General features: G+C 71.4%; 46 protein-coding genes (2 of these 46 running past the window's edge). 17 read left to right on the top strand and 29 right to left on the bottom strand.

Annotation, left to right across the window (positions count from 1 at the left end; translation table 11 throughout):
- The 7 genes from AB0I15_RS29000 to AB0I15_RS28970 form a co-directional block, all read right to left on the bottom strand.
- Positions 1-893 carry the 5' portion of an ABC transporter family substrate-binding protein gene (locus AB0I15_RS29000; RefSeq protein ID WP_358102009.1) on the bottom strand. The gene continues 802 nt to the left of window position 1, outside the view, so 893 of the gene's 1,695 nt are visible here — the first part of the coding sequence; its start codon is at positions 891-893; its stop codon lies beyond the left edge, outside the window.
- 30 nt (positions 894-923) lie between these two features.
- Positions 924-2,945, bottom strand: coding sequence for an ABC transporter ATP-binding protein (locus AB0I15_RS28995; protein WP_358102007.1), 2,022 nt, complete (start codon positions 2,943-2,945; stop codon positions 924-926).
- Positions 2,942-3,841, bottom strand: coding sequence for an ABC transporter permease (locus AB0I15_RS28990; RefSeq protein WP_358102005.1), 900 nt, complete (start codon positions 3,839-3,841; stop codon positions 2,942-2,944). Before AB0I15_RS28990 ends, AB0I15_RS28995 begins: the two co-directional genes overlap by 4 nt.
- Positions 3,841-4,824 carry an ABC transporter permease gene (locus AB0I15_RS28985; RefSeq protein ID WP_358102003.1) on the bottom strand — a complete coding sequence of 328 codons (984 nt, stop codon included), beginning with the start codon at positions 4,822-4,824 and terminating at the stop codon, positions 3,841-3,843. The genes AB0I15_RS28990 and AB0I15_RS28985 overlap by 1 nt, the downstream gene beginning before the upstream one ends.
- Positions 4,825-4,934: 110 nt before the next feature.
- Entirely contained in the window at positions 4,935-7,286 is a 2,352-nt protein-coding gene (locus AB0I15_RS28980; protein WP_358102001.1) for an AAA family ATPase, read from the bottom strand.
- Between the two features lie 64 nt (positions 7,287-7,350).
- Entirely contained in the window at positions 7,351-8,247 is an 897-nt protein-coding gene (locus AB0I15_RS28975; protein WP_358101999.1) for a haloalkane dehalogenase, read from the bottom strand.
- Positions 8,248-8,263: 16 nt separating this feature from the next.
- Positions 8,264-10,048: a tetratricopeptide repeat protein gene (locus AB0I15_RS28970; RefSeq protein WP_358101997.1), complete on the bottom strand. Its 1,785-nt coding sequence runs from the start codon at positions 10,046-10,048 to the stop codon at positions 8,264-8,266.
- Between the two features lie 243 nt (positions 10,049-10,291).
- Here AB0I15_RS28970 and AB0I15_RS28965 point away from each other — a divergent pair, with 243 nt between their 5' ends.
- From AB0I15_RS28965 to AB0I15_RS28950, 4 genes are all read left to right on the top strand, one after another.
- Entirely contained in the window at positions 10,292-11,821 is a 1,530-nt protein-coding gene (locus AB0I15_RS28965) for an MFS transporter (RefSeq protein WP_358101995.1), read from the top strand.
- Positions 11,822-11,829: 8 nt separating this feature from the next.
- On the top strand, positions 11,830-12,516 hold the full coding sequence (locus AB0I15_RS28960) for a DoxX family protein (RefSeq protein WP_358101993.1): 687 nt from the start codon (positions 11,830-11,832) through the stop codon (positions 12,514-12,516).
- Between the two features lie 95 nt (positions 12,517-12,611).
- A complete protein-coding gene (locus AB0I15_RS28955; protein ID WP_358101991.1) occupies positions 12,612-13,664 on the top strand; it encodes a LacI family DNA-binding transcriptional regulator in 1,053 nt (350 codons plus the stop codon).
- A 142-nt stretch (positions 13,665-13,806) separates the two neighbouring features.
- Entirely contained in the window at positions 13,807-15,651 is a 1,845-nt protein-coding gene (locus AB0I15_RS28950; RefSeq protein WP_358101990.1) for a ricin-type beta-trefoil lectin domain protein, read from the top strand.
- 15 nt (positions 15,652-15,666) lie between these two features.
- Here AB0I15_RS28950 and sthA read toward each other — a convergent pair whose 3' ends face one another.
- Entirely contained in the window at positions 15,667-17,079 is a 1,413-nt protein-coding gene (gene sthA / locus AB0I15_RS28945) for a Si-specific NAD(P)(+) transhydrogenase (protein ID WP_358101988.1), read from the bottom strand.
- Positions 17,080-17,139: 60 nt separating this feature from the next.
- On the opposite strand from sthA, the gene AB0I15_RS28940 reads away from it, so the two are divergent.
- Both AB0I15_RS28940 and AB0I15_RS28935 read left to right on the top strand, forming a co-directional pair.
- Complete coding sequence (locus AB0I15_RS28940) at positions 17,140-17,760, top strand: PhzF family phenazine biosynthesis protein (protein ID WP_358101986.1); 621 nt, start codon at positions 17,140-17,142, stop codon at positions 17,758-17,760.
- On the top strand, positions 17,757-17,966 hold the full coding sequence (locus AB0I15_RS28935) for a PhzF family phenazine biosynthesis protein (RefSeq protein ID WP_358101984.1): 210 nt from the start codon (positions 17,757-17,759) through the stop codon (positions 17,964-17,966). Before AB0I15_RS28940 ends, AB0I15_RS28935 begins: the two co-directional genes overlap by 4 nt.
- A gap of 47 nt (positions 17,967-18,013) precedes the next feature.
- Here AB0I15_RS28935 and AB0I15_RS28930 read toward each other — a convergent pair whose 3' ends face one another.
- From AB0I15_RS28930 to AB0I15_RS28905, 6 genes are all read right to left on the bottom strand, one after another.
- Positions 18,014-18,850, bottom strand: coding sequence for a biotin-dependent carboxyltransferase family protein (locus AB0I15_RS28930; RefSeq protein WP_358101982.1), 837 nt, complete (start codon positions 18,848-18,850; stop codon positions 18,014-18,016).
- Positions 18,847-19,461 carry an allophanate hydrolase subunit 1 gene (locus AB0I15_RS28925; protein ID WP_358101980.1) on the bottom strand — a complete coding sequence of 205 codons (615 nt, stop codon included), beginning with the start codon at positions 19,459-19,461 and terminating at the stop codon, positions 18,847-18,849. The genes AB0I15_RS28930 and AB0I15_RS28925 overlap by 4 nt, the downstream gene beginning before the upstream one ends.
- Complete coding sequence (locus AB0I15_RS28920; protein WP_358101978.1) at positions 19,458-20,213, bottom strand: 5-oxoprolinase subunit PxpA; 756 nt, start codon at positions 20,211-20,213, stop codon at positions 19,458-19,460. The genes AB0I15_RS28925 and AB0I15_RS28920 overlap by 4 nt, the downstream gene beginning before the upstream one ends.
- A gap of 24 nt (positions 20,214-20,237) precedes the next feature.
- On the bottom strand, positions 20,238-21,008 hold the full coding sequence (locus AB0I15_RS28915) for a thioesterase family protein (protein WP_358101976.1): 771 nt from the start codon (positions 21,006-21,008) through the stop codon (positions 20,238-20,240).
- Positions 21,009-21,019: 11 nt separating this feature from the next.
- Positions 21,020-22,510, bottom strand: coding sequence for a hypothetical protein (locus tag AB0I15_RS28910; protein WP_358102126.1), 1,491 nt, complete (start codon positions 22,508-22,510; stop codon positions 21,020-21,022).
- Positions 22,511-22,805: 295 nt separating this feature from the next.
- Positions 22,806-23,030, bottom strand: coding sequence for a hypothetical protein (locus AB0I15_RS28905; protein WP_358101974.1), 225 nt, complete (start codon positions 23,028-23,030; stop codon positions 22,806-22,808).
- A gap of 154 nt (positions 23,031-23,184) precedes the next feature.
- Here AB0I15_RS28905 and AB0I15_RS28900 point away from each other — a divergent pair, with 154 nt between their 5' ends.
- From AB0I15_RS28900 to AB0I15_RS28890, 3 genes are all read left to right on the top strand, one after another.
- Complete coding sequence (locus tag AB0I15_RS28900; RefSeq protein ID WP_358101972.1) at positions 23,185-23,754, top strand: HhH-GPD-type base excision DNA repair protein; 570 nt, start codon at positions 23,185-23,187, stop codon at positions 23,752-23,754.
- Between the two features lie 244 nt (positions 23,755-23,998).
- Positions 23,999-26,092, top strand: coding sequence for a SpoIIE family protein phosphatase (locus tag AB0I15_RS28895; RefSeq protein WP_358101970.1), 2,094 nt, complete (start codon positions 23,999-24,001; stop codon positions 26,090-26,092).
- Between the two features lie 242 nt (positions 26,093-26,334).
- Complete coding sequence (locus AB0I15_RS28890) at positions 26,335-28,005, top strand: RNA polymerase sigma factor (RefSeq protein ID WP_358101968.1); 1,671 nt, start codon at positions 26,335-26,337, stop codon at positions 28,003-28,005.
- Positions 28,006-28,084: 79 nt separating this feature from the next.
- Here the strand turns inward: AB0I15_RS28890 and AB0I15_RS28885 are convergent, their stop codons facing one another.
- Entirely contained in the window at positions 28,085-28,831 is a 747-nt protein-coding gene (locus AB0I15_RS28885; protein WP_358102124.1) for a peroxide stress protein YaaA, read from the bottom strand.
- A 556-nt stretch (positions 28,832-29,387) separates the two neighbouring features.
- Positions 29,388-29,618: a hypothetical protein gene (locus AB0I15_RS28880; RefSeq protein ID WP_358101966.1), complete on the bottom strand. Its 231-nt coding sequence runs from the start codon at positions 29,616-29,618 to the stop codon at positions 29,388-29,390.
- 247 nt (positions 29,619-29,865) lie between these two features.
- Between AB0I15_RS28880 and AB0I15_RS28875 the strand changes: the two genes are divergently transcribed.
- Positions 29,866-31,932, top strand: coding sequence for a DNA topoisomerase IV subunit B (locus tag AB0I15_RS28875; protein ID WP_358101964.1), 2,067 nt, complete (start codon positions 29,866-29,868; stop codon positions 31,930-31,932).
- Between the two features lie 577 nt (positions 31,933-32,509).
- Here AB0I15_RS28875 and AB0I15_RS28870 read toward each other — a convergent pair.
- The gene (locus AB0I15_RS28870) at positions 32,510-33,004 is read right to left on the bottom strand and encodes a carbonic anhydrase (RefSeq protein WP_358101962.1); all 495 of its coding nucleotides are present in this window, start codon (positions 33,002-33,004) and stop codon (positions 32,510-32,512) included.
- 139 nt (positions 33,005-33,143) lie between these two features.
- On the opposite strand from AB0I15_RS28870, the gene AB0I15_RS28865 reads away from it, so the two are divergent.
- On the top strand, positions 33,144-33,458 hold the full coding sequence (locus AB0I15_RS28865; RefSeq protein WP_358101960.1) for a hypothetical protein: 315 nt from the start codon (positions 33,144-33,146) through the stop codon (positions 33,456-33,458).
- A 70-nt stretch (positions 33,459-33,528) separates the two neighbouring features.
- Here the strand turns inward: AB0I15_RS28865 and AB0I15_RS28860 are convergent, their stop codons facing one another.
- Positions 33,529-34,332: an SAM-dependent methyltransferase gene (locus tag AB0I15_RS28860; RefSeq protein WP_358101958.1), complete on the bottom strand. Its 804-nt coding sequence runs from the start codon at positions 34,330-34,332 to the stop codon at positions 33,529-33,531.
- A 60-nt stretch (positions 34,333-34,392) separates the two neighbouring features.
- Here AB0I15_RS28860 and AB0I15_RS28855 point away from each other — a divergent pair, with 60 nt between their 5' ends.
- Complete coding sequence (locus AB0I15_RS28855) at positions 34,393-34,701, top strand: TetR/AcrR family transcriptional regulator C-terminal domain-containing protein (protein ID WP_358102122.1); 309 nt, start codon at positions 34,393-34,395, stop codon at positions 34,699-34,701.
- Between the two features lie 106 nt (positions 34,702-34,807).
- Here AB0I15_RS28855 and AB0I15_RS28850 read toward each other — a convergent pair whose 3' ends face one another.
- The 3 genes from AB0I15_RS28850 to AB0I15_RS28840 all read right to left on the bottom strand — a co-directional run bounded on the left by AB0I15_RS28850 (position 34,808) and on the right by AB0I15_RS28840 (position 37,466).
- The gene (locus tag AB0I15_RS28850; protein WP_358101956.1) at positions 34,808-35,776 is read right to left on the bottom strand and encodes an ABC transporter permease; all 969 of its coding nucleotides are present in this window, start codon (positions 35,774-35,776) and stop codon (positions 34,808-34,810) included.
- Positions 35,773-36,786, bottom strand: a complete 1,014-nt coding sequence (locus tag AB0I15_RS28845) for a sugar ABC transporter substrate-binding protein (RefSeq protein WP_358101954.1) — start codon at positions 36,784-36,786, stop codon at positions 35,773-35,775. The genes AB0I15_RS28850 and AB0I15_RS28845 overlap by 4 nt, the downstream gene beginning before the upstream one ends.
- A 116-nt stretch (positions 36,787-36,902) precedes the next feature.
- Positions 36,903-37,466: a thioredoxin family protein gene (locus tag AB0I15_RS28840; RefSeq protein ID WP_358101952.1), complete on the bottom strand. Its 564-nt coding sequence runs from the start codon at positions 37,464-37,466 to the stop codon at positions 36,903-36,905.
- 34 nt (positions 37,467-37,500) lie between these two features.
- Here AB0I15_RS28840 and AB0I15_RS28835 point away from each other — a divergent pair, with 34 nt between their 5' ends.
- Positions 37,501-37,869, top strand: a complete 369-nt coding sequence (locus AB0I15_RS28835; RefSeq protein ID WP_358101950.1) for a VOC family protein — start codon at positions 37,501-37,503, stop codon at positions 37,867-37,869.
- Positions 37,870-37,945: 76 nt separating this feature from the next.
- On the opposite strand, the gene AB0I15_RS28830 is transcribed toward AB0I15_RS28835, so the two are convergent.
- Together AB0I15_RS28830 and AB0I15_RS28825 are read right to left on the bottom strand one after the other, a co-directional pair.
- On the bottom strand, positions 37,946-40,996 hold the full coding sequence (locus AB0I15_RS28830; RefSeq protein WP_358101948.1) for a glycoside hydrolase family 3 N-terminal domain-containing protein: 3,051 nt from the start codon (positions 40,994-40,996) through the stop codon (positions 37,946-37,948).
- Positions 40,997-41,244: 248 nt separating this feature from the next.
- Positions 41,245-43,755, bottom strand: a complete 2,511-nt coding sequence (locus AB0I15_RS28825) for a DNA topoisomerase IV subunit A (protein WP_358101946.1) — start codon at positions 43,753-43,755, stop codon at positions 41,245-41,247.
- 125 nt (positions 43,756-43,880) lie between these two features.
- On the opposite strand from AB0I15_RS28825, the gene AB0I15_RS28820 reads away from it, so the two are divergent.
- Together AB0I15_RS28820 and AB0I15_RS28815 are read left to right on the top strand one after the other, a co-directional pair.
- Positions 43,881-44,705, top strand: coding sequence for a TauD/TfdA family dioxygenase (locus AB0I15_RS28820; protein ID WP_358101944.1), 825 nt, complete (start codon positions 43,881-43,883; stop codon positions 44,703-44,705).
- Between the two features lie 327 nt (positions 44,706-45,032).
- On the top strand, positions 45,033-47,147 hold the full coding sequence (locus AB0I15_RS28815; RefSeq protein WP_358101942.1) for a RecQ family ATP-dependent DNA helicase: 2,115 nt from the start codon (positions 45,033-45,035) through the stop codon (positions 47,145-47,147).
- On the opposite strand, the gene AB0I15_RS28810 is transcribed toward AB0I15_RS28815, so the two are convergent.
- Positions 47,137-49,971, bottom strand: a complete 2,835-nt coding sequence (locus AB0I15_RS28810; protein WP_358101940.1) for an ABC transporter substrate-binding protein — start codon at positions 49,969-49,971, stop codon at positions 47,137-47,139. The genes AB0I15_RS28815 and AB0I15_RS28810 overlap by 11 nt on opposite strands.
- 66 nt (positions 49,972-50,037) lie before the next feature.
- Positions 50,038-50,931 (bottom strand): sugar kinase, encoded by an 894-nt coding sequence (locus tag AB0I15_RS28805; protein ID WP_358101938.1) that lies wholly within the window; start codon positions 50,929-50,931, stop codon positions 50,038-50,040.
- A gap of 168 nt (positions 50,932-51,099) precedes the next feature.
- Between AB0I15_RS28805 and AB0I15_RS28800 the strand changes: the two genes are divergently transcribed.
- A complete protein-coding gene (locus AB0I15_RS28800) occupies positions 51,100-53,955 on the top strand; it encodes a GNAT family N-acetyltransferase (protein WP_358101936.1) in 2,856 nt (951 codons plus the stop codon).
- Between the two features lie 113 nt (positions 53,956-54,068).
- On the top strand, positions 54,069-54,659 hold the full coding sequence (locus tag AB0I15_RS28795) for a DUF5998 family protein (RefSeq protein WP_358101934.1): 591 nt from the start codon (positions 54,069-54,071) through the stop codon (positions 54,657-54,659).
- A gap of 210 nt (positions 54,660-54,869) precedes the next feature.
- Here the strand turns inward: AB0I15_RS28795 and hypB are convergent, their stop codons facing one another.
- The 4 genes in view from hypB to hypD are tightly spaced (each overlapping or abutting the next) and all read right to left on the bottom strand, a layout consistent with a single transcriptional unit that may run on beyond the window.
- Positions 54,870-55,616, bottom strand: coding sequence for a hydrogenase nickel incorporation protein HypB (gene hypB / locus AB0I15_RS28790; protein ID WP_358102120.1), 747 nt, complete (start codon positions 55,614-55,616; stop codon positions 54,870-54,872).
- Positions 55,520-55,993 (bottom strand): hydrogenase maturation nickel metallochaperone HypA, encoded by a 474-nt coding sequence (locus AB0I15_RS28785; RefSeq protein WP_358101932.1) that lies wholly within the window; start codon positions 55,991-55,993, stop codon positions 55,520-55,522. The genes hypB and AB0I15_RS28785 overlap by 97 nt, the downstream gene beginning before the upstream one ends.
- Entirely contained in the window at positions 55,993-57,063 is a 1,071-nt protein-coding gene (hypE, locus tag AB0I15_RS28780) for a hydrogenase expression/formation protein HypE (protein ID WP_358101930.1), read from the bottom strand. The genes AB0I15_RS28785 and hypE overlap by 1 nt, the downstream gene beginning before the upstream one ends.
- Positions 57,060-57,671, bottom strand: partial view of a hydrogenase formation protein HypD gene (hypD, locus tag AB0I15_RS28775; protein ID WP_358101928.1) — the 3' portion only. It continues 516 nt past the right edge of the window; 612 of the gene's 1,128 nt are visible here — the last part of the coding sequence; its start codon lies off the right edge, out of view — the gene reads right to left on this strand; the stop codon is at positions 57,060-57,062. The genes hypE and hypD overlap by 4 nt, the downstream gene beginning before the upstream one ends.

The raw sequence follows: 57,671 nt of genomic DNA, 5'->3' as shown, positions 1-57,671 counted from the left end.
TGGGCGCCGGTGGTGGCCTTGGCCCGCGCGTAGTCGGGCGCGGACGGCCCGACGTCGATGAGGTCCAGCTCCCCGTTGCTGAACGCGCCGATCAGTGAGTCCTGCTCCGAGGCCCGGAAGATGATCCGGTCGAGCTTGGCCCGGTCGCCCCACCAGGAGTCGTCACGTACCAGGGTGATCGTCTTGGCCGTCTGGTCGAACCCGCCGAACTTGAACGGCCCCGCCGTCACCGGGATCTTGTTCAGCCAGGCGTTGTTGAACGCCTCGGCGCTGCGGTTCGTGGAGGCCGGCAGCAGCGGCCCGAACAGCGACTGCCAGTCCCCGAACGGCCTGGCGAACGTCACCACCACCTCGTGCTCGTCCTTGCCCCGCGCCACCTTCTCGATGTCCTGGTAGCCGGTGGACGACACGATGCGGAACCCCGGGTCACGCCCGTTGAGCGCCTTCCACTGCGCCTCGAAGTCCGCCCACGTGATCGGCCGCCCGTCCGACCAGCGGGCCTTCGGGTTCAGCGTGTACGTCACCACCTGCTTGGGCCGCTGGTCGCTCACCTTGGCGTCGAGCACGTAGTCGCGGGCCACCGAGATCTCGGCCTTCTCGTCGGACACGAAGGGCGAGGGCAGCAGCGCGTTGCTGATGACGGCGGCCACGGCCAGGTTGCCGTCCACATGGTTGCGGTTCCACTGCGAGGGGAACTCGTTGATGCCCCACCGCAGCGTCCCGCCGTCCTTGACCTTCTCGCGCGGCTGGGGATTGATGTCGAAGGCCCTGATCGTCCGCTCGTCCCCCGCGCTGTCCGGGCCCCCCGAGCCGCTCCCCGAGCCGCCACCGCAGCCCGCCAGGAGCAGCGAGCCCGTCACGGTGACGGCCACGACCAGACGTGATGCTTTCATCGAGAGATTTCCTCCTGGTATGGGCGAGATCTAGACGACCTCGCGCCTCTCGGCGTAATGGCAGGCCGCCCCCTGGTCCCCGCCGCGAAGCCGTACCTCGGGCTCGACGTCCACGCAGAGTCTGCGCTCCCCGTCGTCGAGCTCGGCACGGAACTTCGGGCACCTGGTGCGGAATCGACAGCCCGTCGGAGGGTTGGCCGGGCTGGGCAGGTCGCCTTCGAGCAGGATCCGCTTCCGCGAGCGCTCGCGTACCGGGTCGGGCAGCGGGATCGCCGACAACAGCGCCTGCGTGTACGGATGCATGGGCGTGTCGTAGACCGCGTCCACCTGGCCGACCTCGGCGATCCTGCCGAGGTACATCACCGCGATCCGGTCGGCGATGTGGCGCACCACGGCCAGGTCGTGCGCCACGAACAGGTAGGACAGCCCGAGCCTGGCCTTCAGCGCGTCGAGCAGGTTGATCACCCCGGCCTGGATCGACACGTCGAGCGCCGACACGGGCTCGTCGAGCACCAGCAGCCGGGGCTCCAGCGCCAGCGCCCGGGCGATGCCGATGCGCTGCCGCTGCCCGCCGGAGAAGTCCTGCGGGTAGCGGGCGGCGTGGGACGGGTCGAGCCCGACCAGCCCGAGCAACTCGGCGATCCGCCGCCCGGGACGCCGCTGTCCATGGGTGCGCAGCGGCTCGGCAAGGATGTCGTGGACGGTCATGCGCGGATCGAGCGAGGCCATCGGATCCTGGAAGACGACCTGCATGTCACGCCTGATCTCGGTGCGCGCGGCGGAGGTCAGGTGCGCGATGTCGTGCCCGAGCACCACCACCCGGCCCCGCTGCGGCGGCGTCAGCTCGAGGATCTGCGTCAGCGTGGTCGTCTTGCCGCTGCCCGACTCGCCGACCAGCCCCAGCGTCTCGCCCTGGCGCAGGTCGAAGCTCACCCCGGCCACCGCCTGCACCGTGCCGATCCTGCGCTTGAACACCGCTCCCTTGAGCAGCGGATAGTCCTTGACCAGCCCGCGCACCTCCAGCACCGTCCGCTCGCCGCGCACCCGCAGCTCCCGCAGCTCCCGGGGCTCGGCGGGGGCCGCCCGGCCGGCCGGGCGCACCTCCTCCCAGCGGATGCACGCCGCCCGGTGCCCGTCGCCCACCTCGTACAGTGGCGGCTCGCCCCTGTCGCAGGCGTCGATCCGCATCGGGCAGCGGGGCGCGAACGGGCAGCCCGGGGGCAGCTCCAGGGGCGCGGGCGGGTTCCCCTCGATGGGCGTCAGCGGGGCGCGCCCGCCGCGGTCGACGCGCGGGATGGAGGCCAGCAGCCCCGCCGTGTACGGCATCCGCGTCCGGTAGAAGATGTCGTCCACGCCGCCCACCTCGACCGGGCGGCCGGCGTACATGACCAGCACCCGGTCGGCGAAGCCGGCCACCACGCCCAGGTCGTGTGTGATCATGATGATCGCGGCGCCGGTCTTGCGCTGCGCCCGCTTCAGCACCTCCAGCACCTGCGCCTGGATGGTGACGTCGAGCGCCGTGGTGGGCTCGTCGCAGATGATCACGTCGGGGTTGTTGGCGATGGCCATCGCGATCACCACGCGCTGCCGCATGCCGCCGGAGAACTCGTGCGGGAAGGCCAGCGCGCGCTCGGCGGGATGCGGGATGCCGACCAGTTCGAGCAGCTCGAGCGCCTTGACCAGGGCGGTCTCTTTGCTGACCCGCTGGTGCACGCGCACGGCCTCGGCGATCTGGTCGCCCACCCGGTAGACGGGCGTGAGCGCGGAGAGCGGGTCCTGGAAGACCATCGAGATGGTCTTGCCGCGGAAGGCGGTCAGCTCGCGGTCGGAGGCGCCGATCAGCTCCTTGCCGTGCAGGCGTACCGATCCCTTGACGCGCGCCCCCGGGGGCAGCAGTCCCATGACGGCCGCGGAGGTGACCGACTTGCCCGAGCCGGACTCGCCGACGATGCCGAGCACCTCGCCGGGCCGTACGGAGTAGCCGACCCCGCGTACGGCGGGCACGCCGCCGAACGACACGGTGAGGTCCTCGACCTCCAGGACAGGGATCATCGGGCCCTCTTCGCCGAAGGGTCGAACGCGTCGCGCAGCGCGTCACCGATCAGATTGACCGCGAGCACGGTCACCACCAGCAGCCCCGCCACGAACCAGAACGTCCACGGCGCGTACACGGCCGTCTTGGAGCCGTCGGCGATGAGCGTCCCGAACGAGACGTCCGGCGGCTGGATGCCGAACCCGAAGTACGACAGCGACGTCTCGGTGAGGATCGCGGTGCTGACGTTGAGCGTGGCGTCCACGATCAGCAGCGACGACAGGTTGGGGATCACGTGGCGGAAGATGATCCGCACCGGCGGCACGCCCATGTAGTGGGCGGCCCTGACGAACTCGCGCTCCTTCAGCGAGATCGCCATCCCGCGCACGATCTTCGAGGTGACCATCCACAGGAACAGTGCCAGCATGATCACGAACAGCGGCCACTGCCCGGCCCCGAACAGCGGCGACATGACCGCCAGGATGAGGAACGCGGGCAGAACCAGCAGCAGGTCGGTCACCCAGCTCAGCGTCCGGTCGGTCCAGCCCAGGAAGTATCCGGCGAACGCCCCCACCACGGCCGCCAGCGCCGTGGACACCAGCGCCGCCATCAGCCCGACGATCAGCGACTTCTGCATGCCGCGCAGCGTCACCGCGAAGACGTCGGCGCCCGTTTGGAGCGTTCCGAACCAGTGGCGCGGCGAGGGCGGCTGCAGGAACGCGGTGAAGTCCTTGTCGGTGTAGGTCCACGGGCTGAACAGCGGCCCGGCGAAGGCCAGCAGGAACATCAGCGCCAGCACCGCGAACCCGATCCGCCCCTGCGCGGAGCCGAAGAACTCCCTGCTCACCGTCCGCAGCCGCGAGGGGGCCTTGGGCATGACCAGTTCTTCGGCGAGCTCCTCCTCGGCGAGCGTCATCAGGCCCGCACCCTCGGGTCGAGCGCCGCGTGCAGCAGGTCGGCGGCCAGGGACGCGCACAGGACGGCGACGGCGGCCAGCAGGGAGATGGCGGCGACGGTGTTGACGTCGTTGCTGAAGACGGAGTTGATGAGCTGCTCGCCCAGCCCGTGCCAGCCGAAGATCTTCTCGGTGAACGTGGCCCCCGTCAGCAGCGCCCCGAACGTGAACGCGAAGTAGGTCGCCACCGGGATCAGCGCGGTCCGCAGCGCGTGGCGGGTCAGCGCCCGCCGCCTGCTCAGGCCCTTGGCCCGGGCGGTGCGGACGAAGTCGGCCCCGATCACGTCGAGCATCATGTTGCGCTGGTAGCGGCTGAAGACCGCGATGAGCCCCACCGACAGCGAGATCGTCGGCAGGATCAGGTGCTGCAGCCGGTCGACCACCTGCCCCCAGAACCCGGTGGTCAGGCCGTCGCTGTATTCGCCGCTGACCAGGAGCACCTGGCGGCCGAACAGGTGCTCGTTGGCCAGGGCCGCGAGCAGGATCAGCATGTTGGCCAGCACGACCACCGGCACCGCGAGCACCACGAACGACAGGCCGGCCGAGAGCCGGTCGAACCACCCGTACTGGTGGACCGCCGCCAGCGCCCCGGTGAGCACGCCGAGCAGGCTGCCGCAGATCAGCCCCAGCACGACCAGGCGGAAGGTGACGCCCATGCGGCGCTTGAGGTCCTCGTTGACCGGCGAACCCGCCACGGTCTTGCCGAAGTCGCCGTGCAGCACGCCGCCCGCCCAGGTGGCGTAGCGCTCCAGGAGCGGCGTCTTGTCGTTGAGGTTGAGCGCGGAGAGCTGGGCGTCGACCACGGCGGGCGGCGGCTTGGGCGTGCGGTCGGCGTAGTTGGAGCGGGGGTCGAGGGCCATGGCCGCCAGCAGGTAGGCGAGGCTCGCGGCCACCACGACGAGCACGGCGTAGTTGAGCAGCCTGCGGGCCAGAAATCCCGCCATCGCTCCTCCTCCGACGCGTACGACGTGCTGCGGGCCGTCGAAACGCGGCCCAGAGTAGTCATATTGCTACACCATGTGAGTGTCGCGTCGCAGAAAACCTTCAAAGAACGTCAACGTCCGGTTAGTTCGTCGACCGCCGTGCGGACGTCCTCGCTCGTGATCGTCGTCAGGTCGGCCGAGCTGGCGGAGCCGCCGCCCGCCGCCTGGGCGGCCAGCCGCACGTCGCGGCGCATGGCGGCCCGCTCGAAGAGCGACCTGGCGAAGCGGCCGTTGCCGAGCTGGTCGATGACCCGCTCCGCGCACACGTAGGCGAACACCTCATCGAGCCGGCGCAGCCCCTCGTCGTCGAAGGTGTCGCCGGACTTGCGCGCGAGCAGCACCGCGATCTCGGTCAGCTCGGACGGCGAGTAGCTGGGGAAGGCCACCCGCTGGTTGAACCGGCTGGACAGGCCGGGGTTGCTGGCCAGGAAGCCGTCCATCTCGCGCTGGTAGCCGGCCAGCACGATGACGAGCCGGTCGCGGTCGTCCTCGGCCCGCTTGAGCAGCGTCTGCACGGCCTCGGCGCCGAACGCGTCGCCGCCCTGGTAACCGGGGTTGACCAGGCTGTAGGCCTCGTCGATGAAGAGCACGCCGCCCAACGCCCGGTCGACCAGCTCGTTGGTCTTGATCGCGGTCGCGCCGAGGTGCTGGCCGACCAGGTCGGCCCGGTGCGCCTCGACCACGTCGGGCCTGGCCAGCAGGCCGAGCGCGGCGAAGATGCGGCCCAGGACCCGGGCGACGGTGGTCTTGCCGGTGCCGGGCGGGCCGGCGAACACGAAGTGCCGCATCTGCGGCGGCGTGGGCAGCCCGCGCTCCTGCCGCATCCTGGCCACCTGGAGCTGGGCGGCGATCGCGTGCACCTGCCGCTTGACCGGCTCCAGCCCGGCCATCCTGTCGAGGTCGGCCAGCGCCTCCTCCAGCGTGGGCGTGGCCACGTAGCCGCGGAAGCGGGCGGTCAGCTCGCTGAACGCCTTGGTCACGTCGGGTGTGGTGGTGGTCACCAGGTCCTGGGTGGTGGGGGTGCCGCCGGCGCCCACCACGCGGACGTCGCGGGCCTGCGCGGCGGCCTCGGCCAGGCTGCGGGCGAACCGGGCGTTGCCCAGCTCGTCGATCAGGCCGCGCCGGTGCACGTCCTCGTAGAGCCCGAGCAGCGCCCGCCGGGTCTCGGCGTCCATCGTGTCGCCCCTGCGCCGCTGCAGCAGCCCGGTGACGTCGACCAGCTCGGCGGGGGAGTAGCCGGGGAAGCGCACGCGGGTGGCGAACCGGCTGGCCAGGCCCGGGTTGCTGGACAGGAACGTGGTCATCTCCTGCTCGTAGCCGGCCAGGATGATGATCAGCCGGTCGCGGTCGTCCTCGGCCCGCTTGAGCAGGGTCTGCACGGCCTCGGCGCCGAACCGGTCGGGCTGGCCGTCGGAGGAGTTCATCAGCCCGTAGGCCTCGTCGATGAAGAGCACGCCGCCCAGCGCCCGGTCGACCAGCTCGTTGGTCTTGATCGCGGTCGCGCCCAGGAACTCACCGACCAGGTCGGCCCGCTGCGCCTCGACCACGTAAGGGGTCTGCAGCAGGCCGAACGCGTAGAAGATCTTGGCGAGCGCGCGGGCCACGGTGGTCTTGCCGGTGCCCGGCGGGCCGACGAAGACGAAGTGCCGGGTGGGCCGCTCGGTGGTGTAGCCGGCCTCGGCCCGCAGCCTGGACGCCTCGATGGAGGCGGCGATCGAGCGCACCTGCTCTTTGACGGGCGCCAGGCCGATCATGCTCTCCAGCTCGCTGAGCGCCTCTTCGACGGAGATCTGCGGCGGCGCCCCCGACCTGTCGTGCGGGGCCTCGGGCCTGCCGTCGCGGGCCCTGACCCTGACCTGCTGCTCCTCGGCCGCGGCCTGCTTCGCCCTGGCCTTGCGGGCCAGCACGAGCCGGTAGACGAGGACGGCCGCGGCGCCGGCGTAGGCGGTCCAGACGGCGGGGCCCTCGGAGATCTGGGAGACGGGGACGGCGAGCACGCCGGCGAGGGCGAGCGCCATCAGCGTGGTCACCCACGGCGTCACCCAGGCGATGAGGTGGGCGGCGGCGGCCACCGGCAGGGCGAGCGCGACCATGAGGTGCACCAGGGCCGAGCCCACGGGGAACAGCCCGGAGAAGACGACCAGCGACAGCACCACCCAGCCCGCGACCACCAGCGCGGTGGCGGCGGCGCGGGGGAAGCGCATGGTCAGCGCGACGAACGCGAGCAGGAGGAGCACCAGAGGGAAGGTCTTGAGCAGATCCCAGCCGAGCGCCGCGCCCAGGCCCATCGTGGCGACCAGGACGACCACGTAGAGCACCCGGCGCACGGCCGGGGGAATCTGGAAATAACGCTGCCGCACCTTCTCGAACAGATCCCGCGCCACGGCCCGCCCCGCGGCCTGGGCCCTGCCGGACTCCTGCATCACGCCTCCCCGGTCCGCCCCCGGTTATACCGCACCAGACCGACTATTGGGCGGTCCTGACACGCTAGGTGGAGGTCACGAAAACGGCGATCTGACGGCCCAATTCCGCGCCCGCGTCCTCCTGGAGGAAGTGCCCGGCGCCCTTGATCACGGGATGTCGCAGGCCAGCCGCGCCGCGCATCGTTTTGAGCAGAATGGGCGCCATGCCCCCCGTGATCGGGTCTCCGTCGGAGAACGCCACCAGGAACGGCCGATCGAGTGTCGTCAGAACCTGCCAGGCAGCGCGGTTGGCGGGCGCGGCGGGGTCGTCGGGCGTGATGGGAACCAGGCCGGGCATGGCGCGCGGCCCCGCCTTGTACGACTCGTCGGGGAACGGCGCGTCGTAGGCCGCCCGCACCTCCTCCGGCAGTTCGGTCCTGCAGCCCGCCTGGACCAGCCGGCCGATGTCGAGCACCGGGGCCGTGAGAACCGCCTCCTTGAACCGGTGCCACACCTCGGCCATGGGAATGTCACCCGAGGGCAAGCCCGTGTTGGCCGCCACGATCCTGGCCACGCTCTCGGGATGCTCGGCGGCGATCCGCAGCCCGATCAGGCCGCCCCAGTCCTGGCCGACGACGGTGATGTGGCTCAGCCCGAGCACGTCGAGCAGCAGGGCGCGGGTCCACTCGACGTGCCGGGCGTAGGTGTGCTCGGCGAGGTCGGCGGGCTTGTCGGAGCGGCCGAAGCCGACCAGGTCCACCGCGATCGCGCGCAGCCCGGCGGCGGCCAGCTCGGGCATGACGTGGCGGTAGAGGAAGGACCAGCTCGGCTCGCCGTGCAGCAGCACGACGGGCTCGCCGCCGGAGGGGCCCGCCTCGACGTAGGCCATGCGCGGCCCGCCGGGGAGCTCGGCGTAGCGGGGCTCGTAGGGGAAGTCGGGCAGCGCGGTGAAGCGCTCATCTGGCGTGCGCAGGATCCGCATAGAACAAGATTCTAGTTCAGCGTCGCTGGTGGCGCCCGGGGAACTCACCGACGAGCACCTGCTTGGGGGTGACGCGCAGGACGTCCGAGTCGGCCAGCGCGACGCCGCGCACCTCGACCCAGAACCGGCGCTGCAGCGGATCGGCCGCGAACACGGCCACCCGGGGATCCACCTCGATGGCGTCCCACGCCTCGGTCTCGGCGATCAGGCGCAGCTCACCCGACGACGTCACCGAGGCCACCGCGCCGGCCACCCGGGGCCCCAGGGCGTCGCCGTAGGACAGGACGATGCCGCGGGCGTACGAGAAGGTCTGGCGCACCTCCGAGTCGAGCGCCACCGACGGCTCGGCCCCCATGGGCAGGTCGCACATGAGCAGGGACGACCGCCACGGCCCCGGACCGCCCCGCCACCACGCGCGCAGGGCCCGCGCCACGAACACGACCACCGACGCCCCCAGCGCGCTCAGCCCCACCCGCCATGCCCATTCAGGGGCCCATTCAGGGGCCCATTCAGGGGCCCATCCAGGCGCCCATCCCGAGGCCAGCGCGCCGCCCGCCGCGCAGGCGGCGGCGGACAGGACGACGAGCCCGGTCGCGGTCGGCAGCCACCCGTCGTCGCGACAGCGGGCGCGCAGGTACCCGCGCACCATCGGGTACGGCACCACCACCGCCGCCACGGCCGCCACGGGCTCCACCGCGAGGGCCACGGCCACCACGACCACCTGCACCGACCAGGTCCTGACGAGCAGGATCCAGAGCGTCACGCCGAGATTCCGCCGGGCCGAGCGCTCACCCGCCCGCACCGCCCCGACCTGGGCCAGCGCCCGCAGCGGCCGCCCGCGCCACGCCTCGGCCAGCGCGTGCACCGCCGCCAGCGCCGGCCAGCCCAGCACCACGATGCCCGCCAGCCCGGCCCACACGGGATCCAGCGCGGACGGCAGCGCCGGCATCGCCCCCAGCAGCAGCCACACGGCGAACGCGGCCACCGACAGCGCCGCCGACACCACGGCCGCCCCCAGCCAGGGGTCCCGGCCGAGCATCGCCGGCACGTACGGCCAGACGCCGACCCGCCGGGCGTGCCGCACCGTGAGCGGCGCCAGCAGGGCCAGCACGGCGAACCCGCCGGCCTGCGCCCCCAGGTCGAACAGGAGCGCGCAGGCGGCGATCGCGACCGTGGACAGGGCGAGCAGCAGGCGCGTCTGCCGGGACCAGACCTCCAGCGCCCGCCTGGCCCGGCCCGTGTCGCGCGGATCGACCGGCCAGGCCGGATCGTGGTGCGGGCGGGGACGTTCCCAGCGCAGCAGGGCCAGGGCCAGGTTCACGCGCGCCTGCGGGTCGCCCGGGTCGATGGCGAGCGCCTTGCGGTAGGAGCGCTCGGCACGGGCGTGATCGCCGCGCAGCAGGGACAGGTCGCCCAGCATGATCGCGGGGCCGGGCCGCTCCGGCGCGAACTTCCCGGCCAGCTCGGCGTGCTCGACCGCCTCCCGCCACCGGCCGGGTACGCGGCGCAGGATCGAGGCCAGGCGCAGGCGGGCCGGCCAGGAGCCCAGCGCCAGGTCCACGGCGTGCTCGGCGGCGGGCAGGGCGTCGGCGTCCCGGCCGAGCCGCTCGTGGGCGAGGCTGATCAGCCGATAGGGCCACTCGGCGACCGGGTCGAGGTCGGCGGCGCGGCGGGCGGCCTCCAGCGCGGACTCGGGACGGCCCGCGGTGAGCCTGGTCAGGGCCTCGTCACACCATTCGCGTGCGGACCGCTCGGATAGGTTGCCTTTTCTGCCACGTCCATCGGTCCCCACGAGTCCCATGATCGGCTCGCAGGTGAATGTTTGGATAGATACCGACATATGGCTGTATCTCTCTAGAGAGGTACAGGGTGACTGGATCGGGCGATACCGCTACGACAGTGGGCGGTATGGCCTAAGCTGCGACGCAAGCCGGAGCGCCGGAGCGTGGCGGCAGAGCTCGGGAGGAGCGAGTGTCCAGCCGCGGCTCCGCCGACCAATAGCATGCGCGGGCCCTGTGAAACGGATCGGCCTGCAAGGAGGCCCATGACCGTCACACAGGCCGCACCCCTCGTACGGACTGCCGACCGGGAGCACAAGGACCGCCGCTGGTCCATTCTCGTGCTGCTCTGCCTCAGCCTGCTGCTGATCACGGTGGACGCCACGGTCCTGCACATCGCGGTGCCCGCGCTCACGGCCGCGCTCGAACCCTCCGCGGTGCAACTGCTGTGGATCATCGACATCTACTCGCTGGTGGTCGCGCCGCTGCTGATCATGTTCGGCACGCTCGGCGACAAGTACGGCCGCAAGCGCCTGGTCCTGGCCGGCTTCGTGCTGTTCGGCGTGGCCTCGGCCGGGGCCGCGTTCGCCCCGACCCCGCTGACCCTGATCCTGGCCAGGGCGCTGCTCGGCGTGGGCGGCGCGATGATCATGCCGGCCACCCTGTCGCTCATCCGCCAGGTGTTCACCGACCGGCGCGAGCGCGCCATCGCCCTCGGCGTCTGGAGCGCCGTGGCCGCGGCCGGCGCGGCGGTCGGGCCGCTCGTCGGCGGTGTGCTCGTCGGCTTCTGGTGGGGCGCGGTCTTCCTCATCAACGTGCCGATCCTGCTGGTGCTGCTGCCCGCCGCCGTCCGGCTGCTGCCCGAGTCGCGCGAGCGCAGGGACCGGCCCTGGGACGCGACCAGCGCCGTGCTGTCGGTGCTCGGCATCCTGGCGCTGGCGTTCGGGCTGAAGGAGGCGGGCTCGGGCAGCCTGATGCCGCTCTGGGCCTCGATCCTGGTGTTCCTGGCCGGGCTGGCCCTGCTGGTGGTGTTCGTCCGGCGGCAGACCCGGCTGCGCGCGCCGCTGCTCGAGGTGTCCCTGTTCAGGCGGCGCGAGTTCACGACCGGCGTCGCGGGCGTCCTGCTCGGCGTGTTCGCGCTGGTGGGCCTGCAGCTCATGCTCGCCCAGTACCTGCAGCTCGTGCTCGGCGACAGCCCGCTGCGGGCGGCCGTCAGGATGCTGCCCCTGGTCATCTCGGCCATCTCCGGCGGTCTCGCCGCCGCCCACATCCTGCCCAGGATCGGCATGCGCGCCACCATGAGCGGCGGTCTCGCGCTCGTGGCGCTGGCCCTGACGCCGACCTTGACCTGGGGCGTCGAAGGACATCCCGTGATGCTGGCGGTCTGCTTCGTCGGCATCGGGTTCGGGGTGCAGGTGGCGCTGCTGGCCGCCTCCGACACGATCATGTCCTCCGCGTCGGAGTCCCAGGCGGGCGGCGCCGCCGCCATCGAGGAGACCGCGTACGAACTCGGCGCCGGCATGGGCGTGGCCGTGCTCGGCACGATCACCGCGATCGTGTACGCGCCCGGCCTGCCCGCCGTGCCCGGGGTGTCCGAGGGCGGTATGGACAAGGCCCGGCAGTCGCTGGCCTCGGCCGCGCACGTCGCGGACGAGATCGGCGGCGGCGCGGGCGGCGCGCTTCTCGACGCCGCGCGATGGGCCTTCGTCAACGCCCTGCACACGACCGTGGTCGTGAGCGTCGTCCTGCTCAGCCTGACCGCCGTCGCGGTGGCCATGCTGCTCAGCCGTGATTGAGGTGTGCCATGTCCCGATTAGGGCAGACAACTACCGTGAAACAGGTCCTTCGTGATCTTGCTGCATTAGTCGCCCGCATCGGTGTGGGTGGTATTTTCTTTGCCAACGGCTGGACCAAGCTGGAAGACGGGCTGATCACCACCGGCGCCAAGTTCCTCCAGCAGGGCGCCCCCGCGCCCGGAGCCTGGGCCACGGTCACCATGCTGACCGAGCTCATCGGCGGCGCGCTGCTGATCGCCGGGCTGGCGGTCTCCACCACCGGCCTGATCCTCTTCGCCGAGGCGCTGGCGGTCTTCCTCGTGGCCCCGCCGCTCAACCCCATAAGCCTGAACGAGCTCGTCCTCCTCGGCGCCGCCTCCCTCCTGCTCGCCGTGGTGGGCGCGGGACGCGTGTCGGTGGACCACATGGTCGTGATCCGGCGGAGGGAGTCGGAGGCGGCCAGCGAGTTCGCCGCCGACACGGAGGCGGACCAGGTCATCGCCTCGCTCCGTGACCCGGACAAACCCAAGGAGCCCGCGCCGGGCAAGGAGCCCGAGGTGTCGGCGACCGAGGACACCAAGCCGCACCCCCGGGTCCCCGCGCGGGGCGGCGAGGCCAAGCCGGCCGAGGATCCCGCCCCCGTACCCGGGGACACGCTGGTGGCGGGCCGTAAGAAGCCGCCGCCGCGGGGCCGGCGCACCCCGGCCGCCGACTGAGGCTCCGGCGCCGGCTCTCGCCCGCGTGAGCCGCGAAGTGGTGATCCACTTCGTCCGGTGAATATCCTGTCGGCACAGCCGAGCGGGGAGCGTGGATGGCGTCCGGGACGGGCAGAGGAGCGGGCAGGGGAGTGGGCGGCGCGCGCGCGACGGTGCGTGATGTCGCGGCCGAGACCGGCCTGTCCATCGCGACCGTCTCGCGGGTGCTCAACGGCCAGTCCAACGTCGCCCCGCACACGCGCGAGCTGGTGCTGCGGGCCGTCGGCCGGCTCGGCGACCAGGCTCCGCGGCCGCGCGCGGCCCCCGAGGCGCCGGGCGGCGCCGTCTACGTGCGCTGCCCCTACCTGCTGACCGACTATTTCGGGCTCATCGTCTCCTCGGTGGGGGAGACCATCGAACTGCACGGCAGGCAGATGATCCTGGGGGCGGGGGAGGCGGCCCAGGAGAGCGAGGTGCTGCCGGGGCTGCCCGAGCGGCCGGGCGTCGCGGGGGCGATCCTGATCCTGCCTCCCGAGCCGGGCGACGAGCTCGTACGCCTGCGCGACCGCGGCTTCCCCTTCGTGGTGATCGACCCGCGGACCCCGCCCCCCAAGGACATCGCGGCCGTGTCGGCCGCGCACTTCGCCGGTGGGCGCAAGCTGATGGCGCACGTCGTGGAGCTGGGCCACCGCCGGGTCGGGATCATCGGCGGCCCGGTGGAGTGGCTGCCGAGCGAGGCCCGGCTGGCGGGCTACACCGCCTCGCTGGCCGACGCCGGGGTGCTGCCCGCGCCCGAGCTGCTGCGCAGCGTGCCCGAGCCGAACACCGAGCACGGCTATCTGGCGGCCTGCGAGCTGCTGGACCTGCCGGAGCGGCCGACGGCGCTGGTGGCGTTCAACGACAAGATGGCGGTCGGGGCGCTCTGGGCGGCGGCCGAGCGCGGGCTGAGCGTGCCCGGCGACCTGTCGGTGACAGGCTTCGACGACATCGACCTCAGCAGGGCCACCTCGCCGGCCCTGACCACCGTGCGCCAGCCGTTGCAGGAGATGGGCCGGATGGCGGTGTCCCTGCTGATGCGGCTGCTCAGCAGGCACACCCTGGAGGCCCTGCACGTGTCGCTGGGCACCGAACTGGTCGTACGCGGCTCCACGGGACCGGCCCCGCGCTAGTTGTTTCATTTGTTTCAGAGCCTTGACTGGGGTCTTGACGCAGTCCATCGCGCATGCTGCACTGCTGATTGCAAAGGAAAGTTTCCTAATTGTTTCATTTGTTACAAGGGCATCACCCCCTGGCCCCGAAAGGACCCCAGCCGTGCCCAGGATCCTTGTCGCGCTCGCCTGCGCCGCCGCCCTGGTGGTGGCCGCGCCCGTCCCGGCCCAGGCCGCCAACGAGCCGGTGAACGTCTGGCTCACCACCACCTCCGACGGGGGCGGCCGGACCGTCACCCGCGGGCTCCAGCAGCAGACGCCCATCGCCTTCGGCCCCGCAGGCGGCAGCGCGAACCACACGATCACCGTCAACGAGGGGACCACCTACCAGCAGTTCGAGGGTGGTGGCGCGTCGATCACGGACACGACCGCGTACCTGCTGCGTGGCGGCCCGGTCAGCGCCGCCACGCGGGACGCGGTGATGCGAAAGCTGTTCTCGCCCGCCGACGGGATCGGCCTGTCGTTCGTCCGCAACCCGATCGGCGCCTCCGACCTGTCCCGGCCCGGGATGGTCTCGCTCGACGACACCTGCTGCGACCTCAACGACTTCGGGGCGAACGGCTACGACACCGACGTCCGCCTCCTGACCGCCCAGGCCAAGCAGCTCAACCCGGCGCTGCGGGTGAAGGGCGTGCCGTGGAGCGCCCCCGGCTGGATGAAGGACAACGGCCGGATGGACCAGATGGGCTGGCTGAAGTGGGAGCACTACGCCACGTACGCCCAATACCTGGTCAAGTACGTCCAGAGCTACCAGGCCGCCGGCGTCCCCGTGGACTACGTCTCGGTCCAGAACGAGCCCAACTGCTGCCAGGCGTCCAACCCCACCGCCATGAACTACCCCGGCATGTCGTGGAACGCCTCCGGCCTGATCGAGCTCACCAAGAACTTCGTCTACCCGGCCTTCCGCGCGGCCGGGATCACCACGAAGGTCCTCGTGCACGACTGGAACTACGGCGACTACGGCCAGATCGGCGGCCCCATCCTGGCCGACGCGGCGCTGCGGAACGACCCGCTGTTCGGCGGCATCGCCTGGCACGGCTACTTCGGTGACCCGGCGGTCGGAACACAGGTGCACGGCCAGTATCCGTCGGTACGGCAGTTCAGCACCGAGCACTCGGGCGGCACCTGGATCGGCAACCAGCACAACGAGGACATGGCCGACATCGTGACCTACGCCCGCAACTGGAGCAGCAGCCTGGTGAAGTGGTCGCTGGCGCTCAACCAGAGCATGGGCCCGCACAACGGCGGCTGCGGCACGTGCACCGGCCTGATCACCGTCCAGGAGGGCGGCTCACGGGCGGGGCAGGTGGACTACACGATCGAGTACTACACGACCGGGCATCTGACCAAGTTCGTCAAGCCGGGGGCGTACCGGATCGACTCGACCGCGAACGGCGCCGTGCAGAACGTGGCCTGGCGCAACCCCGACGGCTCCAAGGCCCTGATCGCGCACAACGGCGGCACCTCGGCCCAGTCCGTCAGGGTCAACTGGGGCGCCCAGTCCTTCACGTACTCGCTGCCCGCCCGTACGACGGCCACGTTCACCTGGTCGGGCACGCCGGGCTCGGGCGGCGGCCAGATCACGGGGCTGGCCGGCAAGTGCGTCGACGTGGCCGGCGGCAGCAGCGCCGACGGCGCCGCCGTCCAGCTCCACACCTGCAACGGCAGCGCCGCCCAGCAGTGGACCCGCCCGGGTGACGGCACGCTGCGCGCCCTCGGCAAGTGCCTCGACGTCGTCGACCACGGCACCGCCGACGGCGCCCGCCTGCAACTCTGGTCCTGCACGGGCGCCGCCAACCAGCAGTGGAGCCCCACCGCGGGCAGAGACCTGGTGAACCCGGCCGCGAACAAGTGCGCCGACGTCACCGGCAACTCCAGCGCCGACGGCACCCGCCTGCAACTGTGGACCTGCACGGGCGCCGCCAACCAGAAGTGGACGCTGACCTGACCGCGCCCGCCCGGCTCACATCTCCGCTGTGAGCCGGGCGACCGTCCGCATCTTGTTCATCGCGTCCAGCGCCGCCACCTTGTACGACTCCGCCAGCGTCGGATAGTTGAACACGGCGTTGACCAGGTAGTCCACGGTCCCGCCGCAGCCCATGACCGTCTGGCCGATGTGCACCAGTTCCGTCGCCCCCGTGCCGAACACGTGCACGCCCAGCAGCGTCCGGTCCTCCGAGGACACCAGGAGCTTGAGCATCCCGTACGAGTCGCCGATGATCTGCCCCCTGGCCAGCTCCCGGTAGCGCGAGATGCCCACCTCGAACGGCACCTTGTCCCGGGTCAGCTCGTCCTCCGACCTGCCGACGAAGCTGATCTCGGGAATGGTGTAGATCCCGATGGGCGGCAGGTCGTTCAGGTCGCCGGCGGGCTCGCCGCACGCGTGCTGGGCGGCCAGCCGGCCCTGCTCCATCGACGTGGCCGCCAGCGCGGGGAAGCCGATCACGTCGCCCACGGCGTAGATGTGCGGCACCTCGGTGGCGTAGTTGGCGTCCACCGAGATGCGCCCCCGGTCGTCGGCGGCCAGGCCCGCGGCCTCCAGGCACAGCTCGGAGGTCTTGCCCTGGCGGCCGGCCGAGTACATGACGCAGTCGGCGGGGATCTTCTTGCCGCTCTCCAGCAGGGTCAGCGCTCCGCGCGGGCGGCGTTCGACGGCGGCCACGCTCTCGCCGAACCTGAAGGTCACCGCCAGGTCGCGCAGATGGTATTTCAGCGCCTCCACGATCTCCAGGTCGCAGAACTCCAGCATGCGCTCGCGCCGCTCGACCACCGTGACCTTGGTGCCGAGGGCGGCGAACATGGAGGCGTACTCGATGCCGATCACCCCGGCGCCCACCACGACCAGCGTCTCGGGGACGCGGTCGAGGTGCAGGATCGCGTCGGAGTCGATGACCGTCCTGTCGTCGAACTCGACGCTGGAGGGCCGGGCCGGCGAGGTGCCCGTGGCGATCACGACCTTCTCGGCGGTGATCTTCTTCTCCTCCCGCTCCTCCTCGCCCGTGATGCCGATCGTGTGGGCGTCGAGGAAGCGGCCGGTGCCCTGCAGCACGGTCACATGGTTGCGCGCGAGCTGGCTGCGGATCACCTGGATCTCGCGGCCGATCACGTGCTGGGTGCGCATCCCGAGGTCCGCGACCGTGATCTCGTCCTTCACGCGGTAGCTGGCGCCGTACAGCTCCCGCTGGTTGAGGCCCGTGAGATAGAGGACGGCCTCGCGCAGTGTCTTCGACGGGATCGTCCCCGTGTTGATGCACACGCCGCCGAGCATGTGCTGTTTCTCGATCACCGCCACGCTCTTGCCGAGTTTCGCCGCGGCGATCGCCGCCTTCTGCCCACCTGGCCCGGAACCCAGGACCACAACATCAAAGTCCGCCACATCGTCCAGTCTGGGGGCGGCATGTTAACGGGGAAAGACCCGTCTGGGAGACTCCGGAGTATGTTGCGCCGATTCACGCAGGTCGATGTCTTCGCCTCCAGCGCGTACCTGGGCAACGCGCTCGCCGTCGTGCTGGACGCCGAAGGGCTGGGCACGGAGGAGATGCAGCGGTTCGCCAGGTGGACGAATCTGGCCGAGACCACCTTCCTCCTGCCTCCGAGCACGCCCGGGGCCGACTACCGGGCACGCATCTTCACCACCGAGGGCGAGCTGCCCTTCGCCGGGCATCCGACGCTGGGCTCCTGTCACGCCTGGCTGGAGGCGGGAGGAAAGCCGCACACGGACGGCGTGGTCGTGCAGGAGTGCCAGGCCGGGCTGGTGCCGCTGCGTGTGACGGACGAGGGGCTGGCGTTCCAGGCGCCCGCGCTGATGCGGTCGGGGCCCGTGGAGGAGGAACTGCTGGCGCGGATCGCCGCGTCGCTCGGGATCGCGCGGGGCGACATCGTGGCCGCCGAATGGGCCGACAACGGGCCCGGCTGGGTCGGGGTGCTGCTCGCGGACGCGGAGGCGGTGCTCGCGTTGCGCCCGGGGCCGGTGCCGCACGAGGTGGGCGTGGCCGGGCCGTACCCGGCCGGGTCGCCGTGCGCGTTCGAGGTGCGGGCGTTCAGCTCCACGGGATGACCGTGGAGGATCCCGTCACGGGCAGCCTCAACGCCTCGCTGGGTCAGTGGCTGCTGCGTACGGGCCGTGCCGAGGCGCCGTACGTGGCCGCGCAGGGCACCGTGATCGGCCGCGCGGGCCGCGTACGCGTCTCCACCGACGACGAGGGCGACGTCTGGGTGGGCGGCGACGTGATCACCTGCGTCACCGGGCAGGCCGAGCTCTGAAATCCACCCGCGTCACCGGGCAGGCCGAGCTCTGCGGCCGGCCCGAGTCACCGGCCGGGCCGCGTCGTGAAGGTCACCTCGTCGCCGGGCCGCACCTGCGCCGCCACGGGCACGTCGGCGGCCCGCACCACCCCGATGACCGGATAGCCGCCGGTCGGCGGATGGTCGGCGAGGAAGACGATCGGCTGCCCGCTCGGCGGCACCTGGATCGCCCCCGTCACCATGCCCTCGCTCGGCAGCTCGCCCTCCTTGACCCGCACCAGCTCGGGGCCGCTCAGGCGGACGCCGACGCGGTTGCTGTCCTGGCTCACCGTGTACGCCCGCCCGCACAGCTCCGCCAGCGCCTCCGGCGCGAACCAGTCGTCCCGCGGCCCCGGCAGCACCCGCAGCACGGCGGGCCGGGGCCCCGGCAGCGGCGCCAGATCCACGGTGATGACCCCCTCGGGCCGCCCCACGGGCAGCAGCGTGCCCGCCCGCAGCGGCTCGGGCCCCAGCCCGGACAGCGAGTCGGTGGACCTGCTGCCGAGCACCGGCTCGACCGCGATCCCGCCGCGCACGGCCAGGTAGGTACGCAGCCCCCACAAAGGCGTCCCCAGCCGCAGCTCCCCGCCCGCGGGCACCCAGAACGGCACCCCCATGTCGGCCCCCGACGCCAGCGGCGCGCCCGCCAGCGCCACCCACGCCGCGTCGGCGAACCGCAGCCGGGCCATCCCGAACGTCAGCTCGACCCCGGCGAGCCCCTCGGCGTTGCCCACGAGCCGGTTGGCCAGCCGCAGGCTCGGCGCGTCGGCCGCCCCCGACCGGGGCACCCCCAGGTGCGCGAGCCCGGGCCGCCCCAGATCCTGCACGGTCGCGTACGGGCCGGGCGCCAGCACCTCGATCATGCCGGCTCGAACCGCACACGCGTCCCCGGCCGGAACAGCGAGGGCGGATCGGCGCTCACGTCCCACACCCGCACCGACGTGCGCCCGATCAGCCGCCACCCGCCCGGCGAGGCCGCCGGATAGACCGCCGAGTAGGGACCCGCCACCGCCACCGACCCGGCGGGCACCGACGTGCGCGGCGTGTCCAGCCGCGGCGTCTCCAGCACCGGGTCCAGCCCGGTCAGATAGGCGAACCCGGGCGCGAACCCCATCCACCCCACCACCAGCTCCCGCCCGGCGTGCCGGGAGACCACCTCGCCGGCCGGGATCCCCGCCAGCTCCGCCACGGAATCGAGGTCGGCGCCGTCATAGACGACGGGAATCGTCACGACGGGCCCTTCGACCGTCCCTGCGCCGCCCCGGCCGCGCTCCTCGGCGACCACCGCCTCCAGCAGCGCCCGCAACCGCGCCTGATCCGCGCCCGGGGCCACGACGAGCACGGTCTCGGGCCCCGGCACGATCTCCACGACCCCCTCGGGCCGCTCGGCGCGCAGCACGGCGTCGAGCCGGTGGGACAACTCCAGCGAGCCGGTCTCCACCAGCAGCCCGTGCTCCCCGGCCGCCCGGATCACGCGAACGCCTGGAGGACCACTCCGGCCGCCAGCAACTCGTCGCGTACGCCCTGCGCCAGACGGACCGCGTCAGGCGTGTCTCCGTGCACACAGATGGAACGGGCCGAAACCTGGACGGAACTCCCGTCAGCGGCCGTCACAGAGCCGTCCACGGCCATCTGCCGCGCCCGCGCGGACACCGCCGCCGCGTCGTGGATGACCGCGCCGTGCTCACGGCGCGGCACCAGCATGCCCTGCGGCGTGTACGCCCGGTCCGCGAACGCCTCGCTCACCGTCGGCACGCCCTCGGCCGCCGCCACCTTGTGCACCACCGAGCCGGGCAGCGTGAGCACCGGCAGCGAGGGGTCGTAGTCGGCCACCGCGTCGATCACCGCCGCCGCCTGGACCTCGTCGCGGCAGATCCGGTTGTAGAGCGCGCCGTGCGGCTTGATGTAGGAGACCCGGCCGCCCATGGCCCTGGCGATGCCGTCGACCGCCGCGAGCTGGTAGAGCACCTCGGCGCACAGCTCCTCCGGCTCGACGTCCATCTCCCTGCGCCCGAAGTGCGCCAGGTCGCGATAGGACACCTGCGCCCCGATCGCCACGCCGCGGTCCACGGCCGCCGCGCACGTGCGCCTGATCGTCACCGGGTCGCCGGCGTGGAAACCGCAGGCCACGTTGGCGCTCGTGACGATGTCGAGCAGCGCCAGGTCGTCGCCGAGCCGCCAGACGCCGAAGCCCTCACCCAGGTCCGCGTTGAGGTCGATCACCATGGCAGAGAGGCTATCTCGGGGAGGCTATCTGGGGGCGACGAAGAGGGTCTGCGTCGCCGTGCCGAGCTCGCCGGTCTCGTCGTAGAGGGTGGAGCGGGTCAGGCCCCTGCCGGACGGGCCGATGACGGTGGTGGCGTCCATGCAGATCCACTCGCCCGCCGGGGCTCGGAACAACGAGATCGTCAGGTCCACGTTCGCGAACACGTGGGTGTCGAAGCCCACGGCGAAGCTGACGCCGTTGCCGCTGTCGGCGAAGGCCGCCAGGCGCTCCAGCGGAGTGATCTCCTCGCCCTCGACCAGCGGCATCGTGAGCCTGCCCCAGACCGTGGCGGGGCCGACCTCCATGGGGCCGCCGGTGACGAAACGCCAGTCGAGGGCCTTGCCGTAGCCGAAGCCCGAGCCCAGCCACGAGCTCCGGTGCCGCTCCGAGGGCGGCGGCACGGGGGCGGGCGGCCCGGGAACCGGGGTGGGCGGCGTGGCGGCCTCGCGGATGCGCCACGCGACGGCCCGCACGTATTCACGGCCGCCGGAGGAGACGCTCGCCGACAGGCACTGCACCCGCTTGCCGTCCCTGGCCACCTCGGTGGCGACCTCCAGCTCGGCCAGCGGCACCGGCGCGAACACGTCCACCACCAGCCTGGACAGCTCCAGCCCCGGACGCGGGGCGGTCTCGGCCAGTTCGTGCACGATCAGCGCGGTCACGGGCCCCATGTGCTGGGCGCCGGGATCCCAGGGCCCCTGTGTGTGCTCCGAGGCCAGGTAGCGGCCCTGCCCCGTGCGGCTGTACATCGCCATAGAAGGAAATTCTAGATCTCGTCGGGGATGTCGGCGATGTCGTCGAGAGCCGCCGCCAGCTCGTCGGGGTCGCCGCCGATCCGCTCGGCGATCTCGATCAGCACGTGGAGCACGTCATGACGGTCGTGCCCGAGGTCGAGCAGCCGCTGCGCGGCCTCCCAGAGCTGCGGCGGGTCGCCGTCCCACAGCCGGGTGGCGATCTCCTCGTGCCAGGCCAGGTGCTCCTGGTCGATCGTGCCGCCGTGGTCGATCTCGAGTAAGGTACGCCGGTCCGCCTGGTCGGCCGGGTTGAGCCGGTCGAGCTCGATCCCGTTGTGCGTACCCTGCAGATAGGGGAACGCGAAGGCCCGCCTGGCCAGCGCCGACAGGTCGCCGTCGGGCAGCAGGCGCTCCAGCAGCGGCCGGTCGATCCCGAACGTCGTCGGATCCCGGTAGGCCTCGGGGAACTTCCCGATCGCCTCCCACACCGCGTCGAGCGTGGCCTTCAGCCCCGGCTCGGGCAGCCCCGTGCGGCGCGCGGCGAAGCGCACCCACGCCGCCAGCGCGTGCGGCATCGCCTCCTGCTCGGCCTCGCTCAGCATCACCTTGCGCGGCAGCCAGTCCAGCAGGAACGTCTCGCACTTGGTCGGGCTCACCCGCAGCGGCCGGTTGAAGTCCTGCTCGCACCCGTAGTCGATGATGTGGTCGGCGCAGCGCGAGGCCGCCGACGGGTCGGACAGGTGCTCGGCCGCGTCGGAGGCCAGGAACTCCGCCGCCAGCATGGCCCGCCGCTCCCTGCTGTAGGGGGCCTCGATGTGCAGCGGCGCCGGCCGCTTGCGCCCCGGCGGCAGCGCCTTGAGCCGGGCCCTGGCGAAGGCGTGGTAGGCGCTGTAGCTGTCGCTCACCGGCGGCGGCGTCTTCGGCTCCCTGGTGGCCTTCATGGCCGACTCGAGCAGCGCCCTGGCCTGCTCGGGCTGGATCTCCTCGAACAGCAGCAGCGGGTTGCCCGCCGCCTCGGCCCTGGCCGACTCGAGCAGCTTGTCGACGTGCGAGGACACCCAGGCGTCGCGGGCCATGCCGCTCATGTTGTAGTCGACGACCATGACCAGCGCGTGCCGGTCGACCGGGTGCTCGCTCTCGTTCCAGCGGTAGGAGAAGGTGCAGATGACGGTGTCCTGGTCGCCGTAGGCGTCGCGCGAGACGTAGCAGCCGGCCGGCTTCACCGCGCCCACCCGCTCGGCCCAGCCCGGCCTGGCCACGCCCGACTCCATCATCGCCAGCGCCGCGCCCTCGGCCTTGGCGCCCTGGCGGGCCGTGCCCAGATAGGCCAGGCAGATCAGCAAGGTCAGTGAGGCCGGCGTGCCGGCCTTGGCGGCGTAGTCGACCAGCCCCTCGCCGAGCACCTGCTCCACGTCGCCGCCCCTGACCCGCCTGCCCCACCAGGCGCCGATCATGTCGGAGACCATCAGTTCCGCGTCGAGAGGGGTGCGCACGGCCAGCAGCTCACGCGCCGCCTGCACCATCTCCTTGAACACGTCGTCTGGCGGGGTGCTCTCCCTGGGATCTCGTCGGTGTCGGCGCACGCCCTCACTCTCTCGTATTCCAGGCGCAAACGGTGCGTAGAACTCGGCCCGGTGACCCCGATGTTATCGGGGAAGCCCGTGCCGGCCCCCTTTTCCGTACGTACCGCCGCGCCGCAGGTCATCCGGCATCACTCCCGGGCACTCCTCCCGGAGGGGTGCGGCGGGTGGCCGGGGAAGGCGGGCCGGCCGGATGACGTGCCGAAACGCGGGCCGGCCGGGCCTTCGGCGGGCCGGGTTAGCGCAGGCTCCGAGGCGGAGGCGCTGAGTTCACGATGGCGAGCAGGTGCTCGCGAGCGATGCGTTCCACGATCTCGGGCGTCGCGGAGACGCCGAGATGCTGCGCACACGCGCACACGTCGGCCACGCAGCGGTCGATGGTGTCCACGGGTACGGTCAGGAACTCTTCGGCCAGCCTGAGACTGACCGGCTCCCGGAGGAACCGTGTGGCCAGAGCGAGCATAGATGTGAGATTCCTCTGGAGACCCGGGGGCAAACCCCCAGGAATGTCAGCAGGGCGACTTGCGCTCTCATTTCATCTTTTCTCGGGCTCGTGTCAAGCCTCCGCGACGCCTGTGTTCACTTCACCGGGCGTCCATTCGTGCGAAGCTGTGTCCATGCGCATCCAGCTCGCCCAGCGGAGCGAGGCAGACGAGCTCCTCGGCCGCAGCCCGCTCGCCCTGCTCGTCGGCATGCTGCTTGACCAGCAGATTCCCATGGAATGGGCGTTCACGGGGCCTTACACGATCTCCGAGCGGCTCGGGCATGACCTGACGGCGGCGGAGATTGCCGCGTATGATCCCGAGGCGTTCGCCGCGCTGCTGGCGGACAAGCCCGCCGTGCACCGTTATCCCAAGTCCATGGCGGCAAGGGTCCAGCAGCTCGCGGCATACCTCGTCGAGCACCATGACGGGCAGCCCGAGAAGATCTGGGCGGATGCGGCAGACGGCAAAGAGTTGCTGAAACGACTGATGGCACTCCCGGGATACGGCAAGCAGAAGGCCCAGATTTTTTTGGCATTGCTGGGGAAGCAGTTGGGCGTCCGGCCGTCAGGCTGGCGGGAGGCAGCCGGACTCTACGGCGAGGAGGGGTCACACCGATCGGTCGCCGACGTGGTCGACGCCGACAGCCTGGCCCGCGTGCGAGCAGCCAAGCAGGAGGCAAAGCGCGCGGCGAAGGCCCAGTAGTCGTGGCAGAAAGTTGCCCCGGCAATCGGGCGCTGTAACCTGATCTTGCTGCGCAACGTGGAGCGACTTTGACAGGATGCGTAGACCCTAGAGGCGACCGGGCCGCGGCGGGGGCTTCCGTCCGCACATGCCCATCGCCGATGATGTACTGCAGGATCCGGTCGCCCGGAGCTGCGCTACGCCGATACACAGTTATGGAGATGTGCCGCGTGGGAGACCCTGGCACGCGACGGAGGTGCGGACGATGAGCGCCGAGACCTCCGTTCCCCGTCCCCGGGAGTCGGATGTGGACATCTCAGACTCCGCCCTCTTCAAGGGCATGCTGTCGGAGGCCGAGTTCGCCTTCGCCTTCTTCGACGGCGATGGCCGCATGCAGCGGGTCAACGCCGTGTTCAGCGACGTCGTCAACGTGCCCGCGGAGCGCATGATCGGCCGCCCGCCCGTCGAGGTGCTCGCCGCCGACCTCAGTCAGATCATCACCCATGCCGTGCAGGCCGTCATCGAGAGTGACGCGCCGGTCACCGAGGGCCGCGTACGCGTGCGCTCCGCGGAGGGCGACACCAGGCACTGGTCGCTGTCGTTCTCGCCGGTCCACGACGAGGGCGGCGAGCTGTGGGCCATCGCCCTGGTGGGCCTCGACGTGACCGAGAGCCGCCAGACCGAGGAGGCCCTGCGCCGCAGCGAGGAGCGTTACCGCTCGCTGGTCGAGGCGCAGTCCCAGCTCGTCTGGATCACCTCGCCCACCGGCGCCGTCGTCGAGGACGCGCCCCAGTGGCGCGCCATCACCGGCCAGGGCCTGGAGGAATATCTCGCCAACGGCTGGCTCGAGGTCGTCCACCCCGAGGAGCGTCAGCACACCGAGGAGGCCTGGAGGGAGGCGCTGCGCGGCCGGACCATGTTCGAGTGGAACTACCGCGTGCGCACCCGGGCCAGCGGCTACCGCCACTTCGAGGTGCGCGCGGTGCCGATCATCCGCCACGGCAGGGTGGTGGAGTGGGTCGGCGCCAACACCGACGTGACCCCGCAGCGCGAGGCCGAGGAGATGCGCGGCAGGCTCACCGACCAGCTCGGCGCCGCCGCCCTGCGCACCGCCCGGCTCCAGGGCGCCACGGCCATGCTGGCCGAGGCGCTGACGGTCGAGCAGGTGGTGCAGGTCATCATCGACGTGGGCCGCACCGCCCTGGCCGCCGACCGCTCGGCCGTCGCCCTGCTCGACACCGACCGCGCCGCGCTCAAGCTGATCAACGGCGAGGGCATCCTCGAGGCCTCGGGCGCCACGGGCGACGAGATCCCGCTGTCCCACTCCAACGTGATGACCATGGCGGTCAACAGCCGCCGGCCGGTGTTCGCCGAGTCCCCCGAGTCGCTGAAGGCCCAGCTCCTCGAGGCGGGCGGCGACGAGGAGGTGCTGGCCAGCTTCCTGGCGCACGGAGACGAGCGCGCATGGGTGGGCCTGCCACTGCTGGCGGCCGGACGAGCCCTGGGAGCGCTCCGATTCTCCTTCACCCGGCCGCAGAAGATCTCCCAGGAGGACGGCGTCTTCCTGGAGGCGCTGGCCGGACAGTGCGCCCTGGCGGTCGAGCGGGCCACGCTCTTCGAGCGCGAGCACCGCACCGCCGAGACGCTGCAGCGCAGCCTGCTGCCCGACCGCCTGCCGGTGGTCAAGGGCCTGGTGCTGGCCCAGCGCTTCCGCTCGGGCAGCCGCCACGTCCAGGTCGGCGGCGACTGGTACGACGCGTTCGTCCTTCAGGACGGGCGGGTCGCGGCGGTCGTCGGCGACGTCATGGGCAAGGGCGTCAAGGCCGCGGCGGGCATGGGCCGCATCCGCAACGCCATGCGGGCGCTGGCGCTGACCAATCCGCCGCCCGCGGCCGTGCTCACCGGCCTCGACCGGGTCTTCGAGGCCACCGAGGAAGAGGAGCAGGTCACGACCCTGGCCTACATGGTCGTGGAGCCCGTCACGGGCGAGGGCACCCTCGCCATGGCAGGACACCCGCCACCCGTCCTCGTGTCCCCGCAGGGCACGGCGATCCTGTGCGACGCCGAGCCGGGCACTCCGCTAGGCTGGCCGACCAGCCGAAGGCAGTTCCGGTTCGTGGTGCCGCCCGGCCATACAGCCGTGCTCTACTCCGACGGTCTCGTGGAGAACCGCAAGCGCGGGCTGGATGCCGGACTCGCAGAGATTTGCAGTGTTGTGACCGAAGCGCCGCCTGAGGTCGTGAGTAGTCCGCACATGTTGCTGGACTTCCTGGTTGACCGGATGTTGTCTGGATATGAACAGGATGATGACGTTACCGCGCTCGCTATTCACGTCCCGCCAGCCACGAAGAGTGACTGAATGAAACAGTCATAACGGTTGCTTTCGGGTATCAGTGCCCCGCTTACGTACGCACTACTGTCTGGGTCGGCCTAGGGTGGAGGTCAACCGCCGGGAGGTGGCCGTATGGATTGCGGGGTCGTGCCACAATGCTGTGCAGGTCCGTCGCGGTCCGCACGGCCTCACCGATCTCCGAGAGAGGCAACAGCCCCCCAGCGGGCATCTGGGTCCATTGTCGCCACGCGTTCGTTCGAGAGGTGTTCGTGTCGCCTGCAAGTTCGACTCGCTCGAAGCCACAAGAGCTGAACGAGCCCGTCATTCAGCGACTGCTCGAGCGTGGGCGCTCGCAGGGTTTCCTCGAGTCCGAGGATGTCCGTCAGGCCTTCGAGGAGGCGGACATCCCGATGTCGCACGCCGCCGCATTTCTGCGGAACCTCAGCAAAGAGGGCGTGACCCTGAGGGTGACCGCCGCGGATTCGGCTGCGCCGAAGAAGTCTCGTCCAGCTAAGCGCCGCACCGCTGCCCCCGTCAAGACCAAGACGGCGGCGGCCGCCAAAGAGCAGCAGCCCGAGACCGTGACCGCGGTCGTGGGCACCGCTGAAGCCGAGCCGGCCGCCAAGAAGGCGGCCCCTGCAAAGAAGGCCGCCCCGGCGGCGAAGAAGGCCGCGGCTCCCGCCGCCGCCAAGAAGGCCGAGCCGAAGAACGGTGGGCCTGCCGAGACCAAGCCGAAGGCACCCGAGACTCCGCGGGGAGACACGGACGACGACGAGGTGCTCGAGCTCGACGGCGACGTGGAGCTGGAGGACCTCGAGGAGATCGAGGTCGACGACGAGGAGATCGTCGCCGAGGCCGACTCCGACTCCGAGGGTGACTCCGACTCCGACGAAGAATCCGACGACGAGCCCAAGGCGGCCGAAGCAGCGGCGGCAGCGGCGGCGGCGGCGAAGAGTGAGGACGAGGTCCTCATCCTCTCCGACGACGACGATGACGCCCCGGTGGCCCAGGTGGCCGCCGCCGGCGCCACCGCCGACCCGGTCAAGGACTATCTCAAGCAGATCGGCAAGGTCCCCCTGCTCAACGCCGAGCAGGAGGTCGAGCTCGCCAAGCGCATCGAGGCGGGCCTGTTCGCCGAGGAGCAGCTCGGCGGCGGGGAGACCGAGGGGCTGCCCGTCGACGTCAAGGCCGAGCTCGAATGGATCGCCGAAGACGGCCGCCGGGCCAAGAACCACCTGCTGGAGGCCAACCTCCGGCTCGTGGTCTCGCTGGCCAAGCGCTACACCGGGCGCGGCATGCTGTTCCTCGACCTGATCCAGGAGGGCAACCTGGGTCTGATCAGGGCCGTCGAGAAGTTCGACTACACCAAGGGCTACAAGTTCTCCACCTACGCCACGTGGTGGATCCGGCAGGCGATCACCAGGGCCATGGCCGACCAGGCGCGGACCATCCGCATCCCGGTCCACATGGTCGAAGTGATCAACAAGCTGGCCCGCGTCCAGCGGCAGATGCTGCAGGACCTGGGCCGCGAGCCCACGCCGGAAGAGCTGGCCCGTGAGCTGGACATGACGCCCGAGAAGGTCGTCGAGGTCCAGAAATACGGGCGCGAGCCCATCTCCCTGCACACCCCGCTGGGTGAGGAGGGAGACAGCGAGTTCGGCGACCTCATCGAGGACTCCGAGGCCATCGTCCCGGCCGACGCCGTCAGCTTCACGCTGCTCCAGGAGCAGCTTCACTCCGTTCTCGACACGTTGTCGGAGCGGGAAGCGGGCGTCGTGTCGATGCGGTTCGGCCTCACGGATGGGCAGCCGAAGACGCTCGACGAGATCGGCAAGGTTTACGGGGTGACCCGTGAGCGCATCCGCCAGATCGAGTCGAAGACCATGTCCAAGCTGCGCCACCCGTCGCGCTCCCAGGTCCTGCGGGACTACTTGGACTGATCTGCCTGACCTGCGGAAAACCACCGCCCCGCCCGGGATGTTCTCCGGGCGGGGCGGTGGCGTCTGTGCCTTCCTGGCCCTAGGTGGGGTCGGTGACGTGCACGTCCAGGGTCCAGGGGCGCTTGGGGCGGGAGGGCGGCGCGAGGTCGACCGTGTGGCCCAGGGCGGTGAGGATCTTGGCGAGCTCGTCGGGGGCCGAGGGGGAGGCGTCCTGGTGGAGGAGGGCGCGGGCGATCTCGCCCCGGGTCGCCTTGGCCATGTGGCTGACGACCTTGCCGTCCCTGAAGACGCGTACCGTCACCGAGCGCTCGCCCGGCTGCCAGGCGCCCGCGTACGTGGCCGAGCGGAGATCCACCACCAGCCCCTCCGTCCGATCCAGCTCCTTCGACACCACCGGACGCCAGAACGCGGCCAGCCCCCCGAGCGGAGGCAGGTTGACGCCCATCGACAGGCGGTACGGCGGAATGAAATCTGTGATCTTCACCACACCCCAGAGGCCGGAGAAGACGAGCACCGACTCCTCCGCTCGCCTCCTGGCCTCCTCGCCGAGGGTCCCCAGGCCGAGATTGTCGTAGAGGACGCCGGTGTAGAGGGTGGCGGCGGGCAGCGTGGGGGCGGTCTTCAGCACCGTGTTCTTGGCCAGCTCGCCGGCCAGCCCCGGGGTCAGCCCGAGCACGTCGAGGGCGTCGCGGCGCTTGGAGGCCCGGACGAGCGCGTTGAGGACGCGTTTGCGGGCCTTGTCGAGGGCGGGGAAGGACAACTCGCCCACGGGCGGCCCGTTGCCTTCGGACGCCTTGCCTTCGGACGGCGGCAACAGGATCAGCACAAGCATCTACCTTATTGGCCCTGGCCAGTGCCGCTTCCGGTCTCGTGCCGGGTCGTGACCGTGGCTCCCGTGAATCCGGGCGGGTCCGTGACAGGGCAGGAGAGGAAGAACATTCCGGTCGGCGAGGGCGAGGGTGGGGTCGTGTGGGCGACGGAAGAGCCGGCCCTGGACGCGGCTGGGCCGCATGCCACAGACGGGCACGATGTCTCGGCCGGACACGATGTCTCGGCCGGACACGATGTCACGGACGGGCGCGGTTACGGACCAGCGCGGTTACGGACGGGCGCGGTTGCGGACGGGCGCGATGCCTCAGACGGATGCGGTCCGGCCGCATGTCGCGGCTCGGCGTTTCGTCGTGAATCCGCTGGCCGGAGGGTCGGGTGAGGTCGTCGTCCATGCATGAACCGCCGGCGGCGGGCCGGGTCGCGCGGGCCTTCTCGCCCGCGACGCCGGGTCCTGCCGGGGATGGTTTCATGCAGAACGGCGACCCCGGGCAGCCCGGGGTCGCCGTTCTGGTCACGCGATATGTGGTTATCTCATCACGGCGAGCGCTGGATCAACGTTCGTCGTTGGGGGCAATTGAATGGGTTTCGCTGAGTCGAGCCGACTCGTCCAGGATGTCGGCGCCCTTATCGCGCAGCGCTGCAATGTGCTGACGCCCATGATGGGCGCAGAACAAAAGCTCCCCACCCACAGGCAGGGTCGCGCGAATGTAGGCCTGGGCACCGCAGCGGTCGCAGCGGTCGAGGGCCGTCAGCGGCTTAACGGGGGCGAGAGCTCCAGTCACGTATCGCCTTTCGGGTCACCCCCGCCGAAGCGAGGATCTGGCGTCAGTCACTTGGAACAACATCTAACCGGACGTGGACGTTCCCAACCGCCCCCTCTCTACGCCCAGAGCGGAATGTGTCCCAAAGTAATGACGATCAGCCGGTTGGTAACGGGAAACGTGCCGCCATGGCAAGCTTGTACGCGCACCTACGGGAAGAACGGTAGGCTACGCACACGTGTTCGATGCCTAGACCAGGGGAGCTGGAGTGACGCTAGTGGAGGCGGGTTACACGGCTCGTCACCTGTCGGTGCTTGAGGGCCTGGAGGCCGTTCGCAAGCGCCCGGGCATGTACATCGGGTCCACCGACAGTCGCGGGCTGATGCACTGCCTCTGGGAGATCGTGGACAACGGCGTCGACGAGGCGCTGGCCGGTCACTGTGACCGGATCGAGGTGGAGCTCTATCCCGACGGGTCCATCGAGGTGCGCGACAACGGCCGTGGCATCCCGGTCGACGTCGAGCCCAAGTCCGGCCTGGCCGGCGTGGAGCTCGTCTACACCAAGCTGCACGCGGGCGGTAAGTTCGGCGGCGGCTCCTACGGCGCCTCCGGCGGCCTGCACGGCGTCGGCGCCTCCGTGGTCAACGCCCTGTCCGCACGGGTGGACGTGGAGGTCGACCGCGACGGTCAGGTGCACGAGATCAGTTTTCGCCGTGGCGTTCCCGGGGTCTTCGACGGCGAAGGGCCCACGGCGAAGTTCAAGAAGAAGTCCGGCCTGCGCATCGGGGGCCAACTGCCCAAGAAGGTCACCGGCACCCGCGTGCGCTTCTGGGCCGACAAGCAGATCTTCCTGCCCGACGCCGAGGTCTCGCTCGACGAGATCCACGTGCGGCTGCGGCAGACCGCTTTCCTGGTGCCGGGCCTGACCCTCGCGGTCTGTGACAGCAGGCACGAGGAGCGCATCGAGGAGGAGTTCCGCTTCGACGGCGGCATCTCCGAGTTCACCGAGTTCCTGGCCCGCGACGAGGCCGTCTGCGACGTGCTGCGCCTGCAGGGCCTGGGCCACTTCCACGAGACCGTGCCGGTCCTCGACGACCAGGGCCACATGACCCCCACCGAGGTCCAGCGTGAGCTGACCGTCGACGTGGCGGTCCGCTGGGGCAAGGGCTACGAGTCCACCGTGCGCTCGTTCGTCAACGTCATCGCCACCCCCAAGGGCGGCACCCACCTGACCGGCTTCGAGCGCGGCCTGGTCCGGACGATCAACGAGCTGCTGCGCGAGACCCGCCTGCTGAAGAACGGCGACGACCCGGTCACCAAGGACGACATCTCCGAGGGCCTGACCGGGGTCGTGACGGTCCGGGTGCCCGAGCCGCAGTTCGAGGGCCAGACCAAGGAGGTCCTCGGCACCTCGGCGGCCACCCGCATCGTCGCCCACGTGGTCTCGCGTGAGCTCAAGGAGCTCTTCGTCAACCCGCCGCGCGGCTACAAGCAGCAGTTGCGGGCGGTGCTGGAGAAGATCGTCGCCGCCGCCAAGGCCCGCATCGCGGCCCGGGAGCACCGCGACAACCAGCGGCGCAAGAGCGCCCTGGAGAACTCCGCGCTCCCGGCCAAGCTGGTCGACTGCCGCAGCGACGACGTCGACCGCAGCGAGCTGTTCATCGTCGAGGGAGACTCCGCCCTGGGCACGGCCAAGCTGGCCCGCGACTCGGAGTTCCAGGCTCTGCTGCCGATCCGGGGCAAGATCCTCAACGTGCAGAAGGCGTCCGTGAGCGACATGCTCAAGAACGCCGAGTGCGCCGCCATCATCCAGGTGGTCGGGGCCGGCTCCGGGCGCTCGTTCGACATCGAGGCCGCCCGCTACGGCAAGGTCATCCTCATGGCCGACGCCGACGTCGACGGCGCCCACATCCGCTGCCTGCTGCTGACCCTCTTCCACCGCTACATGCGGCCGATGGTGGAGGCCGGGCGGGTCTTCGCCGCCGTGCCGCCGCTGCACCGCATCGAGCTGACCAACCCGGGCCGGGGCAAGGACAAGTACATCTACTGCTACTCCGACGCCGAGCTGCACAAGGTGCTGCGCGACCTCGACCGGCGGGGCAAGCGGTGGAAGGAACCGGTGCAGCGCTACAAGGGTCTGGGCGAGATGGACGCCGATCAGCTCGCCGAGACGACGATGGACCCGCGGCACCGGGTGCTGCGGCGCGTGCGCATCGAGGACGCCGAAGGGGCCGAGGGGATCTTCAATCTGCTGATGGGCAGTGAGGTCGCGCCGCGGCGGGAGTTCATCGTGAGCAGCGCGGCCGAGGTGGATCGCGACCACATCGACGCCTGAGTGCGCTCAGGTGCCGTCCAGAGCCTGAGCCCTTGATCATGGGTTGGGCTCTGGAGGGGCTGTAGGGTGCTCTGACGGCTCTACCTGGGTTCAGGGGGCCCTGGGTGGTGGCCGGGTCGCTTGAGGGCCTCAGGGTGCGTTGTGGCGTGGGTGACGTGGGGCGACCATTCCGGCGGCTCTGCGTTCCGAGGTGTCGTTCCCTGGGTTCACGGGCGTCGCGTCGTCGGCTTCCTGCGTGCGCTCTGTTCGCGCGCCGGTGCCGGCTGCTCGGGGAGGGCGTTCGGCCTCGGGTGGGGGGAAGGTGCCCGGTTCGTTGTCCGAGGCGGTCGGCTCCGCCTCCGTGAGTGGTCGTCGGCGTGCGCGTGGGGTGTCCGTGGGTGGTCGGCGGAGTGCTCTGGGAGCGTCCGACGGTGGTTCTGTGACTGGTCGGCGTCGTGCTTCGAAAGCCGCCGGCGTCGTGGCCGTGAGGGTGTCCGGTGTCGTCTCCCCAGGGCGGTTGGGATGAGGCGTCGGGGAGTTGGTCAGGGGCGCCGATGGGGGCGCCCCTGAGGGCGTTCTCGGGGGCGAAGAGGGTGGGTCAGTGGGGTGAGGGGGTGAGGCGGCCGGTGTGGACGTCGTAGATGGCTCCGGCGATCGGCATGCCCGACGGCAGGAACGGGGTGCTGCGGATGCGGGTGAGGTCGTGGCGCAGGGCCTCGTTCTGGTCGGGGACCGTGTGGAACTCCAGGCTGCGGGTGTCCACGCCCCGGTCGCTGGTCAGCTTGTACACGTCCTCGTCCGTCGCCTTGGCCATGCCGCAGTCCGTGTGCGGCATCACCAATACCCGCTCCACCCCGAGCAGGTAAACGGCCAGCACGAGCGTCCGCAGGACGTCGTCCGTCACGCGGGCGCCCGCGTTGCGGAGGATCTTGGCGTCGCCGGGCCGCAGCCCGAGCAGGCCCAGGGGGTCGATGCGGGAGTCCATACAGGTCACTACGGCAAGCCCGCGGGCTGCCCGGCCGGTGAGCCCCGAGTTGCCGAACTGCTCGGCGAACTTCGCGTTGGCGGCATATAGGTCGTCGAACGCACTCATGCCACAAATGATGACCGACACCCCAAAGTTACTGCTCAGCGGGGTGCCGACTGGCTGGACTTCGCCAACGTCCCACGAAAACCCTTCACCGTGGGTGATGATGTCGTAGCCGTATGTACGTGATCGAAGAAGGTTAGTCGTGAGTAGGTCTGAATCGCTTGCCGCGTATCTCCGTGCTCAGGCCCGGCGCCGCCTCGACCGCGTGGAGTCCAAGGACGACGGCCGCAACGCCAAGTGCGCCCTGGCTCTCCTCGACACCGCCGCCTACGCGGCCGGCCTGCCCGAGGACGACCCGCTGATCCTCATGCTGGACCAGGCGGGCTGCTTCGGGCCCCTGGGGTGCGAGGGGTTCGATCCGGGAGAGGCGGGGACCCGGCTGATCCGGCACTGGCAGGGCGGTGAGCCGCACGAACTGCTGCTCGCCCTCCCGGCCGCCATCACCGCCGCGACCTGACCCCAGGGGCAGGTAGGCCCCCGCGCGATGGGGTCGAAGGCGGCAGGGGCTCGCGGGTGAGGGGCGGAGGTCAGGGTTTGAGGCCGACGCCCACGTACCACCATTCGCTGCCCGCGAGTTCGGTCTCCCAGGCCTCGTCCGGGCGCCAGTCCGCCACGTGCGTCACCCCGGGCTCCACCAGGTCGAAGCCGTCGAACATGTGGCTGACCTGGTGGTGGTTGCGGTGGATCAGGGGCGCGTCCGCGTCCTCGTACACCTCGCGGGCCGCCACCCCCACCTCCGGGTGGGCGTCGTCGGTGAGGTGGGAGATGACCAGCGCGCTGCCCGGTGCCATGCGTTCGCGGAACTCGCCGACCACGCCCCACGGGTCGTCCTGGGCGGTCAGGCAGTGCAGCACGCCGAGGGCGATCACGCCCACCGGCTTGCTGAAGTCGATCAGCCGCTTGGTGTCCGGGGCGTCGAGGATGGACGACGGCTCGCGTACGTCGGCGTGCACGATCGTGATGGCCGTGTCCGTGCCGGCCAGCAGGGCGCGGGCGTGGACGATGACCACGGGGTCGTAGTCCACGTAGACGACACGCGCCTCCGGGTGCTCCTTGCGGGCGACCTCGTGGACGTTGTTCTGGTTGGGCAGCCCGGTGCCGAGGTCGATGAACTGGTCGATGCCGAGTGCGGACACATATCGTACGGCTCTGCCCAGGAAACGCCGGTTGGCCAGGCAGATCTCCCTGCTCGGGCCCAATGCCATGATTTTTTCCGCGGCTTCGCGATCAGCCGCGAAATTGTCCTTACCGCCGAGGTAGTAGTCGTACATGCGCGCCGAGTTGGGGATGTTGGGATTGATCCCCGTCGGGACGCGCGAGGGGTTGGTCATCTCGGCCCTTCGAAATCCGCACCGCTGACTGCTCAGCAGATCGTAACGCTCATGTGACAGATTTGTGGATCTTTCGCGTTAATCCGACAGAGAGCCGCGGGACGCGCCGAGCGGCCGGGCGAGGCGGCCGGGCGCGTCCTCGCCGATGCCGATCGCGGCGGGCGCCTCGACGTTCCCGATCGCCTCCGCGCGGCGCGCCAGTTCGTCCTGCTGCCGGCCGCCGAAGGGCGGGTGCGCTCACCGCTCGGCACGCAGCCCCTGACCGACGCCGAACGTCAGGAGATCGCCCGCGAGACCGCGGAGCTGATCGTTCGCGCCCATCGTCCCGCGGCCGATCCGACGGCCGGACCTGCCGGCCGGACCGGCTGAACAGTCGGCCGGACCGGTCGGACCATCGGCCGGACCTGCCGGGCCGGGTGGGAAGCGCTGAGGGGCGTCGGGCTTGGCCGGAGGGTCGGTGAGGGGTTCGCCGGTGTCAGTCGGGGCGGTGCCTGAGGGCGTAGTCGATGCTGACGGCGGCCAGGATGAGCAGGCCCTCGACGATCGGGCGGTAGGTGGAGTTCCAGCCGAGCAGGTTGAAGCCGTTGCCGATGAGCGTCAGGATCAGCACCCCCACCATGCCGCGCCAGATCGCGCCCTGCCCGCCCAGGATGCTCGTGCCGCCGATCACGGCCGCCGCGATGGCCGTCAGCTCCAGCAGCGTCCCCATGTCCGGCTGGGCCGAGCCGCCGCGGGCGGCCAGCACCAGGCCGGCCAGCCCGGCGCAGATCCCGCTGATCGCGAACACGCCGACCTGGACCGAGCGCACGCCGATCCCGGACAGCCAGGAGGCCGTGGGGTTGCCGCCGACGGCGTACACGCGCCGGCCGAACGTGGTGCGCGCCAGCAGGATCGACGTGATGACGGCCACCGCGACCAGGAGCAGGGACGACGCGGTGACGCCGCCGAGGACGGTGGGCCAGCTCAGCGACTGGAACGCCGTCAGGTGGGCGGGCCCGGGGTAGACGATCGCGCCGCCGGCGATGACGAGGGCCAGGCCGCGGTGCACGATGCCGAGCGCCAGCGTGGCAATGAACGAGTGCACCCGCGACAGCACCACGACCACGCCGTTGACGGTGCCGAGCAGGCCGCCGGTGAGGACGGCGGCCGCGTACCCGGCGGGGACGCCCGCGCGCTCGGTGACGAGCACGGCCACGATCGCGCTCACCGCGAGCACCGCGCCGGCCGACAGGTCGAAGACCCCGCAGATCACGCACAGCGTCATGCCGCACGCCAGCAGCCCCACCACGACGGCCTGGTCCAGCAGGTTGATGAGGTTCCCCGAGGTCAGGAACGTGTCCGTGGACAGCGAGAGCACCGTCACGAGCACGGCCACCGCCAGGACGATCCCGTAGTCGCGTAATGAGCGCGGCGCGCTCACCGTGCGTGCCGGGCGCGCCGTCATTCGTCGTATTCGCCGGTCACCGAGGCGAGCGCCTGCTTGGTCCCCATGCTCGTGCCGGGATCGACGTCCGTCATGGCGTTCGTGTCGGGCACCTGCTTGCCCAGCGCCTTGTTCAGGCCCAGCTCGGCGGCCTTGGCGCCCAGGGTCTTGACCGGCAGGTAGTACGCGGCGTACCAGCGGCCCTCCTGCACCGCCTTGACGGTCTGGCGGGAGGCGCCGTTGGCGACGTACAGGATGTCCTTGTCCTTGGCCACCGCCTCGGCGCCCAGGACGGCCTGCGACGCGCCGATGATCACGTCGATGCCGGGCTCCTTCTGCAGCACGTCCTGCATGGCCTTGCGCCCGCTCTCCTGCGTGTAGCCGCCTTCGAGCTGCGCCTTCACCTGTACGCCCGGCGCCGCCTTCAGCACCCCGACGGCCGCCTGCGTGCGGGCGTTGTCCAGCGGGAGCGCCTTCAGGCCCTCCAGGTAGCCGACCTCGCAGGGGTTCAGCTTCTTGCTCTCGCACGCCTGGACGGCCAGCCTGCCGAGGCCCTCGCCGTTGAGCGTGGGCACGTCGATGAGCGTGATCGTGCCCTCGACCTGGGGCTGGGCGGTGTCGTAACGGGTGCCCACGGGAGTGAACTGAACGACGACGGAGATCCCGGCCTGTACGGCGGAGCGGATCGCCGGCACCACGGCCGCCCCGTCGTTGGCCTGCACGACGAACACGTCGAACCGCTTGGCCGTCACCGCGTCCTGGAGCTGCCGGACCTGCGCCTGGGCGTCGAAGTTCGGGTCGAGGAACTCGGCCGTGGCGTTGTTGGCCTTGGCGTACTCCTCGACCCCGGCGAACGTGGCGGCGGTGAACGAGTTGGCCTTGGCGAAGCCGAAGAACCCGATCCGCTTGGGCCCGCCGGAGGCGGCGGAGGCCGAGGGGGTGGCGCCGCCCTGGGCGGCGGGATTGACGCAGGCGGTGGTGAGCAGGGCCAGCGCCGCCAGGGCGGGTAACGCAGTCCATCGTGCGAGCATCTCGATCTCCATTCACGTCGTCGGCGACTCACCCGGGACTTCGTGGTGGCGATCATAGAGACACCAGCGACACGCCGGAGGCTTCTCGGGCCGACGAGGTGACGGAGACTCGTGTTTCAGGTGGGCTCGTTGCCCGGTTTCCACTTGATGCCGCACCCGAGCGACGGGCTCTGCTCCTCGGGCAACGGCGTGCCGTCGAGCAGGGCGTCGATGGCGGCCCGCAGCGACGAGCCGGTCACCGGTACGGCGTTGCCCGGTCTGGAGCCGTCGAACTCGCCGCGGTAGACGAGCTGGAACTGCGCGTCGTACAGGAAGAAGTCGGGCGTGCACGCCGCCCGGTACGCCTTGGCGACCTCCTGGGTGTCGTCCAGCAGGTACGGGAACCCGAACCCCGCCCGCGCGACCTGCTCCGCGAGGTGTGTCGGATCGTCGTCCGGGTAGTTCACGCTGTCGTTGCTGCTGATGGCGACGATCGACAGTCGCGAGCCGTAGTCCTTGGCCAGGGCGGCGAGGCCGGATTCGATGTGCCGCACGTACGGGCAGTGGTTGGACAGGAAGACCACGAGGCTGGCGGGAGAGCCTTTGAGGTCTTCGAGGGAGACACTGCCGCCGTTGATGGCGGTCAGATCGAAGGCGGGCGCGGGAGTGCCGAGCGGGACCATGAACGAATTGGCAGCCATGGCATCCATTGTCGTCTGAGAGAGGCAGGAATCGATGAGCGGCATCGCCGAGTACCGAAGTGTCGTGCTGGATTGCCCCGATCCGGGGGCATTGGCGGAGTTCTACGCCAAGCTGCTCGGCTGGCCGATCCTCTCGGTGGAGGAGGACTGGGCGGTCGTCAGCGACGGGGGACCGCGGCTGGCCTTCCAGCTCGCCGCCGACCACCAGCCGCCCAGGTGGCCGGACCCCGATCACCCTCAGCAGCTCCACCTCGATCTCGCGGTGGACGACCTGGACGAGGCCGAAGCGCAGACGGTCAAGATCGGGGCGAGCAAGCACGAGCACCAGCCGAGTGCCGACGACGAGTTCCGGGTGTTCCTGGACCCGGCGGGGCATCCGTTCTGCCTCTGCCGCCGGGTCTGACGGCTTCCGGCCCGGGTCAAGGGGACGACGCCCGGGCCGGAACCGGCCCCGCTCGGCGCGGGGCCGGCCCCTCGGGTCAGCCGATGGCGCGGATCAGCAGGTTCACCGCCTCGCGCAGGTTGCCCGCCGCCAGCTCGTGGTCGGCCGCCGCCTGGAGGTCGGGCCGCCTGGCCGCGCTCTGCGCGACGTCCCTGGCCACCGAGACGACGGCGTCGTCCACGGCGTACGCGTCGCTCTTCGAGCGCTCGAGCAGTGACGCGGCCGTGGCCAGGCGGCCCAGCACGGTCCGGGCGTCGCCGACGGTGCCGTCGGCGTTCCAGTAGCGGGCGCCCAGGGCGAGGGTCAGCTCCGCGGCGGCGTCCTCGGACAGGTCGTCGCCGCCGGCGAGCTCGTCCCGCGCCGCCTTGAGCCGGTCCCTGGCCCGGTCGGTACGCAGCCCCCAGCCGTACGGGAACAGCGGGTCGTACGAGGCGTCGCCCACATTGATCGGCACCTGCTCCACCGACCGGAACCACGTGAACGGCAGCCGCCCGGTGTAGGGCGCCGTGCCGAACAGCGGATCGGCCACTCCGTCGCCCTCCGTGCCGGGCAGCCACGACGCCACCACGGCCTCGACGCCCGACAGGTCGCCCAGCAGCATCGGACGGCCGGAGACCACGAGCACGGCGCACTTCATGGCCCCGCAGACCCGGTCGACTGCGGCCCGGTCGGCGGCCGACAGGCTCAGCGTGCGCCCGGCGCGGCCCACGTCGCCCTGCCCCTCGGCGTACGGGGTCTCGCCCACGACCACCACGCCCACGTCGTGCCCGGCCAGGCCGGCGGAGGCGTCACGCGAGTAGGTGACCGAGGCCGCCTTGGACCGGATCGCCCGCAGGATCGTGGTGCCCTGGGTGATCGGGCCGGACGAGCCCTGCCAGGTGATCGTCCAGCCGCCGCTCTGGTTGCCGAGGTCGTCGGCGTTGGAGCCGGCCACGTACACCTTGGCGTCGCGGCGCAGGGGCAGCAGGCCGCCGTCGTTCTTCAGCAGCACCTGCGACTTGGCGGCGGCCCGGCGGGCGACCGCGCGGTGCGCCGCCGAGCCGACGTCGCCGAGGTGGGTGCGGTCGGCGTACGGGCGCTCGAACAGCCCCAGCCGGAACTTCTGGGTCAGGATCCTCGCCACCGCGTCGTCCACCCGGGCCACCGGCACCCGCCCGGCCTCGACCTCGGCCTTGAGCGTGGTCGTGAACTGCGGATACGCGTAGGGAACCATGATCATGTCGAGTCCGGCGTTGATCGAGGTGCGTACGTCGCTCGAATAGTCGCCGGGGATCTGGTCGATGGCCTGCCAGTCGCTGATCACGAAGCCCTTGAACCCGAGCCGGCCCTTGAGCGTGCCGTTGATCAGCTCGGCGTGGGCGTGCATCTTCAGCGGCCCGTCGCCGAAGTCCACGCTGGAGAACGAGGGCATCACGGTGGCGACGCCGCGCCTGACCGCCTCCGCGAACGGCGCCAGGTGGACCGCCTCCAGCTCCTGGCGGCCGACCTGGGTGACGCCCTGGTCGATCGTGTAGTCGCCGGTCGTCGAGGAGCCGTACGTGGTGCCGCCGTCGCCCACGTAGTGCTTGGCCGTGGCCAGCACCCCGTTGTCCTGCAACCCGTCGATGATCGTGGCCATGCGCCGTACCAGAGCCGGGTCCTCGCCGAACGACTCGTACTCCCGGCCCCAGCGGTCGTCGCGCGCCACGCACAGGCAGGGGGAGAAGTTCCACGGGATGCCGGTGGCCTTGACCTCCTTGGCCGTGACCTCGCCCTCCCGCTCGACCAGGCCGGGGTCACGGGTGGCGCCCATGCCGACGTTGTGCGGGAAGATCGTCGCGCCCACGACGTTGTTGTGGCCGTGCACCGCGTCGACACCGTAGATCAGCGGGACCTGGAGGCGCGTCTGGCGGGTCTGGAGCTGGAAGGCGTCGATCATGTCGGCCCACGCCCGCGGCGTGTTCTGCGGGGGCGTCGAGCCGCCGCCGGACAGCAGGGAGCCCAGCACGTAGGTGGCGATGTCGCTCTGCTTGGCCAGCGCGCCGCGCTCGGCCTGCGTCATCTGGCCGATCTTCTCATCCAGCGTCATCCGGCCCAGCAGGTCGGCGACGCGGTCCTTGACCGGCTTGCCGGCGTCCAGGTACGGCAGGCCGTGCGCGTTGATCACGATGACCGGCGCCTCGGCGGGCGGCCTGGTGCCGGTGCCCGACAGCTCGATCGGGATGGTCTCCGCGACCTCGTTCTGCCCGTCGTGCAGGGTCTTGACCGTGAACGTCCTCCCCGACCCCGAGGCCGTGCCCGCCGGGAACGTCAGCGTGCCCTGGACGGGCGTGTAGTCGGTGCCGGGGGTCGCGGTGCCGGTGCCGGTCCGGTAGGCCACCGACAGGCCGCCGGCGAGCGGGGCGCCGTCGGCCGTGGTGATCGTGACGCCGACCTCGGCCTCGCCCTTCTCGTCCACGGGGTAGACCGGCTTGCCGGTGGACAGCCGCACCGGGCGCGGGGGCGCGGTGCCGTAGATCTGGAACTCGTCCCAGACCAGCGTGCCCGACGTGGTGGGCAGGCGCATCGCGTAGCCCCAGATGGCGACCAGGTCCAGCTCGCCGTCCGTCGGCGCGCCGCCCGGCTGGTAGTCGGTGCGGCGGGTGAAGCTCGCGAACGGCACCTCCACCTTCCGCCAGCCCGCCGTGTCGTCGGTGAACGACGACTCGAACAGCTCGGCGTTGCCCGGGCCGGGGCCGCCGTCCTTGAGCTCGAAGAAGATCCGCTGTCCTGAGCCGGCGCCCTTCACCCAGAAGGAGAAGCCCTCGTACGGGGACCAGTCCTGCGTGGCGGGCAGGTCGTGGGACCAGCCACCCCACTGGCTCACGTTGTAGACCGAGGTGAGCACCCGGTTGGCGGCGGGCGCCCCTGGGCGGTCGGTGCCGGGGCCGACGGTGAGGGCCGGGGTCGAGGCCGCGTCGTTGCCCCAGGCGTACACGCCGGCGGGGACGCCGTCCGACTCGAAGTCGGTGATCGTGAGCGGTTCGGCGGCCGCCACTGCGGGCGGGGCGACGAGGAGAGAGGCGACCAGGGCTAAGGCCACCCCTAATGGGCGTCTGGATCGGAACACGGTACCTCCATCGGAGAGAGCGCTCTCTCAGATGATCGGCCCTGGACGGGGTTTCATAACAACCCATTCCTCGTGCGCGTGATGCCCGTGGGACGAACCTGCGCCGGCCCGCTCAACGACCGCGCTCAACGACCGCGCCGGCGGCCCGCTCGATGGCCCGTTCGCCGCCCAGCTCGATGGCCGGCTCGATGGCCGGTTCGATGGCCGGTTCGATGGCACACCACCACGTGGTGGCGTGCCATTGGGCGTCACTCGTCCAGCGAAGGCGGCGGCTGCTCCGTGTCGCCGGGCAGGGCCTCGGGGCCGGAGGCGATGGCGCCGCCGATGGCGCCGATGGTGTGGGTGAGGCGGACGCCCGAGCCGTCACGGCGGCCGACCTCCTCCGGCAGCGGCACCGGCTTGCCCACCGCCGAGACCGCCTTGGCCGGGGCCGGCCCCGCCCAGGCCAGCAGCAACTCGTCCTCGCCCTTCAGGAACCGCTGGGCCCGCACCCCACCCGTGGCCCGCCCCTTGGCGGGGAACTCGGTGTAGTCGGACACCTTGCCGCCCCCGAACTGCGTGCCGGGCAGCGCCGTGGACGACCCGGCGACCGTCACCACCACGGCGGGCAGCTCGGGGTCGACCACGCCGAACCAGACCACCCGGGCCGTCCCGTCGAGCCGGATCCCGGCCATGCCGCCCGCCGGCCGCCCCTGCGGGCGTACCAGCGCGGCGGAGAAGCGCAGGAGCTGGGCGTCGGAGGAGATGAACACCAGGTCGTGAGCCTCCGACACCAGCTCCACGGCGCCCACCACGGTGTCGCCGTCTTTCAGGGTGATCACTTCGAAGTCGTCGCGGTTGGCCGGATAGTCGGGGACCACCCGTTTGACCACGCCCTGCGCCGTGCCCAGGGCCAGCCCGGGGCCGTCGGGATCGAGGGAGCCGAGGCCGATCACCTTCTCGTCGGGCTGCAGCGAGACGTATTCGGAGACCGGATGCCCGCCCGACAGTGACGGCGGGTTGGCCACGGGCGGCAGCGTCGGCAGGTCGACCACCTGGACGCGGATCAGCCGGCCCAGCGACGTCACGACGCCGACCTCGCCGCGCACGGTGGTGCGTACGACGCTTATCAGCACGTCGTGGGCCGAGCGATCACCCTCGCCGGGCAGCGGCGAGGCGTCGGAGGTGCGGGCCAGCAGGCCGGTCGAGGACAGCAGCGCCAGGCACGGGTCGTCGGCCACCTGCAGCGACACGACCGGCGTGCGGGTGACGCCGGGCGCCTCCAGCAGCACCGTGCGGCGCGGGGTGGCGTATTTCTTGGCCACCTCGGCCAGCTCGTTCGACACCACCTGGCGCAGCTTCGTCTCGGAGGAGAGGATCTCGGTGAGCTTGGCGATCTCGTCGCTCAGCGTCTCCTTCTCGCGGTCGAGCTCGAGCTTGTCGTAGCGGGTCAGGCGGCGCAGCGGCGTGTCGAGGATGTAGGCGGCCTGGATCTCGGTCAGGTCGAACACGTCCATCAGCCGTGTCCGCGCCTGTGCCGAGTCGTCGGAGGCGCGGATGACCTGGATGACCTCGTCGATGTTGAGCAGCGCGATGATCAGGCCGTCGACCAGGTGCAGGCGCTCCTCGCGCTTGCGGCGCCGGTATTCGGACCTGCGGCGCACGACCACGATGCGGTGGTCGACATAGACCTGCAGCAGCTCGCGCAGCCCGAGCGTGCGGGGCTCGCCGTCGACCAGGGCGACGTTGTTGATGCCGAACGTCTCCTCCATCGGCGTCAGCCGGTAGAGCTCCTCGAGGACGGCCTCGGGGATGAAACCGTTCTTGATCTCGATGACCAGCCGCAGGCCCTTGTGCCGGTCGGTGAGGTCTTTGAGGTCGGCGATGCCCTGGAGCTTCTTGCTGGTCACCAGCTCCTTGATCTTGGTGACCACGCGCTCGGGGCCCACGTTGTAGGGGAGCTCGGTGACGATGATGCCCTTGCGGCGCGGCGTGATCTGCTCGACCACGCACTTGGCGCGCATCCGGAACGTGCCACGCCCGCTCTCGTAGGCGTCGCGCACGCCCTGCAGGCCGATGATGGAGCCGCCGGTCGGCAGGTCGGGACCCGGCACGAACCTCATCAGCTCGTCGAGCGTCGCGTCCGGCTTCTTGATCAGGTGGCGGGCGGCGGCCACGACCTCGGTGAGGTTGTGCGGGGCCATGTTGGTGGCCATGCCGACCGCGATGCCGCTCGTGCCGTTGACCAGCAGGTTGGGGAACGCCGACGGCATGACCGTGGGCTCGGTCTCCTGGCCGTCGTAGTTGGGCTTGAAGTTGACGGTGTCTTCGTCGAGCGACTCGACCATGAGCATGGCCGCCGGGGCCAGCCTGGCCTCGGTGTAACGCATGGCGGCGGGCATGTCGTCGGGCGAGCCGAAGTTGCCGTGGCCGTCGACGAGCGGCAGGCGCATCGAGAACGGCTGCGCCAGGCGCACCAGGGCGTCGTAGATCGCCGTGTCGCCGTGGGGGTGGAGCTTGCCCATGACGTCGCCGACGACGCGCGAGGACTTGACGTGCCCTCGGTCCGGACGCAGCCCCATCTCGCTCATCGAGTAGAGAATGCGTCGCTGCACCGGCTTGAGACCGTCGCGCGCGTCTGGCAGGGCTCGCTGGTAGATCACCGAGTAGGCGTACTCGAGATAGCTGGCGCGCATCTCGGAGGAGACGTCGATGTCGACGATCCGCTCCTCGAAGTCCTCAGGCGGGGGTGCAGTCGTACGTCGGGCCATGTCGAACATTGTGCCGAAGGTATTCGGGTGCCCGCGACTCGTGGCCGCCAAGAGTCCGATATGAGACCCTTGACCAAGCAATTGCTTGGGTCATACTTTCGGTGCGAGGGCACCCATTTGTCTCCGGAGGGGTCATGATCGAGTTCCATCCCGTGACCAAGCACATCGGCGCCGAGGTCACCGGGGTCGATCTGCGCAAGCCGCTGTCCCCGGAAGAGGTCACGACCCTGCGCGCGGGCTGGCTCAAGCACCTCGTGCTGTTCTTCCGCGACCAGCACATCGACGACGAGCAGCACCTGCAGTTCGCCCTGAACTTCGGCTCCCTCAACCACCCGGCCTTCAAGAAGGACTCCACCAGCCCCATCCACGTGCTCGACCAGACCTCGCCCAAGGGCGAGGGCGGAGACGAGTGGCACAGCGACAACACCTTCGAGCCGACCCCGCCCATGGGCTCGCTGCTGCGCTGCGTGCAGCTTCCCAGCGTGGGAGGGGACACGTGCTGGGCGAACACGTACCTGGCGTACGAGACGCTGTCGCCGTCGATCCAGCGGCTGTGCGACGAACTGACGGCCGTGCACGACATCACGATGTCGATGCGCAAGGCGATCGCGAAGGGGCACCCGTTCGACCTGGCCGAGATCCAGGCGGCGTGGCCGCCGATCGAGCGCCCGGTGGTGCGCGTGCACGCCGAGACCGGCCGCAAGGCCCTGTTCGTCAACCGCGCCTCCACGACCCGCCTCGTCGGGCTGAGCGACCGGGAGAACGAGGCGCTGCTGCCGTTCCTGATCGACCACATCCGCTCGCCCGAGTTCCAGCTCCGGCTCAGGTGGCGTCCCGGCACGCTCGCCTTCTGGGACAACCGCCCCACCCAGCACTACGCGGTCGCCGACTACACCGAACGCCGCCGCATGCACCGCGTCACGATCAACGCCTTCCCCGAGCACACGGACCCGTCCTGACCGCTGCGCCGCCCGCGCCGCCTGGGCCGTCACCCGCCGTACGCGGCCGGCCGGCGCCATCGACCGGCACCCTCTACCGGCACGACGCCGGCTCACCCCCCGGCCCATCCGCGGCCGGCGTCGTGCCCAGGGCGGGCTTTCCCACCACGTGATCGGCCGGCGGCGCGCGCGTGACGGCGCCCGGCCCCGTGGCGGTCAGCGGGCGTGTTCCTGGAGGTCGCCAGCCCTGTGCGGCGGGTGGCGGCCGGCCCGGCGAAGCCGTGAAGAATGACGGTTTTCGAAAAGACGATGCGCGTATCGTCGGAGGAAGCTGGTAACAAGGGGGGCATGATTGACGCGCCCGATGTTGTGATGCTGCGGGAAGAGGCCGAGGAGCGCCTGCGCGCGCTCGCGGGAGAGCACGCCCGGCTTCGTGACGACCAGTGGGCCGCCATAGAGGCCCTCGTCGTCGACCGCCGCCGGGTGCTCGTCGTCCAGCGCACCGGCTGGGGCAAGTCGGCCGTCTACTTCGTGGCCACCGCGCTCCTGCGCGAGCTCGGCGAGGGCCCCACCGTCATCGTCTCGCCGCTGCTGGCCCTCATGCGCAACCAGATCGCCGCCGCCGAGCGCGCCGGCATCAAGGCCGTCACGATCAACTCCGCCAACCCCGAGGCGTGGGAGGAGATCTACGGCCAGGTCGCCGACGGCCAGGTCGACGTGCTGCTGGTCAGCCCCGAGCGGCTCAACAACCCCGACTTTCGCGACAACGTCCTGCCCGAGCTGGCCGAGAGCGCCGGGCTCGTGGTGGTCGACGAGGCCCACTGCATCTCCGACTGGGGCCACGACTTCAGGCCCGACTACCGCAGGCTGGCCACGCTGTTCGCCGAGCTGCCGCCCGGCATCCCCGTCCTGGCCACCACCGCCACCGCCAACGCCCGCGTCACCCGCGACGTGGCCGAGCAGCTCCGCCTGCCCGCGGAGCTGCGCCCCGACGGCGACGACACGCTCGTCCTGCGCGGGGCGCTCGAGCGCGACAGCCTCCACCTCAGCGTCGTGCGCCTGCCCTCCGCCGAGCAGCGCCTGGCCTGGCTGGCCCAGGCGCTGCGCGAGCTGCCCGGCTCCGGCATCGTCTACACCCTCACCGTGGCCGCCGCCCATGAGATCGCCGGCTACCTGCGCGAGCAGGGGCACGAGGTGGCCGCCTACTCCGGCCAGACCGAGCCCGCCGAGCGGCTCGCGGCCGAGGAGGCGCTGCTCAACAACAAGATCAAGGCGCTGATCGCGACGAGCGCGCTCGGCATGGGGTTCGACAAGCCGGATCTCGGGTTCGTCGTGCACGTGGGCGCCCCGCAGTCGCCGGTCGCCTACTACCAGCAGGTCGGCAGGGCCGGGCGCGGCGTCGAGCGGGCCGAGGTGATCCTGCTGCCCGGCACCGAAGACCGCGACATCTGGGCCTACTTCGCCTCGCTGGCGTTCCCGCCCGAGCCCGTCGTGCGCACCACCCTCCAGACGCTCGAGGAGCGCGGCCTCATGTCCACCCCGGCGCTCGAGACCGCCGTCGACCTGAGCCGCAGCCGCCTGGAGATGATGCTCAAGGTCCTCGACGTCGACGGCGCCGTCCGCCGCGTGAAGGGCGGCTGGGAGGCCACGGGCGAGGAGTGGGCGTACGACACCGAGCGCTACACCCGCATCGCCGCCGAGCGCAGGGCCGAGCAGGAGGCCATGCTCGCCTACCTGACGACGACCGAGTGCCGGGAGCGATACCTGCGCAGGCACCTCGACGACGACGCCGCCACGCCGTGCGGCCGCTGCGACAACTGCACCGGAAACCACCGCTCGCCGGAGATCGGCGCGCAGGCCGTCGAGACCGCCCGCGAGCGGCTGAGCCGGCCCGGTGTCGAGATCGAGGCCCGCAAGCAGTGGCCGACCGGCATGCCCGACCTGTCCGGCCGGATCAAGGCCGAGCTGGGCGCCGAGCCCGGCAGGGCGCTCGGCCGGCTGACCGACATCGGGTGGGGCAACCGGCTGCGGGAGCTGTTCGGCGGGGAGGACAGGCCGATGGCCGACGACATGTTCGCGGCCGTCATCAAGGTGCTGTCCGCGTGGGACTGGCGCGAGCGTCCCGTGGCCGTGGTCAGTGTGCCGTCCGCGTCGCGGCCGAAGCTGGTGCGCGGGTTCGCCGAGCGGCTGGCGCAGGTGGGTCGGCTGACCTATCTGGGGGAGCTGGGCTATCGGGCGGGCTCGCCCGGGCAGCAGTTCAACAGCGCCAAGCGGGTGCAGGCGATCAGGGGCACGCTGGCCATGCCCAAAGACCTCGGCACCGCGATCGCCCAGTGCGGCGGGCCCGTGCTGCTCGTGGACGACCGCGTCGACACCGGGTGGACGATGACGCTCGGGGTCGCCCTCATCCGCCACGCCGGCGCCCCGGCCGTGCTGCCGCTGGCGCTGGCGGTCACGAGCTAGCGGTCACGCTCATGGTCACCAGGTCGTAGTCCCCGTAGACCGGGCTGACGTGCAGGTCGGCCGCCTTGGCGCCGCGCAGCAGCAGGGAGCGGCGCCAGGTGAGCGGCACGAGCACGGCCTCGTCGGCCACCCGCCGCTCCACCTCCGCCCACAGCCCGGCCCTGACCTGCGCGTCGAGCTCCTTGGCCGCCCGGTCGAGGAGCTCGTCCACGGCGGGCAGCCGGACGCTCACGTTGATCGAGGATCCCTTCTCGCTGATCTGCCTGCTGTCCACCTGCAGCGGAAGGTACGACCAGGGGTCGGGCCAGTCGGAGATCCACGATCTCGCGACGAGCCCGATCTTCTGCTTCTTCAGGTATTCGGGGCTGCCGCCCTTCGAGCGGTAGAAGTCCGTGATCGGGGCCTGCTGGAGGGTGATCTCGATACCGACCTTGGCCAGGCCGGCCTTCACCGCCTGCGCGGCCTTTGTCTCGCCCGGCAGGTCGCGGTGGAGGTAGACGGCGGAGAAGCCGTCCGGCCGGCCGCACTTGGCGAGGGACTCGCGGGCGGCGGCCTGGTCGCCGCGCGGCCGCAGGTCGGGGTCCGCGTAGTGCTCGCCGGTCACCGTCGGCGGCACCAGTGACGTGGGCACCTGGTCCGGCAGAGCGCGGTCGGCCGCCTGCACGGATTCCAGGTCGAGCGCCCGGACCACCGCCCTGCGGCAGTCGATCTTGTCGAACGGCGCCACCTGCGGGTTGATCGAGAGGGTGCGGATCGTCGTGATGGGCGCGTCGGCCTGGGCCTTGCGCGCCGGGTCGCCGAGGATCCCCGCGATCTCCGCGTCGGGCAGGACCGAGCCCACCTCGGCCGCTCCGGCCTTGATCGCGGTGGCGGCCTCGGCGGTCTCCATGCCGTAGGAGAGCTCGAAGCGGTCGGGCAGGGCCGTGCGGTTGCGGTCGGTGGCCGGGTCCCAGTGGGGGTTGCGGCTCAGGCGGACGACCACCTCGCCGGCGCCCTGCTCGTCCGCGCTGTCCACCTGGTAGGGGCCAGAGGAGATCACGCTGAATCGGTATTTGTCCCGTTTGTCGCTCGCCTTCGGCACCGGGATCGTCTCGGGGAGCTGGGCGACGTGGTCGAACGTGGCGAACGGCTCGCGGAGATGGAAGACGATCGTGCGATCGTCGGGGGTCTCGATCGCGGAGCCGGTGCCGGCCTCCGGCGACTTGTAGGGGCCCTCGTAGCCGGAGGGCAGGTCGAGCAGGTTGTCGAAGAAGAGCGAGCCCTGGATGAGGCCGGAGTCCATGCTGCGGAGCACCGCGTGCTTCACGTCGGCCGAGGTGATCGGCGTGCCGTCCTGATATTTCACCCCCTGGCGGAGTCTGTACGTCCACGTCCTGCCACCGTCGCTCGGCTGCCCGAGCGCCTCGGCCAGGTCGGGCACGACCTGCGCGCCCGCCGCTCCGGGAACCGGCTTGAACATCGTCAGCGAGCGGCCGTAGAGGCGCGCCAGGTTCCAGGACTGGGCCATGAACATGTCGCCCGGGTCCGTGGAGTCGAGGCCCACGGCCGAGGCCAGGCGCACGGTGCCGCCCTTCTTGCCGGACGGGCGTACGACGGAGGTGAGCGCGCCTCCGTAACCGGCGGCGGCCGGGCCCGCGGTCGGCGACCCGGACGTGGAGGTGGTCGGCGTTCCCTGCCGGCCGAGCTGGACGACCCCCCAGGCCGCCACCCCGACGACGACCGCCGTCGCCGCCGCGCTCAGGGTCACCAGCAGGCCCTTCCCGGAGCGGCCCCCGGGCGCCGGCGACGTGCCCAGCGTCCCGCGCGCGGGTGGCGTGAAGTAGGGCGGCTGCCCGGCGCCGGCCGGCGCCGGGCCCGGCATCGAGGGCCGGGGCGCTCCGGGGGGAGCCGGGTCGTGGAGCGCCGGCATCGCGAAGGGTCCGGGCGCGCCCCCGGCCCACGGTCCACCCGGAGCCGCCGCTCCCGCCGACCCGGGAGGCGGCGGGGGAGGCGGCGCGTATCCCTGGCCCGGTGCGGCGGGTTGCGGGCCGGAGGGGCGGATCAGGTCGCGGAGGAGCCGGTCGGCGGCGGGGCGCTGGCGGTGGTCCTTGGACAGCGCCGCCCGGAGCAGGGGGACCAGCTCCTCCGGCACCCCGGCCAGGTCGGGCTCGGAGTTGAGGATGCGGTGCATCACCATCGGCAGCGCCCCGAACCCGAACGCCCCCCGCCCCGTGGCCGCGAACACCATCGTCCCCGCCCACGCGAACACGTCGCTCGCCGGCTCCGCGTCCCCCAGGAACTGCTCGGGCGCCATGAACGCCGGTGTCCCCACCACGCTCGACGTCATGCTCTGGCTCACGTCGAGCGCCCGCGCGATGCCGAAGTCGATCACCCGGGGCCCGTCCGGCCCCAGCAGCACGTTGCCCGGCTTGAAGTCGCGGTGGATCACCCCGGCCCGGTGGATGGCGGCCAGGGCGGTGGCGGTGGACACGGCCAGCCGGACGAGGGCCTGCCCGCGCATGGGCCCCTCGGTGGTCACGTGGCGCTGCAGGGACGGGCCCTCCACGTATTCGCCGACGATGTACGGCTGCCCGTCCGCCTGCGCCACGTCCAGCACCCGCGCCGTACAGAACTCCGCCACCCGCCGCGCCGCGTCGGCCTCGCGCAGGAAGCGCCGCACGGCCCGCTCGTCCTCGGTGAACCTGGCGTGCAGCAGCTTGACCGCGACCCGCTCACCGGACGGCGTCAGCCCCAGGTAGACGCTGCCCTGCCCGCCCTCTCCGAGGAACCCGGTGAGCTCGTAGGAGCCGATGGAGGACGGATCGCCGGAACGTAAGGGGCGCACGCCAGACATCGGACTCCTCATCTAGGCGCTGTCCGGGATCTTTCACCCTAGCGCCGTCAAGGCGACCTAGAACGGCGGGCGCGCGCCCAGATGCATGATGGCCTTGGCCGCCAGCCGGCAGCCCGAGGACAGCGCCTCGGCCGGAGGCTTGCCCTCCAGCCACGCGGGCAGGAAGCCGGCGGAGAAGGCGTCGCCCGCGCCCGTGCCATCGACGATCTTGTCGACCGGCTCGGCGGCCACGCGCACGGGATCGGGGCGGCCGTTGCTGTACCACAGCGCGCCGTCGTTGTTCATCTTGATCACGACCTGCGGGAACCACGCGGTCAGCACCTTGGCGGCGGCCTCCGCGTCGTCGCGGCCGGTCAGCACCTTGGCCTGGTCGGTGTTCGCGAACAGCAGCTTGACGCCGTTGGTCCACTCGAGGAACGGCTCGGCGCCCATGCGCTCCAGGGGAGCGGACGAGGCGCAGTCGATCGAGATCGACATCCCGCCACGGCGGGCCATGTCGAGCGCCGCCAGACCGGCGTCGCGCGAGCCCTCGTTGATCAGGGTGTAGCCCGACAGGTGCAGGTGCGTGCCCTGCGTGAACAGATCGCGCGGCAGGTCCTCCGGCGAGAGCGCCGCGTTGGCGCCCGGGTCGGAGAGCATGGTGCGCTCGCCCTTGTGCGTGACCAGCACCACGCAGGTGCCGGTCGGCCGCTCGGGATCCATCACGAGCCGGGCGTCGACGCCGTAGCCCATCAACTCCATGTCACGGTTGCGCCCCGTGATGTCGGCGCCCCTGCGGCCGATGAAGGCCACCTCGGCACCCTCGACGGCCAGCCACGAGGCGATGTTCGCCCCTGAGCCGCCGCCGTGCATGGTCACGATCGCCGGGGTGTCGCTCGCCCTGGCGAGCGCATAACGGGCGCGCGCGACCGCGTCGGTCATGAGATCGCCCACCACGACGACCCGCGTCATGATGTCACCACCTTGCTGCCTTCAGAACGAGCCTGGCCACGGCAAAACTAACAGCTTCCGGGCTGCCCGTGGGGCGGACCCATGACACCGGGCGTCAGTCGATGCACAAGCGTTGCCCAACAGGCCCCCCGGTCTTGGCATTTGGGATGCGGGTTTACGCTCGAGGCTGTGGAGGCACAATATCCGGCCCACTGGGAAGCCGATGTCGTCCTGGCCGACGGCGGCACCGCGCACGTCCGGCCGATCAGGCCCGCCGACGCGGACCGCCTCCGTTCCTTCTACTCCCGCCTGTCCGACGAGTCGATCTATTTCCGGTTCTTCGGGCCCCGGCCGCGGCTGTCCGACCGGGAGGTCGCGCGGTTCACGAACGTCGACTACGTCAACCGGGTCGCGCTGATCGCCACCATCGGCGACGAGATGGTGGCCGTGATCCGCTACGACCGCACCGCGCCCGGCGAGGGCGAGGTGGCCTTCCTCGTCGAGGACGCCCACCAGGGCAGGGGAGTGGCCTCCGTTCTTCTGGAGCACCTGGCGGCCACGGCCCGCGAGAACGGCATCGAGCGCTTCGTCGCCGACGTGCTGCCCGCCAACATGCGCATGATGGGGCTGCTGCGCCAGGCCGGCTACACGGCCCAGAGCCAGTTCGCCGACGGCGTCGTACGCATGACGCTCGACCTCACCCCCACCGACACCTCCGCCGAGGTGACGGCCGCGCGCGAGCACCGGGCCGAGTCCAGGTCGATCGCCAGGCTGCTCAGCCCCGGCTCGGTCGCCGTCGTCGGCGCCTCGCGCGAGCCCGGCGGCGTGGGCCAGACCGTGCTGCGCAACCTGCTGGCCGCCGACTTCACCGGGCCCGTCTATCCCGTGCACAGAGAGGTGCGCGCGGTGGCGGGCGTGCGGGCCTACCCGAGTGTGGGGGAGATCGACGGCGCGGTCGATCTGGCCGTGGTCGCCGTACCGGCCTCAGGGGTGCTCGACGTGGTCAAGGAGTGCGCCGAGAAGGGCGTGCACGGGCTGATCGTGGTCTCCTCGGGGTTCGGCGAGACGGGCGCGGAGGGCAGGGCCAGGCAGGACGAACTGGCCCGCATCGCCCGCTCCTACGGCCTGCGCGTCGTGGGCCCCAACTGCCTGGGCATCGCCAACACCGACCCCGCCGTCAAACTCAACGCCACGCTCGCCGCCACCGTCCCCGGGCGGGGGAAGGTGGGGTTCTTCAGCCAGTCGGGCGCGCTCGGCACCGCGCTGCTGCAGCGGGTGGCGCAGCGGGGCATGGGCATCTCGTCGTTCGTCTCGGCCGGTAACAGGGCCGACGTGTCGGGCAACGACCTGCTGCAGTACTGGGAGGAGGACGACTCGACCGAGGTGATCCTGCTCTACCTCGAGTCGCTGGGCAATCCGCGCAAGTTCACCCGGCTGGCCAGGCGCATCGCCCGGCGCAAGCCGATCGTGGTGGTCAAGAGCGGAGGCACCCCGGCGGGGCACTCGGCGGAGGAGCTCGGGCTGCCCGACTCGGCGATCAGCTCGCTGTTCGCGCAGGCGGGGCTGATCCGGGTCGACGACCTCATCCAGCTCTTCGACGTGGGGCAGTTGCTGGCCTACCAGCCGCTGCCGGCTGGGCCCAGGGTCGCGCTCGTGACCAACTCCGACGCGCTCGGCCTGCTCGCCGCCGACGCCTGCCTCGCCGCCGGTCTCGACCCCCGTCCCCCCGTCAACCTCGGGCCCGCCGCCGGGGCCAGCGAGTTCGGCACGTCCCTCGCCGGCGAACTGGGCTCCCCCGACGTGGACGCGGCCGTCGTGATCTACATGCCGCCCATTCCCGGCAAGACGGATGAGGTGGCCGCCGAGCTGCTGCGGGTCTCGAAGGACTCGGGCAAGCCGGTGCTGACGACGTTCCACGGGCATCTGGGCATGCATCCGGCCCTCCGCGTCGAAACCCCGTCGCCGGGCTCGGGGCCGACGCCGTCGCGCGGCTCCATCCCGTCGTACGCGGCGCCGGAGGAGGCGGTACGCGCCCTCGCCCACGTGGTCCGCTACGCGACCTGGCGCGCCCATCCCGCGGTCCCGCCGCCGGACGTGAACGACATCGACACCCTCCGCGCCCGCACCCTCGTCCAATCCACCCTCTCCACCCCAGAGCCCACCGCCTCCACTCCACCTCCGGCCTCCGCTCAGCCTCCGGAGGCCGCAGCGGCCTCCCCTCCGCCTGCGGCTTCTCCTGCGGCCTCCACACCGACTGCGGACTCCGTTCCGGACTCCGCTCCGGACTCCGCCGGGGCGGATCCCGCGAGTGGTCCGGTGGGCACGTCGGCGGGGACGGTGGGCGGGGCCGAGGGGGGCGGGTTCGCGCAGGCCGGGCCGCGGGTGGAGGTCGACGCGGCCGAGCTGCTGTCCTGTTACGGCCTGACCGTCTGGCCCGCCGAGGTCGTGCGGTCGCCCGGCGAGGCGGTGGCCGCGGCCGAGCGCCTCGGGTGGCCCGTGGTGCTCAAGGTGGCCGATCCCGGGGCCTCGCGCCGTGCCGGGACCGTACGCCTGGGGCTGACGGGCCCCGAGATGGTGCGCCACGCGTACGCCGAATTCGCCGAGCAGCTCGGCGAGGAGGTGGAGCTGGCGGTGCAGCGGATGGCGCCGCAGCCGGCCGTGCCCACGGTCGTGAGCGTCATCGAGGACGCCGCGTTCGGTCCCGTCGTCTCGTTCGGGCTCGGCGAGGTGACCGCCCGGCTCCTGCTCGACCAGGGCTTCCGCCTGGCCCCGCTGACCGGTGAGGACGCCTCGGAGCTCGTACGCTCGGTCCGCGCCGCCCCGCTGCTCTTCGGCGAGTACGGCTACCCGCCCGTGGCCGTGGACGCCCTGGAAGACCTGCTCGTACGCGTCGGCCGCCTGGCCCACGACCTGCCCGAGATGGCCCGGCTCGACCTCGACCAGGTGCTCGTGGGCGAGTCCGACGTGACGATCCTCGGCGCCCGCGCCACCCTGCGCACCCCGGCGGGGCCACGGCTGGACGGTGGGCCGCGCAGGCTCTCGTGATCCGCCCTCAGCGAAGGAAGAGGACGGAGTGTCCTATGGTGCCCGGACAAAGACGTTATAGAGCGTTATATCCGGCGGGTGAGTGCACTGCCCGGTCCTGGCAGGATGGAGCCATGAGGGAAACCCGAGTCTCAGCCGCGGGCCTGCGTGAAGCGATCGAGCGCAGCGGCTACTACCCCGACCTCGTCACCGATGCGGTCGAATCCGCGCTGGGCAAGGAGGCCGTGACCGCGTTCGTGGTCCATCACGAGGCCACCTTCGATCCCGCGATGGAGGTGCGCAGACACGTCACCGTCCTGGTGCTGTCGGCGACACGGCTGCTCGTCTGCCACACCGACGAGCACCCGGCCGTGGAGGGCGTCTCGGCGTCCCACGCCTCCACCACCACCGAGGCCGTGCGCCTGAGCCGCGTCCAGTCGGTCGCCGTCACCCGCGTCGTGCCCGACCCCGCCTCCTACGTCCCCGGCGTCCCTCCCACGGAGGTGACGCTCACGATCGGCTGGGGCGCGATCTCCCACGTCGACCTCGAGCCGGCCACGTGCGGTGACGAAAACTGCGAGGCCGACCACGGCTACACGGGCGCGATCACCGCCGACGACCTGTCGCTCAGGGTCAGCGAGGCGGCCGACGGCCCGGAGGCCGTCACCCACGTCCTCGCCTTCGCCAAGTCCCTTTCCGAGGCCACCGCCCGCGCCGCCTCCTGACCTTTCCCCCACATCCCCTGCGACGAAGGATCGACCTCCCCGGCGGTCCGCGTCTTCGCGGTGCGCCTCACGTGACGGCGACCGCACGCACGGAGCGCCTGGGCGGGCGTGCCTGGCTGAGAGGCACGCGGGCACCACGGCCGAGAGCCAGGTGGCGGGGAACGGCATGGGAAAGACGGCCGGCCACAGAGGCCGCGGAGTCTCACCGGCTCACGGGAACCCGTCCTCGCCGGTCTGCTCCCGGAGCCACGCGAGCCACTCGGGGACACCGTCGCCACGGGTCGCCGACGTGGTGACGACCGGGGCGGCCGGGTTCACCTGGCGCAGCCGGGCCCGGAACTCCTCGCACGAGAAGCCCACGTACGGCAGCAGGTCGATCTTGTTGAGCAGCACCAGGTCGGCGGTGCGGAACATGTGCGGATACTTCACTGGTTTGTCCGCCCCCTCCGTCACCGACGTGATCACCACCCGCCGCGCCTCGCCCAGGTCGAACAGCGCGGGGCACACCAGGTTCCCCACGTTCTCGACGAACACCACGGACCCCGGGGTCAGGCGCAGCCGGTCGAGGGCGCCGCTCAGCATGGCGGCGTCGAGGTGGCAGCCGGAGCCGGTGTTCACCTGGACGGCCTGACAGCCGGTCGCCCGGATGCGGTCGGCGTCGAACGCGGTCTCCTGGTCGCCCTCGATCACCGCGACGGGGAGCCGGTCGCCCAGGTCGCGGATGGTCCGCTCCAGCAGCGTGGTCTTGCCCGACCCCGGCGAGCTCATCAGGTTGAGCGCCAGGACGCCGCGGCCGGCCAGCCAGGCCCGGTTCCGCTCGGCCAGGGCGTCGTTGCGCGCCAGCACCCGCTGCTCGATGGTCAGGGTGCGGCCATGGGCGGCGACGGCCTGCCCGGGGTGGGGCGCCTGGCCGTGGGCGGCGGCCTGCCCGGGGGTGGCGGGTTGCCCGCCGGCCAGGGCGTGATCGTGGGGGGCGGCGCAGCCGCAGGTTCCGCACATGAGAGGGTCACCTCCACCGAAGTGATCAGCATTTGCCGCCCCGACAGGACGGCCACGTCGGCCCCGCCGCAACCCGGGCAGAGCACGATCGGATCGTCGCAGCCGAACTCCACGGCGCACCCGCGGCAGCGGCACCGCCCGCCCGGCTCGGTTATCTCCAGCTCCGCCCCGTGCACAGGAGTCCCCTCGGCGACCAGGTCGAAGCAGAACATGATCGAATCCACCACGACCCCGGACAGCTTGCCGATCTCCAGCCGCACACAGGTGACCCGGGCGTCGCCCGCGCGCTCGGCGACGGTGTCCACCACGGCCTGGGCCAGCGCCAGCTCGTGCATCAGCAGATCCTCGGCAGCGGGTCGCCCACCAGCAGGTCGCAGATCCTGGTGCCGCCGAAGACGGTGTTGAGCAGCACCAGCCCCGGCGGGTCCGCCTTGACCCGGCCGATCACGGCGGCCTGCGCGCCGAGCGGGTGCCCGCGCAGGGCCGACAGCGCGGCCTCCGCCTCGGCGCCGTCCACGAACACCACGATCCGGCCCTCGCACGCCACGTACAGCGGGTCGATGCCCAGCAGCTCGGACGCCCCGCGCACCTCGGTACGGACCGGGATCGCCGCCTCGTCCACGACCACGGCCACCTCGGCCGCCCTGGCCACCTCGTTGAGGATGGTGGCCACCCCGCCCCGCGTGGCGTCGCGCATCGCCCGCACGCCGGGCGCGGCGGCCAGCAGGCCGGCGACCAGCCCGTGCACGGGCGCGGTGTCGGAGGTCAGGTCGGCCTCGAGGTCCAGCTCACCGCGGGCGAGCATGACGGTGATCCCGTGCTCCCCGATCGGCCCGGAGACGATGACCGCGTCGCCCGGCCGGACGGTCGCGGCGCCGAGCCGTACCGACGGATCGAGCACACCGACCCCGGCGGTGTTGATGTAACACCCGTCCGCCTTGCCCCGCTCGACCACCTTCGTGTCGCCGGTGACCACGGACACCCCGGCGGCCCGCGCGGCGGCGGTCATCGAGTCCGTGATCCGGATCAGGTCGGCCACCGGGAAGCCCTCCTCCAGGATGAAGCCGGCGGTCAGGTAGAGCGGCCGGGCGCCGCAGACGGCCAGGTCGTTCACCGTGCCGTTGACCGCCAGGTCACCGATGTCCCCGCCGGGGAAGAACAGCGGCGACACCACGAACGAGTCGGTGGTCAGCGCCAGCCGCTCCCGCCCCACGGAGAGCACGGCGGCGTCCTCCAGCGGCTCCAGCAGCGGGTTGCGGAACGCCTCCAGGAACACCGCCTCCGTCAGCGTCCGCGACGCCTTGCCCCCGGACCCGTGGGCGAGCGTGATCCGCTCCTCCTTGACCTTCGGCCGGCGCCTGCGCGCCCGGTCGATGCGGTCCAGCACCAGCTCTTCCCGGTTCATGTGACGCTCGCCTCCCGCACGCGCGAGCGGGTGAAGCGGCCGAAGTTGTAGTACGCCGCGCAGGCGCCCTCCGGCGAGACCATGCAGGTTCCGATCGGCGTCTCGGGCGTGCAGGCGGTGCCGAACACCTTGCACTCCCAGGGTTTGAGCACCCCCTTGAGCACCTCACCGCACTGGCACGCCTTGGGGTCGGCCACCCGTACGCCGGGCACCTCGAACAGCAGCTCGGCGTCGTACGCCGCGTACTTCGACCGGACCTGGAGCGCCGAATGCGAGATGAACCCGAGCCCGCGCCACTCGAAGTACGGCCGCAGCTCCATCACCTCGCCGATCGCCCGGAGCGCGACGGGGTTGCCGTCCCACGGGACCACCCGGGCGTACTGGTTCTCCACCTCCGACCGGCCGTCCCTGAGCTGGAGCATGAGCATGTAGATCGACTGCAGGATGTCCAGCGGCTCGAACCCGGCGACCACGAGCGGCTTGCCGTACCGCTCCGCGATGAACCGGTACGGCCGGCAGCCGATCACCGTCGAGACGTGTCCCGGCCCGATGAAGCCGTCGAGCCGCAGGTCGGGGGAGTCCAGGATGGCCTTGATCGCGGGGATGAT

It is taken from the genome of Nonomuraea sp. NPDC050643 (assembly GCF_040654715.1).
In the GTDB taxonomy this organism is placed as follows: domain Bacteria; phylum Actinomycetota; class Actinomycetes; order Streptosporangiales; family Streptosporangiaceae; genus Nonomuraea.
This window is presented reverse-complemented; position numbering and strand designations above follow the sequence as displayed.

Bases quoted from the DNA above. Each gene is read 5' to 3' on its own strand.
- AB0I15_RS28995 (WP_358102007.1), bottom strand. From the start codon at position 2,945: ATGATCCCTGTCCTGGAGGTCGAGGACCTCACCGTGTCGTTCGGCGGC.
- AB0I15_RS28990 (WP_358102005.1), bottom strand. From the start codon at position 3,841: ATGACGCTCGCCGAGGAGGAGCTCGCCGAAGAACTGGTCATGCCCAAG.
- AB0I15_RS28985 (WP_358102003.1), bottom strand. From the start codon at position 4,824: ATGGCGGGATTTCTGGCCCGCAGGCTGCTCAACTACGCCGTGCTCGTC.
- AB0I15_RS28980 (WP_358102001.1), bottom strand. From the start codon at position 7,286: ATGCAGGAGTCCGGCAGGGCCCAGGCCGCGGGGCGGGCCGTGGCGCGG.
- AB0I15_RS28975 (WP_358101999.1), bottom strand. From the start codon at position 8,247: ATGCGGATCCTGCGCACGCCAGATGAGCGCTTCACCGCGCTGCCCGAC.
- AB0I15_RS28970 (WP_358101997.1), bottom strand. From the start codon at position 10,048: ATGGGACTCGTGGGGACCGATGGACGTGGCAGAAAAGGCAACCTATCC.
- AB0I15_RS28965 (WP_358101995.1), top strand. From the start codon at position 10,292: ATGACCGTCACACAGGCCGCACCCCTCGTACGGACTGCCGACCGGGAG.
- AB0I15_RS28960 (WP_358101993.1), top strand. From the start codon at position 11,830: ATGTCCCGATTAGGGCAGACAACTACCGTGAAACAGGTCCTTCGTGAT.
- AB0I15_RS28955 (WP_358101991.1), top strand. From the start codon at position 12,612: ATGGCGTCCGGGACGGGCAGAGGAGCGGGCAGGGGAGTGGGCGGCGCG.
- AB0I15_RS28940 (WP_358101986.1), top strand. From the start codon at position 17,140: ATGTTGCGCCGATTCACGCAGGTCGATGTCTTCGCCTCCAGCGCGTAC.
- AB0I15_RS28935 (WP_358101984.1), top strand. From the start codon at position 17,757: ATGACCGTGGAGGATCCCGTCACGGGCAGCCTCAACGCCTCGCTGGGT.
- AB0I15_RS28930 (WP_358101982.1), bottom strand. From the start codon at position 18,850: ATGATCGAGGTGCTGGCGCCCGGCCCGTACGCGACCGTGCAGGATCTG.
- AB0I15_RS28920 (WP_358101978.1), bottom strand. From the start codon at position 20,213: ATGGTGATCGACCTCAACGCGGACCTGGGTGAGGGCTTCGGCGTCTGG.
- AB0I15_RS28915 (WP_358101976.1), bottom strand. From the start codon at position 21,008: ATGGCGATGTACAGCCGCACGGGGCAGGGCCGCTACCTGGCCTCGGAG.
- AB0I15_RS28910 (WP_358102126.1), bottom strand. From the start codon at position 22,510: ATGGTGCAGGCGGCGCGTGAGCTGCTGGCCGTGCGCACCCCTCTCGAC.
- AB0I15_RS28905 (WP_358101974.1), bottom strand. From the start codon at position 23,030: ATGCTCGCTCTGGCCACACGGTTCCTCCGGGAGCCGGTCAGTCTCAGG.
- AB0I15_RS28900 (WP_358101972.1), top strand. From the start codon at position 23,185: ATGCGCATCCAGCTCGCCCAGCGGAGCGAGGCAGACGAGCTCCTCGGC.
- AB0I15_RS28895 (WP_358101970.1), top strand. From the start codon at position 23,999: ATGAGCGCCGAGACCTCCGTTCCCCGTCCCCGGGAGTCGGATGTGGAC.
- AB0I15_RS28870 (WP_358101962.1), bottom strand. From the start codon at position 33,004: ATGAGTGCGTTCGACGACCTATATGCCGCCAACGCGAAGTTCGCCGAG.
- AB0I15_RS28860 (WP_358101958.1), bottom strand. From the start codon at position 34,332: ATGACCAACCCCTCGCGCGTCCCGACGGGGATCAATCCCAACATCCCC.
- AB0I15_RS28850 (WP_358101956.1), bottom strand. From the start codon at position 35,776: ATGACGGCGCGCCCGGCACGCACGGTGAGCGCGCCGCGCTCATTACGC.
- AB0I15_RS28845 (WP_358101954.1), bottom strand. From the start codon at position 36,786: ATGCTCGCACGATGGACTGCGTTACCCGCCCTGGCGGCGCTGGCCCTG.
- AB0I15_RS28840 (WP_358101952.1), bottom strand. From the start codon at position 37,466: ATGGCTGCCAATTCGTTCATGGTCCCGCTCGGCACTCCCGCGCCCGCC.
- AB0I15_RS28835 (WP_358101950.1), top strand. From the start codon at position 37,501: ATGAGCGGCATCGCCGAGTACCGAAGTGTCGTGCTGGATTGCCCCGAT.
- AB0I15_RS28825 (WP_358101946.1), bottom strand. From the start codon at position 43,755: ATGTTCGACATGGCCCGACGTACGACTGCACCCCCGCCTGAGGACTTC.
- AB0I15_RS28820 (WP_358101944.1), top strand. From the start codon at position 43,881: ATGATCGAGTTCCATCCCGTGACCAAGCACATCGGCGCCGAGGTCACC.
- AB0I15_RS28815 (WP_358101942.1), top strand. From the start codon at position 45,033: ATGATTGACGCGCCCGATGTTGTGATGCTGCGGGAAGAGGCCGAGGAG.
- AB0I15_RS28805 (WP_358101938.1), bottom strand. From the start codon at position 50,931: ATGACGCGGGTCGTCGTGGTGGGCGATCTCATGACCGACGCGGTCGCG.
- AB0I15_RS28795 (WP_358101934.1), top strand. From the start codon at position 54,069: ATGAGGGAAACCCGAGTCTCAGCCGCGGGCCTGCGTGAAGCGATCGAG.
- AB0I15_RS28785 (WP_358101932.1), bottom strand. From the start codon at position 55,993: ATGCACGAGCTGGCGCTGGCCCAGGCCGTGGTGGACACCGTCGCCGAG.
- hypE (WP_358101930.1), bottom strand. From the start codon at position 57,063: ATGAACCGGGAAGAGCTGGTGCTGGACCGCATCGACCGGGCGCGCAGG.